We start from the raw sequence: 46191 nt of genomic DNA on the forward strand, positions 1-46191 counted from the left end.
TCCTCTGAGCGCGCGTTTGCGCTCGCCCTTGGCCATGAAAACTCCTGCGTTTGCGTCTTGTCGGTGCGTTGTGGCTCGTCCTGTGCCAGCCGCCCCATTGACAGGCAAGCGCCGCTTCGCCAAAGGGGCGCCTCTCGGCATGCGGAGCCGCCTTGGCGGTGTGCAAAAATCCGACTGGATCAGTGTGGACAGGTGGCCGAGTGGTTAAAGGCAGCAGACTGTAAATCTGCCCGCGCAAGCGTACGCTGGTTCGAATCCAGCCCTGTCCACCACCAGCCTATCCTAACCATAGCGCAGCCCGCATGATCGGTGTTGGGCGCACAAAGCTTTATGAGCTGATCTCCAGTGGCGAACTTGAAACGGTCAAGATTGGCAAAGCAACGCGCGTTACCACAGCAAGCCTACACGAACTGGTCAAGCGGCGGCGCGCGCGACCAACGCGCTTGATGCCGATCATTTAGGATTCTGGTCTGGCGCCGTTGCGGGTACTTCCAAACGGGACGGAACCTCATACATGGTAAGTGCTAGCTGGTTATCTTGAGAATCTGAGGGTGGCCTTCGTGCGACAAGCCAGCGCCTGCCATTCGCGGCAATTCTGCATTGTGTAGACCAATTCGGCCAACCAATGCCGCAACTCCGAGCCGAAAATGGAAATTGCACAAGTTCCTCACCGCGCGGAGTAGTCAATGCACTTTGATCGTCGCCACGAGAGACAAGCAGGTTTCCATCCGGAGATCCAAGCCACGCGCCCTCATCCTCAGCGAGTGTGTAGGCATTGCCATCCTCGGTGACGGTGATTGTGCGCCACTCATCGCCAGTCTGAATTGTCAGACGAATCTCCGCCAGACCGCTCGAGGAGACAAAACCAGCAGTCCGATATCGTGTTGCTTGAAACTGATGTAGCTCTCCTCCCTCCCGGAGATTCCTGATGCTGCAAGGTTTGATAGTGGGAACGTAGTAGATTGCGCGTCCGCAAATGACTGCGAAGAGGGTATCCCCAGCAGGAACGACCTCGATGCTCTCCTGGCCTGAGAAGATCCGGCCGAGATCGAAACTACTCCATTCTCCGGTTTCGATACTCAAGACATGCACCGACTGACCTGGAATATCGCGCCAACTGCAATAGCGCTCGTTAATTGGCATGCACGATCTCTCGAGCGAAAGTTCGGTCGGTGTTCTGTCAGGACGATGTAGGGTAAAGGGGGCTTGTCTGCCGCTAACCCAATATCCGGGCCCAGCCCTCCTGAGGTCATCGAGATTCTCTACCTCCTGGAGTTGACCGTCCGGCAAGGAAAGCTCCGCAGCACGGCGACCATGCCAGTCCCACAGCATGAAACCGACCAATGCGCTATTTACGGTGCCCGGCCTGAGTTCGTCGATTAACATTGCGTCGGTTGCATTCTGAGCGAGTATTTCGCCACTGGCCAAATCCAGAACGACAGTTTGGTTTTGATGGACGACTGCGATTGCGTACTGCCCGAAGATGAGCGTGCGGCCATCTGGATAACCGCTTGCACCACCTGGCTGGTCGCTCCACACAACCTTGCGGATTTCCTCTCCTCGCTCGTTCCATAACTGGGTTGTCCCACGCGCGCTGACGGTCAAAACTCTGGTACCATCGGGACTGACAGCGAACGACTGGAACCCACACTCGCTCCATGGGTCACCATCGGCGTGGACGCTAACACAATCATCATTCGACAGCGTGAAGGCTTCAACCGCCCGTGGTGTTGCAGGAGTTGCAAGCGGGGATGCTGTTGGCGATAATTGCGCCACGATTGGTGCGGGCAGGGGGATCAGCTCAATCGCGTGGCCGTGTCGATAGCCTCGCAAGCCTGCGTTGTACGCAACGGCAAAGCGTTGGATCGCGTGCAAGACCTCAGCAATTCCTGCATTAGACAAACCGCCATCGCGGATGGGGTTAAATTTGGCAAAATCAGGAGCATCTGGCGCGATGCGCGTCATCGCCTGAACGCGATGCTCGGAGCAATTGTCGGAAGCGCCCTCTGCCAAGCCATCTAGCGCAGCATCGGTCGCCAGTTCACTCTCGTCTGCCAACCGAATGTGGCGATCAAGGCAATCCCAGTAGCCACCGAGAGTATTCAACGCCAGTTCTGCGCGACCTCGATCCGCTGCCGAGAAGTTAGGATCGATCTGAAGACGCACCTTCTGCTCGATCAAATAGCGAGCCAAGCCGTTTTGATAGCCATCAACGTATTCGCCGCCGCCAATGCCGATCCAACCTGCGCCATCAATTTCTTGTTGCAGCAACTGAGAAGGGCGTGAGGGGACGACACAAGGCTGCCGACCGTAGCAATCCGCATTCAGGCGGGCGACGGCCAGGACGGTTTTAAACTGCGGGCCGAAATCCAGCTGCTCAGACTGGGCTGATACAGGACTACCGATAGTCAGCGAAAACGCGGCCAATAGGAATGGGAAAGACTTCAATTTGCTGGCCCTGTCGCTGAAATTCGGTTTTGCGTCCAAATGCATACAACCGGTGTATGCATTCTGAATTTCGAAATTGCCACAGGTACGGCACAACGGGCTTGAACCTGGCAACTGTCCGTCGATTGGACAGCGCCAAAGCGTTCAATTATGTTGCGATAAGGCGCTCCGCGAGCCGCCCATTTATTCAGCTTTTCGACCAAAACGCTGAACCGAACCACCGTTAATTGAACGAAAATGTGGGGGAGAGTGTGGGGGAGCGTTTGCGCTTCCCTTAAGTACTAAATTGATTTCAAAGCGTTATTTTTCCGGTTCGAATCAAGCCCTGCCACCACCAGCCTCTAATCAGTTAGCGCAAGCCAAGCCGCGGCGGTGTGCCGGTTGCGGGAGCTGCCCGGTCAGCTGCGGACCATTTCGAGTGAAGTCTCGTCGCCCCTGGGAAGCTGGCCATCGAAGTCGACAAGTGGCTCGAACGACTGTTCTGTCAGCATTACGTTCTTCATCCCGACGATGTTGAAGACGCCGAGCGTCGGCTCTTCATCATGCCTGCGGCTCTTGCTGGGATTATAGGCCTTGATGAATACCGAACCGTGGCGGACGAACAATTGATGCGGAGAGAGCATCATCCGCGTCCCGTTATATTCGGCTTCGATCACGCGGCGCGTCTGGATGGCCCGCACTACGGCTTCCATCGTTGATTCGTGACTGTCTGAGTTATGCTGCATTGCAGCGAAGTGGCAATTGCTCGGTGCTCATGCAAGCGAAATATACGCGTCCGATTGTGACAATCTTGCGAAGCCCGCTTTTTTCGGAGCCTATCCAGAGGCATCGCCGTTTCTGCCAGTGAGGTCGCATCTTGCCGTGTGCCCGAAGCGGGGATAGTCAATCGCGCCATGAGCACTACGCCACGCCCCGTCATATCCTCGACCGGCCTGTTCACGCCCGAGGATGTCATCACAAATGAAGAGCTGGTTGCCAGCTTCAACACTTATGTCGAGCGCCATAACGAGGCCCATGCCGATGCGATTGCGGCAGGTGAACTGGAGCCGCTTCAGCCCAGCTCGGTCGAGTTCATCGAGAAGGCGAGCGGGATCAAGGCGCGCCATGTGATGGCGAAGGAGCCCGTTCTCGATCCCGAGATCATGGCGCCACGCTGGGAAGAACGGTCCAATGACGAGCTGTCGATCATGGCCGAGATCGGCGTCAAGGCGGCGCGGCAGGCGCTGGAACGGGCAGGGCGCGACCCCCAGGATGTCGATGCCGTGTTATGCGCCGCGTCGAACATGCAGCGGCCCTATCCGGCGATCGCGGTCGAGATTCAGGACGCGTTGGGGATCGACGGGTTCGGTTTTGATATGAATGTTGCCTGCTCGTCGGCCACATTCGGGATCCAGACTGCGGCCGACTATATTCGCTCCGGCAATGCCAGGAGTGTGCTTGTCGTCAGCCCCGAAGTCACATCCGGCCACCTCAACTGGCGCGACCGCGACAGTCACTTCATCTTCGGTGACGTCGCAACGGCGGTGCTGGTGGAAGATGCGGAGATTGCGCCAGCAGAGCATTGGGACATTCTGGGCACGAAGCTCAAGACGGTGTTCTCGAACAACATCCGCAACAATTTCGGCTTCCTCAACCGGGCACATCCCGAAAGCGCCGAGGGACCGGACAAGCTGTTCGTCCAGGAAGGGCGCAAGGTCTTCAAGGAAGTCGTGCCGATGGTTGCGAAGATGATCGTCGAGCAGGCGGAGCGATTGGGGATCGATCCGCATTCGCTGCGCCGCCTATGGCTGCATCAGGCCAATACCGGGATGAACCGGCTGATTGCGCAAAGGGTTTTGGGCCATGAAGCGAGCGAAGATGAAAGCCCGACGGTGCTCGACAGCTATGGCAATACGTCGAGCGCAGGTTCGATCATCGCCTTCCACAAGCATAGCGACGATCTGGCCGCCGGGGATGTGGGCCTGATCTGCAGCTTTGGCGCGGGTTATTCGGCCGGCACGGTGTTCGTGCGCAAGATGGCTTGAGCGAAGGGCATCGGCAGCCGGTCCCACAATTTGAACAGCCGCTTTGCGAACCACCAGATCGCCGCCATGGCGATCAGCGATGCGAGCCCGTCCAGCGCATAATGGTAGGCGAGGTGAACCGAGCCGATCCAGATGACGATCATGAAGGCCAGAAAGTAACGGCCCAGGCGCGGTGAAACCTCACGCATTGCGATCCAGTAGAGAACGCAGATTGCAATATGCATGGATGGCATGGCGGTGATCCCGCTGCCGAGCCCGCGCTCGCTCGCCATGAAACGTTCGACCAGCATGTCCTGCACGGGAACCACCATGACCGGGATCTGCTCGTTCGCGGCGCGCAGGTAGTCTGTCTGTGCGACGAAATCCGTAATTCCGAGCAAGGGCTCCGCAAAAACCGGGCCGACCGAAGCCAGCATGGTGGCCAGCAAGCCCCCCACAAGGCTCCAACCCATGATGTAGCTCAGGAAAAAGGCGCGCCTGGTGTCCCGGTCAATCTGCCTGGCAAAAGCCATGTAGAAAACGCCGGGGTAGAGCAGCAGCAGCCAAAGGTGATAGATTACGGCAAGACCCGCCGTGATGGCCGGATACCCCAGCACCGGCTGCAGCAATTCCCAGGGATCGCGGCCGAAGAAGATCATGCGGTCCCAGGCGATGAGGACCGGATCCCAGGTGTAGTCGGTAAATAGCGGGATCATCGATTTCAGCGATGAAAATGCGGGTACTATGGCGGCCCCGATCACGATCAGCGGCATTCCGGCCAGGAAGGCCTTGAATGCGGCCGGTGTGCAGTAATGCGTGCGCAACCAGGCAATCGGACTGTCCGGTCGATAGCGGGCAAGGTCCCTGAACAGCTTTATGGCGCCCAATACGAGACCTGCCGCCAGGAAAAGCCGGGCATTCACAAGCAGGTTCGCTACGCCAAAATCGACATCGAACTTGTGCCACAGATAGATGCACACGCAGGTGCCGATCAGGGCAAATATGTAGATCGGGACTTCGCCCCAAAGCTTCCTCGCCACGCGTAACCCCCGGTGTAGATGGCTCGGATCCCATACCAGCTACGGGTTCACAAAGCATTAGAGGCATGTGTCGATGCCAACAGCCTGGCTGCTCTATCCGCTTGTCGTGCCCAATCACAACGCCTAGATGCGGGACATGGCAGGCGAAGTACTCGATAATCAGGGGCGCGGCGAAGTCAGCTGGAGCTGGCCGCCGATTCACCCCGAAGGGCGCAAATTCGGGCTGATTGCGGTTGCGATCAGCATGATCCCCTTGTTGCTTCTGGACTGGGAGATCGTCGGCTGGCCGATGCTGCTTCTGTCAGCAGGGGTATTCGCCTTTTTTCGCGATCCCGAGCGCGTGGTTCCGCAGGATGAAAACGCGATCGTTGCCCCGGCCGATGGCCTGGTCTCGCTGATTACCCAGGTCGAACCGCCAGAGGAATTGAAGGTTGACGACGGGTCCGGGAATCTGGGCCTGCCTTCCGGGCCGGTCACGCGCGTCTCGATCTTCATGAGCGTGTTCGATGTGCACATCAATCGTGCGCCAGTGGGCGGGTTGGTGAAGCGGGTAATCTATATCCCGGGCAAGTTCATGAATGCCGATCTCGACAAGGCGAGTGAGGAGAACGAACGCCAGCACATCCTGATTGAACGACAGGACGGGCTGTCGATTGGCTTCACTCAGATCGCAGGATTGGTCGCGCGCCGGATCGTGCCCTTCGTGAAGCCGGGCGATCTGGTTGCGGTGGGTCAGCGGGTTGGGCTGATCCGCTTCGGCAGCCGGGTCGATGTGTATCTGCCTGCCGGTACGGATCCCAAGGTCTTGCTGGGTCAGAGAGTGATTGCCGGCGAAACCGTTCTTGCGGAAGTCGGGACGCAAAAGCTGCTCGAAGGTATTGCGCAGTGAGCGATGACTCGCCGTCCCGCGAAGGTGATGTCGAACGACCGCGAATAGGGCCGAAGGCGGCCGAAGACGAAATCGTGACTGGCAAGAGCACGCGTGGTCTCACGCTGCGCGCCATGTTGCCCAATGCGATTACTGCGGCGGCGTTGTGTTCCGGCCTGACCGGCGTTCGATTTGCCATCGCGGGCGAGTGGAGCTTTGCGGTGCTGGCGGTGATACTCGCCGGCTTGCTCGACGGGATCGATGGCCGAATCGCGCGACTGCTCAATGCCCAGTCACGATTTGGGGCGGAGATGGACAGTCTGGCGGATTCGCTCAGCTTCGGCATGGCGCCCGCACTGATCCTGTTCCTCTGGTCGCTGCAGGATCTGCCCCGGCTCGGCTGGTTCGCGGCGCTGGCCTTTGCCATTTGCTGCGCGCTCAGGCTCGCCCGCTTCAATGCCCAGATCGACGTTGACGAGCAGCCGCACAAATCAGCCGGCTTCCTCACTGGTGTCCCTGCTCCGGTCGGGGCGGGGCTGGCCTTTCTGCCTTTCTACCTCTGGATGGCGACTGACATTCCGGAATTCCGCAATCCGGTGAACCTTGCGATCTGGATTGCGCTCATCGCTTTTCTGATGATCTCCAACATGGCGACGCTGAGCTGGAGCTCGATCCGCCCGCGCCGTCACGTGCGTCTGGAGCTGATCGCGGTGGCCGGAATTACCTTTACCGCTCTGCTGATGGAGCCGTGGTGGACGCTGGCGGCGATCTGCCTCGTCTATCTCGCGCTGATGCCATACGGCCTTGTGAAATACGGACGGATCAAGCGGCAACGGCGCGCGGCATCTGCTGGGCAGGCCGACGCGTAACCGGACTCCGGCTTGCCATCGGGGCAGGGCGCAGAACCACAACATTGGCCGGAGCGGTGTTGGCAGCCCGCATTTGCATCATTTCGCGGCGAATGACCTTCCACGCATTGCGGCCGCGAATGGCACTGTCGATCAAGCTGATGCCGGCAGCACAAGCGGCAATCAGGAAGAGGGCGATCAGTAGATATGCAATCATCGGTCGGTCTCGCTTTCCGGGGCCGGACAAGCCTGTTGAGAAGCTGTGCATTCTCTGTTGAGGGCCCGTCTGTACCTCGTTTGTTCCAATAGCGCCCTTGTTCTCAATTTGTTCCATTGTGTCAAGCAGGTTTTTGCTGGGCTGGGGCGAGGATGCCGCGAGAAGCACTGCGATTAAGGGTGGATTTTTACAGAATCGGGGGCTATGGGCGCGCCTTCCGCAGGAAGAACGTCCGATTTCCGGGCGTCCCAAACGCGGAAAATCCACATGGAAGGCGCACATACCGGTGCCTCTCGCGGGATCACCCAATTATTGGGCCGCAACGAGGTTCCTGCTTTCCAGAGGCATAACCGGAAAGGAATTGAATTATGGCGGCTCCTACCGTCACCATGCAGCAATTGATCGAGGCCGGCGCGCATTTCGGCCACCAGACCCACCGCTGGAACCCGCGGATGAAGCCGTATATCTTCGGCGCCCGCAACGGTGTTCACATTCTCGACCTGTCGCAGACCGTGCCGCTGTTCGCGCGCGCGCTCGACTTCGTCGAATCGACTGTCCGCGCAGGCGGCAAGGTGCTGTTCGTCGGCACCAAGCGCCAGGCGCAGGAGCCGATCGCGCAGGCCGCGAAGGCTTCGGGCCAGCACTTCGTCAACCACCGCTGGCTTGGCGGCATGCTCACCAACTGGAAGACGATCAGCCAGTCGATCAAGCGCCTCAAGACGCTTGAAGAGCAGCTTTCGGGCGACACTTCGGGCTTCACCAAGAAGGAAGTCCTTCAGCTCACCCGTGAACGCGACAAGCTTGAGCTTTCGCTTGGCGGTATCCGTGACATGGGCGGCATTCCCGACGTGATGTTCGTGATCGATGCCAACAAGGAAGACCTGGCGATCAAGGAAGCCGCCGTGCTCGGCATTCCGGTCATCGCGGTGCTCGACACCAATGTCGATCCGACAGGTATCGCTTTCCCGGTTCCGGGTAACGACGACGCCAGCCGCGCTGTGCGCCTTTACTGCGATGCAATTGCCGGTGCAGCGACCGCAGGTCGTGGCGGTGCAGTCGCGGATTCGGGTGCCGACGTTGGCGCGATGGAGCAGCCGCCGGCAGAGGCCGAAGCGACCGCCTGACGCGCCACGCGCTCGTAACACTTGCAACATAGTGCGCCGGGCGATCGACCAGATCGGTCCCGGTGCCTGATAATTATTTGAGAAGGAAATCACCATGGCTGCATTCACTGCCGCTGATGTGAAGGCCCTGCGCGAGAAGACCGGCGCGGGCATGATGGACGCCAAGAAGGCGCTCGACGAAGCCAATGGCGACATGGAAGCCGCGATCGACGCGCTGCGCGCGAAGGGTCTCGCTACTGCCCAGAAGAAATCGAGCCGTACCGCGGCCGAGGGCCTGATCGGCCTGGCCGTCGAAGGCACCAGGGGCGTTGCGGTCGAGGTCAACTCGGAAACAGACTTCGTTGCCAAGAACGACAAGTTCCAGGACTTCGTGCGCAAGACCACGCAGGTCGCGCTGGGTCTTGGCAATGACGATGTCGAAGCGCTGAAGGGCTCTGCCTATCCCGATGGCGGCACTGTGACTGACAAGCTGACCGAGAACGTCGCGACCATCGGCGAAAACCAGCAGGTTCGCCGCATGAAGACCGTTTCGGTCGGGCAGGGCGCAGTTGTCGCCTACATGCACAATGCCGTTTCGCCGGAAGCGCAGGACCTCGGCAAGATCGGCGTGCTTGTGGCGCTCGAAGGCGATGCCAACGCCGACGTTCTTGCTGCATTGGGCCGTGATATTGCCCAGCATGCGGCTGCTATGTTCCCGCTGGCGCTCAATGCCGATGGCCTTGATGCCGACGTGATCGAGCGTGAGCGCAAGATCGCTGCCGAGAAGGCTGCCGAAAGCGGCAAGCCTGAAAACGTGCAGGAAAAGATGGTCGAAGGCGCGGTGAAGAAATACGCCAAGGAAAATGCGCTGCTGAGCCAGATCTTCGTGAAGGACGGCAAGGCGACCGTTGAGGAATATGTTGCCCGCATCGCCAAGGAAGCTGGCGCGTCGATCAAGCTGGTCGATTATGTCCGTTTCCAGCTTGGCGAAGGCATCGAAAAGGAAGAGAGCGACTTTGCGGCGGAGGTTGCCGCAGCCGTCGCCGGCTGATCGCACTTCTTGCAAGACCAAGGAAAGGCCGCTGGTCCCAATGTGGGCTGGCGGCCTTTCCCTTTGCGCATGGAGTTCCAGGCGGCTAAGGAACGCCGCAATTCCAAACCTGTTAGACGGATTGATAGCAACGATGCCACTCCCCAAACTCAAGCGCATCCTCCTGAAGCTCTCGGGCGAAGTGCTGATGGGCGAGCAGGAATATGGCATCGATCCCGCCTATGTCTCGCGCCTCGCGGAAGAGGTGAAGGCAGCCAAGGACGCCGGGCTGGAGATCTGCCTGGTGATCGGCGGTGGCAATATCTTCCGCGGGATTTCGGCTGCGGCCAAAGGACTGGACCGCACCACAGGCGATTACATGGGTATGCTGGCAACGGTGATGAACGCGCTGGCGATGCAGAATGCGCTGGAGCAGCTGGGCGTGCAGACCCGGGTGCAGTCCGCAATTCCGATGAGCAGCGTGTGCGAGCCCTACATCCGCCGACGCGCCGAGCGGCACCTCGAGAAAGGTCGCATCGTGATCTTTGCGGCGGGTACCGGCAATCCATTCTTCACCACCGATACGGGCGCAGCTTTGCGTGCGGCGGAAATGAGTTGCGACGCCTTGCTGAAAGGCACCAGCGTCGATGGCGTCTATGATGCCGATCCCAAGACCAATCCTGACGCGACCCGTTTCGAGACGATCACTTATGACAAGGTCCTGTCAGATAATCTCAAGGTGATGGACGCGGCGGCGGTTGCGCTTTGCCGCGAGAATGACATACCGATCGTGGTGTTCTCGATCCGCGAAAAGGGCAATGTCGCCCGCGTGCTCGAAGGCAAGGGCGTGCAGACAATCGTACAAGAGGAAGCCTGAGCAATGGCACAATATGAAAAGGCCGATATCGAACGGCGCATGAATGGCGCGGTGGAAGCGCTGAAGAGCGATCTCGCGGGCCTGCGTACGGGGCGCGCCAACACCAGCCTGCTCGATCCGGTGCATGTGGAAGTCTATGGCGCAATGATGCCGCTCAACCAGGTGGCGACCGTTTCCGCGCCGGAACCGCGCATGCTGAGCGTGCAGGTGTGGGACAAGGCCAATGTCATCCCGGTGGAGAAGGGCATTGCCCATGCCAATCTGGGGCTCAACCCGATGATCGACGGGCAGACCATACGCCTGCCCATGCCCGATTTGACGGAGGAACGCCGCAAGGAACTGGCCAAGCTGGCGGGCAAATATGCCGAGAATGCGAAGATCGCGATCCGCAACGTCCGGCGTGACGGGATGGAAGCGCTCAAGGCCGACGAGAAGAAGAAGGAAATCTCCGAAGACGACCGCAAGCGTCTGGAAGATGAAGTGCAGAAGCTGACCGACAAATATGTCGGCGAAGCGGATGCCGCTGCGGCGAAGAAGGAACAGGAAATCCTGACTCAGTGATTGGGCCGGTCGAGCTCAGTCCAAGCGGTTTACGAAATGTCTGACCCCAGTTCCAACCGTGCAAGACATGTTGCCATCATCATGGATGGCAATGGACGCTGGGCCAAGAAACGCGGATTGCCGCGTGCGATGGGTCACAAGCGCGGCGTCGAGGCGGTTCGCAAGCTGGTGCGCTCTGTCGAGCAAATGGGGCTCGATTGCCTGACGCTCTATGCCTTCAGCAGCGAGAACTGGAAGCGTTCAGAGGGCGAAGTCGACGATCTGATGAACCTGATGCGCAAGTTCATCAAATCGGACCTGCCGGAATTCGTCGCCAATGATGTGCGGCTCAAGATCATTGGCGACTGGCAGGGGCTCGCGCCCGATATCGTCGCCATGCTCGAGGATGCGCTGGAGCAGACGAGCAAGGGCTCGCGCATTTTGGCGGTGGCGCTGAACTATGGATCGCAGCAGGAGATAGCACGCGCTGCTGCCAAGGCGGCGGCAATTGGCGAAGTGTCCGAAAAGACCATCGCGGCGCATCTCGATACGGTGGATCTGCCACCGCTCGATCTGCTGATCCGTACCAGCGGGGAGATCCGCCTGTCGAATTTCCTGCTGTGGCAATCGGCCTATGCCGAGATGCTGTTCGTCGACACGCTGTGGCCCGACTTCACGCCCGAGCATCTGCAGCAGGCGCTGGACGATTTCGCGAAGAGGGAGCGCCGCTATGGCGGAAGGTGAGGCCCCCAAGAAGAAATCAGATCTGCCGGTGCGGGTAGCATCTGCGGTGGTCATGCTGGCCGTGGCGGGTGCGGCGCTGTGGCTGGGTGGCGTTTGGCTGGATACCTTTATTGCACTGGTGGCGCTGGCCTGTCTTGTCGAGTTCACCATCTTAGTGAGCAAGGTGGCAAAAAGTGCGAGCGGCAAAGCCTTGGCCCTGATTGCCGGGATGGCCTATATCGGGGGAGCTGCATTCGCTCTGATCGCGTTGCCCGTCGGGGTGTTGATCGGAGTGCTGGCAGTGGTAATCGCAACCGATACCGGCGCCTATTTTAGCGGTCGAACCTTCGGTGGCCCCAAGATCGCGCCGTCTATCAGCCCCTCAAAGACCTGGTCCGGCCTTGTAGGAGGCATGATTGCTGCGGGTCTGGTGGCGGCCAGTTCATTTGCATGGAACACCGGCGAGATTGTGGTGCGGCCTATGCTGTTCCTGGCCTTTGCAATTGGTGCGCTGCTCGCCGTGGTTGCGCAAGCTGGCGACTTCTTCGAAAGCTGGCTCAAACGGAAGGCAGGCGTGAAGGACAGTTCGCACCTGATCCCCGGTCATGGCGGCGTGTTCGACCGGGTGGATGGCCTGTTGCCGGTATCGATCATGGCTTCCTTCCTGTGGGCGGCGCATCCATGACCCGCTCGATTTCCATCCTCGGTGCGACCGGGTCGGTGGGCGAGCAGACGCTCGACCTGATCCGCCGCAATCGCGAGGACTGGCGGGTCGAAGCGCTGACAGCCAACGGTCGGGTCTCCGAGCTGGCCAGCCTCGCGCGCGAGTTCGACGCCAAGGTTGCTGTCGTTGCGGATGAAGCGCGCCTGCCAGAATTGCGCGAGGCGCTATCTGGCACGCAAATCGAGGTCGCCGCGGGACGTGACGCGCTATGTGAAGCCGCAGCCCGCCCGGTCGATCTCACCCTGGCCGCTATCGTCGGATGCGCCGGCCTTGCACCGACCATGGCGGCCATCGCTCAAGGCAGGACGGTCGCGCTCGCTAACAAGGAAGCGCTGGTTTCCGCCGGCGACGTGCTGATGCGTGCGGTCAATGAGAGCGGGGCGACGCTGCTGCCAACCGACAGCGAGCATAATGCGATCTTCCAGTGCCTCGCCGGGAACGAGCTGGCCAATGTCGCGCGGATCACGCTCACCGCCAGCGGGGGCCCATTCCGGACCTGGACGCAGGAACAGCTCCACGCTGCAACTCCAGCGCAAGCCGTGGCACACCCCAATTGGGACATGGGCGCGAAGATCAGCGTCGATTCCGCGACGATGATGAACAAGGGCCTCGAATATATCGAGGCGCATCACCTGTTCCCGGTCGGGCTCGAGCGCTTGCGTATCATCGTTCATCCACAAAGCGTGATCCATTCGATGGTCGAATATCGCGACCGATCGACTCTGGCGCAGCTTGGCCCTTCCGACATGCGCGTACCGATCGCATCCTGTCTCGCCTGGCCAGACCGGATGGATACGCCGATGGCGCCGCTCGATTTGGCGGCAATTGGCGAATTGAGTTTCTTTGCGCCTGACGAAACCCGCTTTCCGGCGACGCGGCTGGCGCGCGAAGCGATCGAGACAGGCGGTGCGGCCCCTGCCGTGCTCAACGCGGCCAACGAAGTTGCGGTTGCAGCTTTCCTCGCCGGTCAGATCGGGTTCACCCGCATACCGGTAATGGTCGAGCAAGCCTTGAGCCGCTATAGCCTGCCCGCGCCGAAATGCCTCGACGACGTTCTAAGCGTCGACGCGGAAGCGCGCGCAAATGTGCAGGAACTGTTGGAGCACGCCTAATTGTTTGAATCTCCACCAATATGGATGTGGATCGTCGGCTTCTTGCTGGTGCTGGGACCATTGGTGACCCTGCATGAGCTGGGGCATTACCTCGTTGGGCGCTGGTTTGGCGTCAAAGCCGACGCCTTTTCGATCGGTTTCGGCAAGGAATTGACCGGGTGGACCGACAGGCGCGGCACGCGCTGGCGCATCGCGGCGATCCCGCTCGGTGGCTATGTCCAGTTTCAGGGCGACATGAACCCGGCCAGCATTCCGGATGCAGAGGCGATTGCGCAAGCGAGCTCTGAGGAGCGCGAGCATAGTTTCCATTGCAAGCCGTTATGGCAGCGTGCGCTGATCGTCTTCGCTGGTCCTGCCACAAATATCCTGATCACCGTAGCCATCTTCGCATCATTCAACCTCGCTTACGGCAAGCTTGAGGCGAACAATTCGGTAGCGCGCTTTGCCGAAGTGTCCGCAGCGCGTGATGCCGGCATGAAGGTGGGTGACCGGATCATTGCAATCGACGGGATCGAAACCACGGATTTCAGCGACATCGGACCCCAAGTGCTAATGTATCCCGGCAAGACCATCCAGATCCGTTTCGAGCGCGACGGCAAGTCACAAACCCTTCCCGTCACGATTGGCGAGAGCATGGAGACCGACCAATTCGGCAATCAGTCGCGTGTGGGGCGTCTGGGCGTCTATTCGGGGGAACCGACGATCGTCCCGGTCGGCGCTGTGGAATCCGTCACGCTCGCCTTCGACCAGAGCTGGGGCCTTGTGAAAATGATGGTCACGGGTATCGGGCAGATACTGACCGGCGACCGTTCGGTAAGGGAATTGGGTGGCCCGCTCAAGATCGCCAAATACTCGGGTGAACAATTGAGCCTGGGCCCGGAAGCCTTCGTGAGTTTTGCGGCGCTGATCTCAATTAACTTGGCATTCATCAACCTCTTGCCAATCCCGGCGCTCGACGGCGGGCACCTGGCATTCTACGCGGCAGAGGCAGTCCGCCGTAAGCCGGTCGGCCCGAACAGTATGGAATGGGCGTTTCGCACCGGCGTTGCTCTTGTGCTTATGCTGATGGTGGTCGTCACGGTGAATGACCTCGTGTCGCTTCCGATTTTCGGAGGTTAATCGGGGAAAGGAACCCCTGGAGCGGCGATTGGCGGCCCGTGCCGCTTGATTGCCTCCGCGCCATCGGGCACAGGCGGCTGACGCGTCGTGCCCCGTGGTTTCGGGCCCGCGAGTGTCGGCATGCAGATGCGGCGCGTTTGGTATGAGAGTTTGGACGGGAACACGGCAAAGATGAGTGGACAGATCAAGGCGGGCGAGGCTTTCGCGAAACCCGCTGGCCGGTTGGCAGTTGCACTGCTGTGTGGGACCATGCTGGCCGGCTTGCCCGCGCCGGTCTTGGCGCAGGACGCTTCGCCTGACGAAGAGGCCAGCGAACCCGCTCCTCAGCCAGCTCCGGTAGACAGCACTATCCGCTCGATTTCCGTGGCAGGGGCCGAACGGCTCGAGCCGCAAACAATCCTCAGCTACATCCGTCTGCGCGTGGGTGACGAATACACCTCCGTCGCGGCCGACCAGGCGCTGAAGGATCTCGGCGCAACCGAGCTGTTCTCCAACTTCTCGATCCGCAACGATGGCGGGAACGTCGTGATTTCCGTCACCGAGAACCCGGTGATCAACCGCATCGTGCTGGAAGGCAACAAGCGGATCAAGAACGACAAGATCCTGCCAGAGATCAAGCTTTCGCCGCGCCAGATCTTTACGCGTTCCAAGGTGCGCGCGGATGTTGCCCGTATCATTGAGCTGTACAAGCGCCAGGGCCGCTTTGCCGCCACGGTCGAACCCAAGATGGTGCAGCTGGCGCAAAACCGCGTCGATATCGTGTTCGAGATCACCGAGGGGCCGAAATCCAAGGTTCGCCAGATCAACATCATCGGCAATGAGGAGTTCTCCGATGGCGAACTTCGCAGCGAGATGGTGACCAAGCAGGCCCGCCTCACTCGTTTCTTCAGCTCCAACACCAGTTACGATCCTGACCGCCTGGCCTTCGACCAGCAGAAGCTGCGTCAATTCTACCTGACGGAAGGCTATGCCGATTTCCGCGTTGTCTCGGCCGTTGCCGAGCTGACGCCGGACAAGCGCGATTTCATCATCACCTATGTTGTTGAAGAGGGTGAGCGCTACAAATTTGGCGATGTCGCAGTCGAAAGCCAGCTCCGCGATTTCGATAGCGAGCGGATGAGGCAGAACCTGCCGATGAAGGAAGGCGACTGGTACAACGCCAAGCAGGTCGAGGACACGGTTGAGCAGATTACCGAACTGGCCGGTACCTTCGGCTATGCCTTTGCCGACGTGCAGCCGCAATTCAGCCGCAGCAAGGAAGACCTTACGATGGACGTCAATTTCGTCCTTCGTCAGGCTCCGCGCGTTTATGTTGAACGGGTCGATGTCAACGGCAACACGCTAACCCAGGACAAGGTGATCCGGCGCGAGTTCCGTATCGGCGAGGGTGACGCGTTCAATTCCTTGCAGGTCAAGCGCACTACAGCGCGCATCAATTCGCTGGGTTACTTCCAGGAAAACTTCGAGGTCGAACAGACCGAAGGCTCGCAGCCGGACCGGATCGTCTTGGAAGCGAATGTGGAAGAGCAGCCGACCGGCGAATTGCAGCTCTCTGCCGGTTTCTCTTCGCTTGAAAGCTTCATCCTTGCGGCTTCGATCCGCCAGCGCAATTTCCGCGGGCGTGGCCAGACAGTCGGCCTGAGCCTCAACTACTCGCGCTATTCGCGTGCGGCATCGATCAGCTTCACCGAACCCTATGTGTTCGATCGCAATATCTCGGCCGGGCTCGACATCTATCGGCGTGATTACAACAGCTTCAATCGGTTCCAGAGAAACCGTCGCAACCTTTACGAGCAGTCCACCACCGGCTTCTCGTTGCGTGCAGGCGTGCCGCTGACCGAATATCTCTCGATGATTGGCAGTTACACGCTGAATTTCGACGATATCAGCCTGGACCAGGCGACCTATTTCTCGGATTTCGATGGCGACGGGATCGCGACTTGCGACCCGATCATTGCAGGACGCTATCTGTGCGAAGCGATCGGCAAGCGGACCAGTTCGATCCTTGGGCTCAATTTTGCCTTCAACACGCTCGACAGCCGCTTGCGACCGACGCGCGGACAGAACGTAACCTTCGGGGTTGAGTTCGCCGGGCTTGGCGGGTCAGTCAAATATGTCCGGGTTCGCGGCAAGGCTGCGCAGTATTTCCCGATGGGCAGCGGCTTTATCTTCTCGGTGTCGGCGGAAGGCGGCGCGATCAACTCGCTTGAAAGCAACAACAACCCCTTCGTGGACAATGTTCGGCTGACGGACCGATTCTTCCTCGGCGAACCGCAGATTCGCGGTTTCGACATTCGCGGTATCGGGCCGCGCATCCTGCGCCAGCCCTACATAACCGATGACGATGGCAACCGGGTCCCGATTACCGATCGCAAGCGGGTTCAGGACGATGCGCTGGGCGGTCGAGCCTATTACCTGGGCCGGGCAGAGCTCGAAATTCCGCTAGGCTCGGGTGCCCGCGAAATGGGCCTGCGACCTTCAATCTTCGTCGATGCTGGCGCACTCTTCGCCGTGACCAGGCCCCAGCTGCTGGATAATCCCAACGGAATCCAGCTGCGCGACGCCGATGGCAATCTGTTGTATTCTACCCGCGAGCGGGACGCGAATGGCGATGTCATTCTCGACGGCAATGGCAATCCGACGTTTGTATCTACCACCGATCCGATCGATCCCGACGGTGAGGTGAACACTGCACAGATACGCCAGGGCACGGCCTTCCGCGAAGTCTTCCTTGGCGATTCGGCCGCGCCACGCATCTCAATCGGTATCGGGGTGAACTGGAACTCGCCCTTCGGTCCGTTCAGGATCGATTTTGCTCACGTGCTTAAGAAAGAGCCTGGTGACGATACCAAGAAATTCTCCTTCAACGTAGGAACTCAATTCTAATGAAACTTTTCAAGACATCGCTCGTTGCTGCGAGCCTCGCGACCGCAGCCGCTCTGGCTACGCCGGTTTCCGCTCAGGTTCAGGGCAATATTGCAACCGTCAATGCGCCGGGCGTGATCATCAACACCACTGCATTTCAGACTGCCTATCAGCAGATTGGCACCACCTATAAGTCACAGCTCGACACCATCCGTCAGCGCAGCGAAGAGCGCCAGACCCTGCTCAAGCAGCTCGACACCAACAATGACAATGAACTGGATGAAGCGGAGCAAACGGCCGCGCAGAACAGCAGTCAGGCACAGCGGATCGCGCAGATCGAACAGGAAGTGGGGCAGCTCTCCAACCAGGTCGACAGCGCGCGCATCTATGCGATCGAGCAGATCCTGCGCCAGTATTCTCCTGCACTTCAGGAAGTCGTGACGCAGCGCCAGATCCAGTTCGTGGTCGCTCCCGAGGCAGTCGTCTATGCGCCGCAGCAAGCCAACATTACGCAGCTCGTAGCAACCTCGCTCAATGCAAAGGTACCCAGCGTGCAGATCGTGCCGCCGCAGGGCTGGCAGCCGAACCGCAATTCGGTTGCGATGTTCCAGCAGATTCAACAGGCGCTACTGACTGCACAGGCGATCCAGGCGCAGCAGCAACAGCAGGCGGCGCAGCAGCAGAATCCGCAGGCACCGACCGGCCGCTAAGCGCGCCGGACGGGACACATATCGGGGGACAGGGCCATGAGTGGCGAGAGCGCAAGCAGTGCTTACGATATTCACAAGATACTCAAGGCCCTGCCTCACAGGTACCCGTTATTGCTGGTCGACCGAGTCAAGTCGATCGAACTGGGTGAGCGCATTCATGCGGTGAAAGCCGTGACCATGAATGAGGAGTTCTTCCAGGGGCATTTCCCGGGCGCTCCGATCATGCCCGGCGTGCTGCAGATCGAAGCGATGGCACAGGCTGCGGCGATCCTGGGCATCGAGACGCTGGAGCTGGCCGGAACGGGCAAGCTGGTGTTCTTCATGGGTATCGACAACGCAAAGTTCCGTTCGCCGGTGACGCCGGGCTGCCTGCTCGATCTGGAAGTCGAGTTCATCCAGAAGCGCAGCCGGGTTTACAAATTCAAGGGCAAGGCGAGCGTCGAGGGCAAGACCACCAGCGAATGCGAGTTCACGGCGATGATCGCCGATCCGCCGGAATAAGGTTGCAATTATTGCGCGGCGCCTCTAAGCGCGCCGCTTTCCCGCAGACAGCATGTCCGGTCGGAACCGGGCGCAGGCTAGCAAGGACACGAAACATGAAAGCCGAAGGGCATCCCGAATATCACATGATCACGGTCAAGATGACCGATGGTACCGAATTCCAGACGCGCTCCACCTGGGGCAGCGAAGGCGACACGATGACGCTCGATATCGACCCGACCAGCCACCCGGCCTGGACTGGTGGTCGCCAGCAGATTCAGGAAGGTGGCCGCGTGGCTGCGTTCAACAAGCGTTTCGGCGGGCTGTCTCTCAAGAAGTAAGTCGGCTTTACAGGCTAAGCGGTCGCAAGACCGCGAAGGGAAGGGCGGTCCGACGGGGCCGCCCTTTCTTGTTGCGCTGCCTTATCGGCAGAGATTCACGCACATTTGATGCAGCGGGTTGCGATAGGGCGCGCTTCCAGCCGCGCACGCGCAATCTCGTCGCCGCACACGGCGCAGGTGCCATAGGTTCCGTTCTCGATCCGCAGCAAGGCGAGCCGGATCTGCTGGATCTCTTCGCGCAGGACCTCGTCAATACCCTCCAACGATTCGTCGTCAGCCAGGTCCGCCGCCTGCTCTTCCCAATCTGCATCGAGCGGATGGCGCAAATCGTCTTCGATTACCTCCGCCCGTTCGAGCAATCCGTCCAAACGAGCGCGCAGCTTTTCTGCCAGATCAGTGTAGTTGCTCATTACCAGCCCCACTCCTTCTCTCGATACCACTTGGTAATCACATATTTCACGCCCTTGCGCACCTTCATTCCGTGGTGGAGCGTGTTCGGGTTGACGCTCCCGTCCGGCCTTCGGTTGTTCCAGCATACCAGCTTTCCGGCTTCGGGTTTGAAGGTCTTGTTGATCACCTTGAACCTTGTAGCACCTCCGGCATCCACATCATTGAGATAGATCATGAAAGTCCAGGTGCGCTGACCCGCAACGGAACAGAACTTCTGGAAGTCCGCTCCATCGGGCGCGAAATAGTCGGTGTGGGCCTTGAACTCCTGCCCTACATCATATCGCTGGCCCTGGATCGGTTCGCCATAGGCAGGATCGATCCCACCGAGCCGTAGCAGCAAGGCCTCAAGCTGCCGCACAGCCGGTTCGTCGGCGTCCAGGTCGCAGGTCTCGCTAGTGCGGAAATAGTGATCGCCATTGTCGTCGGCTATGGTCGACGGGCGGCGGTTGGCATCGATCAGCGCAACCAGTTCATGGCGCAGGCCGGGCTCCAGAAATTCGCGAATCTGAAACAGTTCGATCTTCGCGCTGGGCACGCGCTGCACCCCGCCGTGAGCGAGCAGATGATCGGCACTGGATTCGCCATGTCGACCCATTCGGATACGATAGGCCCAATGGCGCTTCCGGCAAGCGTGAAATATTATTGCGTTTGCTATGTGAGTGCGCAGTTTTCGCTTCCCAAACTCTGTCTCTTGTGCAACAGGCTCGCCCCCGCTGCGGCTGCCCTTGACGGGTGCGCCAAGGCGCGTATCAGCCCCGCTTGCGCGGCATCGGCATGACAGCAGGCCGGGGCATGTGGCGATCGTAGCTCAGTTGGTTAGAGCGCCGGTTTGTGGTACCGGAGGTCGCGGGTTCGGATCCCGTCGATCGCCCCATCTTCCCCTTCCTGTCCTGCCTTCAGGCCGCGGCCATGAAGGGAATCGACAATGCCGGCATTCTGGACCGAAGCGGATTATGACGACCACGAGCTGGTGCAGTTCGTGCGCGATCCAAAGAGCGGCCTGACTGCCATTATTGCGATCCATTCGAGTCACTTGGGGCCCGGAGCAGGGGGCACCCGTTTCTGGCACTATGCCGACCCGGCAGGCGCGATGCGCGATGCGCTGCGCCTCAGCCGCGGCATGAGCTACAAGAACGCCATGGCCGGACTGCCGATGGGCGGCGGCAAGGCAGTAATCCTGGCGGACGAGAATCGCACCAAGACTCCCGAAATGCTCGCTGCATTCGGCGACGCAGTCGAGGCGCTGGGCGGCCGTTATGTCACGGCGGAAGATGTCGGGATCAGCGAAGCCGATATGGTCGCAGTTGCGGAGCGAACCGCGCATGTCTCTGGCCTGCCGGCCGAAGGTGAGGGCGCTGCGGGTGGCGATCCCGGTCCGTTCACGTCGATGGGGATATTCCTGGGCATCAAGGCAGCGGTAAAACACAAGCTGGGCAAAGACAGCGTCGATGGGGTTCACGTGGCGCTCCAAGGCGTGGGCAGCGTTGGCGGCGGTGTCGCGCGCTTGCTCGCCAAGGACGGCGCGAAGCTGACGCTTGCGGATATTCATCATGACCGGGCTGAGGCGCTGGCCGCCGAACTGGGTGGAGAAGCGGTTCCCGCCGACGTTATCATGAGCGTGTCCTGCGATGTGTTCAGCCCCAATGCTCTCGGTGCAATCCTCGACGATGAAGGCATCGCGCGTCTCGAAACGCCGATTGTCGCGGGCGGGGCGAACAACCAGCTCGCGCGGGCACATCACGGTGAGATGCTGGCCGAACGCGGCATTCTTTACGCGCCGGACTACGTCATAAACGCTGGCGGAATCATCAGCGTGACGATGGAATATCTCTGCCGCCAGCATGGCGAGCCCTGCGACATCAACGAAGTGCGCAAGCGGATTGCGCAGATTCCGGGCCGTCTCGAACAGATCTGGCAGGAATCGGATACGAGCGGGCTTTCGCCTGACGTGGTGGCCGATCGCATGGCGCAAGAGCTGATTGGGCGCGGATAGCTCCGCAATTGGACCAAATGCGGTCTTGCGGGGGGCGAGGGGCACTGTAAAAGCCTCTCCACGATATTCTCATGCACGGCTACGCCAACCCAACCCGCTTCCTGTCGCTCGCCAAATGGCTGACACCGCTCCTGCTCGTCAGCGGGCTCGTGATCGCTGGCGGTGCGCTGGCCTGGGGCTTGCTGGAAGTTTCGCCGGATCGCCTGATGGGCGAAACGGTGCGAATCCTGTTCCTGCACGTGCCGACGGCATGGCTGGGTATGGGCGGCTGGACCGCGATTGCCATCTCGAGCCTGGTTTTCCTGGTGTGGAAGCATCCGCTGGCGGCAATTGCCGCACGCGCATCGGCGGTGCCCGGCATGGTCTTCACCGCGATCTGTCTTGCGACCGGCTCTATCTGGGGGCGGCCCACCTGGGGCACTTGGTGGGTATGGGACGGGCGGCTGACCAGCATGTTGGTGCTGCTGTTCCTCTATGCAGGCTATATCGCGCTGTCGCAGGCTGCGGCACGTGACGGGGCTTCTTCGCGCATTCCGGCGATTTTCGGACTCGTCGGCGCGATCAACATCCCGATCATCAATCGTTCCGTCGTGTGGTGGAATTCGCTGCATCAGCCGCCAAGCATCACCATGGGCAAGAGCGCAATCGATACAGAGTTCCTGGTGCCATTGCTGATCGGAACGGTCGGCTTCTCGTTACTCTTTGCAGGAGTGGTGCTGGCGCGGATGCGCACACTGCTGGCCGATTTCCAGGCCGAAGCGCGCTTGCGGCGCAGAGCAATGGAGGCCGCGTGAACTACGAAACGCTCGACCAGTGGAACTTCGTGATCGCTGCCTATGTGGTCGGCGTGGGCGGGACACTTGCGATGGCTGCATGGAGCTGGATCGCAATGAAGCGCGCGGAGAAGCGTCGTGACGAGGTGAAACGCCGATGAGCAAGACTCTCAAGCCCAAGCATCAGCGGCTGATCCTGATCGTGATTGCACTGATGGCGCTGATTGGCGCCGGCCTGATGGCGGCGTGGTCGCTGCGTAACCAGGCGAGCTATTTCTACCTGCCCGACCAATTGATCGCCGATCCGCCAGAGCTGGGACAGCCGGTGCGGCTGGGCGGCATGGTGGCGCAGGGATCAATCGAGACCATGCCCGACGGCGTTACCATCGGTTTTGTTGTGACCGACCAGAAGGACGCGCGCGTTCCGGTACGTTTCAGCGGGATCGTGCCCGATCTCTTCGTCGAAGGTTCGGGCGTAGTCGCGGAAGGCAGCCTTGGGCCTGACGGAACCTTTGTCGCTACCAATCTGCTCGCCAAGCATGACGAGAATTATGTTCCGCGCGAGTTGCAGGACATGGATGGGCACCAGGCAGCGAAAATGGCCGAAGAGACGACAGTGGGCCTGAAGTGACGGGTCGCTGCCAATGATCGCCGAACTTGGCCTTGCGGCTCTCTGGATGGCGGCGGCGCTCGCCACTCTGCAGCTTATCGGCGGTGCGCTGGCCCAGCGCGAGGATGGCGGAGAGCTTGCCTCGCTGGTTCGTCCGGCTGCTGTTCTTCAGGGACTGCTTGCGGCCTTCGCCTTCGTAATGCTGCTGTGGGCATTTGCGGTGACCGATCTCTCGATCAAGCTGGTCGCCAGCAATTCGCATTCGATGAAGCCGCTGATCTTCAAGTTGGCGGGCGCGTGGGGCAATCACGAAGGCTCGATGCTGCTGTGGGTCACAGTGATGGCGGTTGCGGGCGGGTTGATCGGGTTGGTCGAGCGGCGGTTGCCGGAAAAGACCATGCAGGCGACGCTGGCTTCTCAAGGTTTTGTAGCGCTGGGTTTCTACGCCTTCCTGCTGTTCAGTTCGAACCCGTTCGAGCGGTTGAGCGTACCTGCTGCAGAGGGGCTGGGGCTCAATCCACTGCTGCAGGACATCGGCTTGGCCTTCCATCCGCCAACGCTCTATTTCGGCTATGTCGGACTATCGGTGGCATTCAGCTTTGCAGTCGGCGCGCTGCTGACCCGCCAGGTCACACCGGAATTTGCCCGCGTGATGCGACCGTGGATTCTGGGCGCATGGGTGTTCCTGACAGTCGGCATCACGGCTGGTTCCTATTGGGCCTATTACGAGCTTGGCTGGGGCGGCTGGTGGTTCTGGGATCCGGTCGAAAACGCCTCGCTAATGCCCTGGCTGGCGGCGACGGCATTGCTCCACTCGGCCAGCGTTCTGGCGGCACGCGACGCATTGCGGACATGGACGATCATGCTGGGCGTGGTGGCTTTCTCCATGAGCATGGTCGGCACCTTCCTGGTGCGTTCGGGCATTCTCACAAGCGTTCACGCCTTTGCCGTCGATCCAGAGCGCGGCACATTCATTCTCGCGCTGCTGGCGCTCTATATCGGCGGAGCGCTGCTGGTTTTCGCACTGCGCGCCAGCACAGTGAGCGAAGGCCAGCGTTTCGCTCTGCTGAGCCGTGAAGGGGCATTGGTATTCAACAATGTCATGCTCAGCGCGACCTTGGGTATCGTCCTGCTGGGGACGCTTTATCCGCTGCTGACCGAGGCTTTCGGCGTGCGCGTTTCAGTAGGGCCGCCTTACTTCAATCCCGCAAGCGCAGTTTTCGTCATCCCCATGCTGCTGGTAATGACCGTGGGGCCCTTGCTGCGCTGGCGCGGCGATAGCTGGGGCCAGATCAAGCTGCCGGTCGCCGTCGTGACCGCGCTGATCGTAACCGTAGCCGTGATTGCGGGCATATTCGGCGTCGGACAGGTCCTCCCGCTGCTGGGCCTGGCGATTGCGATCGGCCTGGGTGTGGCAAGTTTCTGGCCATTGGCCGGGCGCAAGCTGACCCGTGTGCCTGTCGCGACCTGGGGAATGGTGATCGCTCATTTCGGGATCGCCGTCGCCCTGTTCGGCATGGCGAGCGAGAGTGCCTTTACAAAGGAGCGGCTTGTTGCGGTTGCGCCGGGCGAAGCGGCGCAAGTCGGTGACTGGCAGGTTACGCTTGCCGGCGTCTCCCCGGTTGCAGGGCCGAACTGGACCGCGCTCGAAGGCCGTCTGATTGCACAGCGTGGTTCCAGCACGCCGGTAGAGCTCGATCCGCAGGCACGCAGCTTCTGGGCGCCACCACAGCAGACGACCGAAAGTGCGCTCCTCACCCGGATGGACGGGCAGCTCTATGTTGTTCTGGGCAATCAGGCGCAGGATGGGCGCTGGCAACTTCGCTTGTGGTGGAAGCCATTCGTGACTTTCATCTGGTACGGCGGATTGCTGGTAGGGCTGGGCGGCGTGTTGGCCATCATCGGTCGATTGATGGCGGACCTCAGGCGGCGCGAGATTATCCGGCGAGGGGATGAGCGCCGCGCCGACCGGGAAACATTGGAGGCCGCATGATGCGCTGGAAAGTATGGCTTCCCCTGATGCTGTTCCTCTTCTTCGTGGGGTTGGCGGCATATCAGTTGACGCAACCGAAGGATGAGTTCGTCCATTCGACAATGATCGGCAAACCGCTGCCAGAATTCGAATTGCGTGCCGCGAGTGCAGACCGGCCGGGTGTCTCGCTGGCCGATTTCAAGGACGGAAAGCCCAAGCTCCTCAATATCTGGGCTAGCTGGTGCCTGCCATGCATCGCAGAGGCACGCCAGCTCGGCGAGTTGAAGAAGCAAGGTGTTGAAGTTGTTGGCGTTGCGATCCGCGACAAACCCGAGGATGTGGCGCGTTTCCTCGCCAGCTATGGCAATCCCTACAGCCGCATCGGGGCAGACGACCTTTCTGAACTCCAGATCGAAATCGGTTCCTCGGGCGTACCGGAAACCTTTGTCATCGATGGCGAGGGCGTGATCCGGTACCAGCATTTGGGCGATGTCCGCGAGAGCGATGTGCCCATGCTGATCGGTAAACTGCAGGAGGTAGCGCAATGAGGGCGCTGCTGGCCCTGATCGCAGCTTTGGTTGCATTGCCGCTGGCAATTCCGCTTGCAGCACAGCAGGACATGCCGCCCGCACCCTATGCCTATCGCCAGCTCGACGATCCGGCGCTGGAGGCGAAGGCGCATGCGCTGATGCAGACACTGCGCTGCCTCAAGTGCCAGAGCCAGTCGATTGCCGACAGCGATGCCTCGATGGCGGGCGACATGCGGCACCAGGTCCGCACGCGCATTGCCGCCGGTGAAGACCCGGAGGCGATTCGGGCCTGGCTGATCGAGCGCTATGGCGATTACGTCAGCTATGAGCCCAAGGTGAGCAGCACGACCTGGCCGCTTTTCGTGGTGCCTGTGATCCTGCTCCTCGTTGCTGCGCTGGTGCTGTGGCGACGTATCGGTCGCAAGGGAGGTAGCGGGCAATGATCTGGCTTCCGATCCTCTTGCTTGCGGGAATTGCTTTCCTGTTCGCGGCCTTCATGCTGCGCTTGCCTCGCCGGAGCTGGACATTGTTTGGCGCGGTGCTGATGTTCGGATTGGCGGGATATGCGCTGCAAGGCTCGCCGGGGCTTCCCTCGGCGCCCAAGGCAGCGGCGCAGGATTCCGCAGAATCGGGTGAGGCCGTGGTGGAAGCGCGCCGCGCGCTGTTCGATCCCTCCGTCCCTCTCCCTGGCTATCTGACGCTTGCAGATGGATTTGCGCGCCGAGGCCAGTTTGCCGATGCGGCCGGAATCCTGCGCTCGGGCCTGGCGGACAACCCTTCGCATGGCGAGGCATGGCTGGCGCTTGCCATTGCGCTGGTCGAACATGCCGAAGGGCGAGTCACGCCAGCCTCGTTGTTCGCTTTCGTTCGGGCAGAAGAAACTCTCCGTGGCAATCCCGGCCCCGCCTATTTTCTGGGTGTTTCCTTCTTGCGATCTGGTCAGCCGGGGCAGGCACGCGCTGTATGGAGTGAATTGCTGGCCGAATCGCCGCAGGATGCTCCCTGGCGGGAGGAACTCGAGCAGCGGATCGAACGACTCGACCAGTTGATCGGCCAAATGCAGTCCGGCACGGTGCAGTAAGCACGTGTTGCAGGCGCGAACAGCCGGTGCTAAGCGCCGCCGCCTTGTAAGGTTTGCTTGGGCCTAGCCCGCGTTTCGGGTCAGGAAACTTAGAAGCATGAGCGAAGCGTTGGTTCCCCAAAACGGAGATTCCGATCAACCCCAAGGTGGATCGGATGGCCACGGACATGGCACGACGAAAGCTGCCCTGGCCGTCGGTGCGATCGGTATCGTCTTCGGCGATATCGGCACCAGCCCGCTCTACGCCTTTCGCGAAACCTTTGTTGGTCCGCATCCCTTGGCGCTCGACAAGGCACATGTGCTCGGCGTCATCAGTCTTATCTTCTGGTCGATGACGCTGGTGGTGGCGATCCAGTACGTCACCATATTGATGCGCGCCGACAACAAGGGGCAGGGTGGTTCGCTTGCCCTGGTCGCGCTGATATCCCGCCATATCGGTCGATCGCGCTATGGCTGGCTGGCGGTAATCCTCGGCGTCTTCGCGACTTCGCTGTTTTACGGAGACAGCATGATCACGCCCGCCATCTCGGTTCTCTCTGCGGTCGAGGGGCTGACAGTGGTGAACCACAGGCTCGACCGGCTGGTTATCCCGATTGCGCTCGTTCTGCTGATCATCCTGTTCGTGCTCCAGAAGCGTGGAACAGCGAAGGTCGGGGCACTTTTTGCCCCGGTCATGATCGTCTATTTTACAGTGATAGCCGGGATGGGCGCCTGGCAGATATTTCAGACACCAGAGATCCTGTGGGCTCTCAATCCCTATCACGCGGTCAATTTCTTCGTTCTCGACGGCACGCTGGCTTTCCTGGCGCTTGGTTCGGTCGTTCTGGCGGTTACCGGGTCGGAGGCGCTCTATTCGGACATGGGCCATTTCGGTCGCGGGCCGATGCGCCTGTCATGGTTCGGCTTCGTCATGCCATGTCTGTTGCTCAACTATTTTGGTCAGGGCGCGATGGTGATCGGGCTGCCTGCAGATCAGGCTGCCGAAGCAATCCAGAGCCCGTTCTTCTTCCTCGCCAACGAACAGTGGCGCTTGCCGCTTGTCTTCCTGGCTACATTTGCCACTTTCATTGCCAGCCAGGCAGTTATCTCAGGCGCATTCTCGATCACTCATCAGGCGATCCAGATGGGCTTCATCCCGCGCCTGTCGATACGTCACACTAGCGAAACCGAAGGCGGCCAGATTTACATCCCTGTGGTCAACTGGGCGCTGATGGTGGCGGTGATCATCCTTGTCCTGACTTTTCAGAATTCGTCCAACCTCGCCTCGGCCTATGGCATCGCCGTAACGGGTGCGGTGACAATCGACACGCTGCTGATGGGCGTGCTCTTCGTTGGCGTATGGCGGTGGAAGTGGTGGATGGCGGCACCGGTGGTCGCGATCTTCCTTATCGTTGACGGGGCCTACTTCGCGGCGAACCTTGCCAAGGTGCCCGATGGCGGCTGGTTCCCGTTGATTGTGGGCCTTGTCGCATTCACTCTGCTCACCACCTGGGCGCGTGGGCGCAAGCTGATGCGCGACCGGATGAGCGAGGTCGCCTTGCCGATCGAGATTTTTGCAAAGTCGGCGAAGAATTCGGCCACGCGCGTTCCCGGCACTGCGATCTTCATGGCGTCGAGCACCGCAGGCGTTCCGTCGGCGCTGCTGCACAATATCAAGCACAACAAGGTGCTGCACGAACGGGTGGTGATCCTGACCGTCGACATCGCCGACATTCCCTATGTCGATCCGGGCGAGCGCTGCGAATATCACGATTTAGGAGATGGCTTCTACCGCGCGGTGCTACATTACGGATTCATGGAATCGACCGATGTACCGGCGGGGCTCAAGTCGATGGAGCGTTGTGGCGGCGAGTTCGATATGATGCAGACCAGCTTCTTCCTCAGCCGCCAGACGTTGCTGCCTTCGAAGAAGCCGGCAATGCCGATCTGGCGTGAGAAGATCTTTGCATGGATGCTGCGCAACTCGGCAACAGCGATGGACTTCTTCAAGCTACCCACAAACCGCGTAGTGGAACTGGGTAGCCAGGTCGAAATCTGAACCCACAATAAAAAGGGCGCCGGCTTGCCCCAGCGCCCTTCTTTGGATGAACCGATACGTCAGCCCAGGTTTGCGCTGACCATGGCCCACATCATCGGGATCGAAAGCAGCGTGTTCAGGCGGCTGGCGATCAGTGCGCGTGGCCCCGCAGCGGCTTTCTCTTCCGCGCTGGCATCGACGAGGCCAAGGATCTTCTGCTGCGCTGGCCAGATGATGAACCACACGTTGAAGGCCATCAGAAGTGCCATCCACATGCCTGCGCCGATCAGATTGAAATTGCCGCCACCCTTGAAGGTGAGGGCATCGACCAGATAGCCGCCGGTCCAGGCGATGATCAGGCCGGTCAGCACAGTAAAGGCTGCCGCCCAACGGAAATAGTAGAGCGCGGCGGGTGCTATGGTGCCGGTGATCGCGGGCTTATGCTCGTCGGCAATCTTGCCCATATTGGGCACCTGCACGAAATTGAAATAGTAGAGCAAGCCGATCCACAGCACACCGAAGAACAGGTGCAGCCAGCGCGCGACCGTGTTCACGCTGATCGGCGCGCTGCCCATGAAACAGGCCATGAGCGCAATCGCCACGACCAGTCCGATAAGCATCACCAAATTCAGATTTCCAAACAATTTGGCCATATTCTCTCCCCCTTCTTGACCACAACCGAACGACCGCCTGCCAAGAGACGATCGAAAGACAGCGCCAGATTAGGCGCAGATATGCGATTGGCAAGGAGGGGAGAATCAGGGCGGGGGGATGTCGGTGATCGCTTCCTCTTCGCCTTCGAGGTCCAGCCCGTGCTTCAGTAGCATGGGTATCTGGCTGAAAGTGAACAGGAAAGTGATCGGCAGGAAGACCCAGATCTTGGCCCAGAGCCAGGTTTCGAAATTGCCATTATCGACGTTGTAAAAGTGGCGCAAAACTTCGTTCAAGACTGCGAGGAAGAGGAAGAACACGCCCCAGTTGCGCGATAGTTTGAGCCAGCCCGATTCCTCCAGCCCCTCGAATGCGGCTTCGAGCAGGATCTTGAGCAGCGGTTTGCCCAGTTTCCACCCCACAAGCAGTACCACACCGAATACCACATATATGATGGTCGGCTTGAGCTGAACGAAGGTTGGGTCGCCGAAGAAGATCGTGAGGCTTCCGAAGCCGACAATCAGTGCGGTGGAGAACCACAACATGGGCGAGATCCGGCCCAGCTTCCATTTGGAAAAGATCAGGGCGCAGATGGCGGCTATGATGAAGCCGATGGTTCCCTTGACGATTGCGGCGATCTCCGCCGCGATCTCGCTCTCCTGGGGCGCATAGAACCTATAGACGGCCAGAAAAACGATCAGCGGGCCGTAATCGACCGCGACGCTGAGCCAGCCGGAACCTTTCTTTGTCTTTTTCTCGGCTTCCGGCATCAGGCAACTCCAGCAATCACGCGCGCGACCAGATCGGGATCGAAGGGGCGCAGATCATCGATCTTCTCGCCCACGCCAATGGCATGGATCGGCAGTCCGTATTGCTCCGCCGCCGCGACCAGCACGCCGCCGCGCGCGGTTCCGTCAAGTTTGGTCATGATGAGACCGGTCACGCCTGCTACTTCCTTGAACACATCGATCTGGGCAAGCGCATTCTGGCCGTTGGTGGCATCGAGCACCAGCACCACGTCATGCGGCGCCTCCGGGTTGAGGCGGCCCAGCACGCGGCGGATCTTGGCCAATTCGTCCATCAGCTCGCGCTTGTTCTGCAACCGGCCAGCGGTATCGACGATCAATGCATCGGTGCCTTGATCGGTCGCAGCCTTGACCGCGTCGAACACGATGCTGGCCGGGTCGCCGCCTTCGGGGCCGCTGATGATTGGTGCATTGATGCGCTCGGCCCAGGTGGCAAGCTGGCCGATGGCAGCAGCGCGGAAAGTGTCGCCTGCCGCCAGCATCACCCCGTAATCGTCTTCCTGCAACAGATGCGCCAGCTTGGCGATGGTGGTGGTCTTGCCGCTGCCGTTGACCCCGATCACCAGGATCACTTGCGGGCGCGGGAAAGCAGTGATTTCGAGCGGCTTTGCAACGGGGCGCAATATCTCGGCGATTTCGTCCGCGACCGCTTCCTTCAGCTCCTTCTCGCTGATCTCCAGGCCAAATCGCTTTTCGGCCAGTTTCTCGCGGATACGCCGCGCTGCCGAAGGGCCAAGGTCCGAGATGATCAGCGCATCTTCGACATCGTCGAGCGTCGCATCGTCCAGCTTGGCTGTGCCGACCACTGTGGTGAGGTTTTCGGACAGGCGCTCCGACGTCTTGCGGAATCCGCCGAACAGACGGTCGGCCCAGGATTTCCTGGGAACCTCGGGCTCGCTCATTTGAGCAGTCCTTCCTGGATTCGTGTGGGGCTCACCGTCACGATCGCACCGGCAGGCGTATCCTGCGGCACAGTGACGCGCGCGAAGTTCTCGGCATAGCCTGTGCCATCGGGTTCGGCGAGGACGGACAGGTCGCGCCCGATCTGGGTCTCCAGCCATTCGGCGCGAACATCGGCAACGGCTCGCCGCAGCTCGGTAGCGCGGCGCTTGATCGTCGCCTTGTCGATTTGCGGCATCCGCGCGGCAGGCGTGCCGGGGCGGGGCGAGTAGGGGAAGATGTGGCCGTGCACGATTCCCACTTCGCGGATAATTGCAAGGTTAGCCCGATGATGCTCTTCGCTCTCGGTCGGGAACCCGGCGATGAGGTCGGCGCCAATGGCGATATCCGGGCGCAGGCGCTTGAGCCGCGCCACGAGGTCCAATGCATCGGCGCGCAGGTGGCGACGTTTCATGCGCTTCAGGATCAGGTCATGGCCATGCTGCAGCGAAAGATGCAGATGCGGCATCATGCGCGGTTCGTGCGCAAAAAGTTCGAATAATTCACCATCGATTTCAACACCATCGAGCGATGACATGCGAAGCCGCTTCAACTCTGGGAAAGTCGAAAGAATACGCGAAACCAACCGACCCAAAGGCAAGACTTGTGGCAGATCATGCCCCCAGCTCGTAACGTCCACGCCGGTCAGGATCACCTCGGGCGCACCCATTCCCAGATGCCGCTCGACCTCATGCAGAACTTCGTCGATCGAGAGCGAGCGGCTCTTGCCGCGACCTTGCGGGATCACGCAGAAGGTGCAGGCATGGTCGCAACCGTTCTGGACAGCGATGAAGGCGCGCGTGTGCTGCGGTGGGAGCGGTGGCGCCTCCACCGGGACATTCCAGGCGCGGGGATCGAGCTTGGCCTCATTGGCGATCAGCCCGTCCACTTCGGGCATGGCGGCGAGCTGTTCGCGCTCGATATCGGCGGCGCAACCTGTCACCAGCAGCCGGGCATCGGGCCGGGCACGGCGCATCCTGCGGATCGCCTGCCTTGTCTGGCGCACGGCTTCGGATGTCACCGCGCAGCTATTGACGACCACCAAATCGCTTTCGCGACTCAACATGGCGCGGATGCGCTCGCTCTCGGCAATATTGAGACGGCATCCGAGCGAAACGATCTCAGCTCCGCTCACGAGGCTGCATCCCCCGCGTAATCGTTCCATTCGAATGTGCCGGTGAAGCTGGTTGTGGCCGGGCCGGTCATGACGATCCTGTCATCCTCGCTCCAAGCGATCATGAGCGAGCCGCCGGGCAAGGTGACGGCCACCTCGCGATCGACCAGACCGCGCCGCATGGCTGCAACCGCTGTGGCACAGGCGCCCGTGCCGCAGGCGCGAGTCAGGCCGACTCCGCGCTCCCAAACCCGCAGACGGATCGCATCGCGGCCCTCAACGCTGGCGACATTGACGTTGATCCGTTGCGGAAAAAGCGGGTCATGCTCAATCTCAGGGCCAAGCTGATCCAGCGCAACCGCGTCCACATCTTCGACGAAAAACACCACATGCGGATTACCGACATTCACTGCCGCTGAATTTTCCAGCACTCCCCAGCCAACCGGCATGTTGAGCGTGTCCATGGCATAGGCGAGGGGGATATCCTCCCAGCCAAAGCGCGGCTGGCCCATATCGACCCGTGCGCCGCCCAAAACCGGTTCGAGCGCAATCACGCCGCCATCGGTCTCCACGCTGGCCGGCGCGCCGTGCAACAAGGCGACCGCGCGGCTGGCATTGCCGCAGGCCTCGACCTCGCCGCCGTCCTGGTTGAAGATGCGCATGCGAAAATCCGCGGCCTCGCTCGGTTCCAGCAGGATGAGTTGGTCGCAACCGATGCCGGTGGTGCGATTGGCCAGCGCCGCCGCGGCAGGCGCGGTCATCGCCGGAACGCCGCCCTCGCGCCCGTCGATCACGACGAAATCGTTGCCCAATCCGTGCATCTTGGTGAAGGAAATGCGCATTGCGAGGCGCATCTATGCATGCAGGGTGGTTCCGTCCAGCCCTAGCGACACCAAGCGGTGCCGCGCGTTCAGCCTTTTGCGGCTCTGAAAGGTGTTTGCGATGCTTCCGGCGAGCTTTCTGGAATCGCAGTTGTTTCGCTGTCTTCCACGCTCTGATTGGCGGCAAGTCGCTTGGCATTCCTCAGCCGCTCGTGCACCTGATCGGCGGTTTCGGGTTTGCCGTAGATATACCCCTGGCCCATCAGCTTGCCCATGTGCTTGAGCGCGCCAAGGATATCCTTGTTCTCGATACCTTCGGCGGTGATGGGCAGCTCGAGCCCACGGCCCAGCGAAACAATCGCCTTGACGATCCTGGAGTCCGGGTTTCCGGTGTTGAGTTCCGCGATGAAGCTGCGGTCGATCTTGATCCTGTCGAATGGGAGCGTGCGCAATTGTTCGAGGCTGGAATAGCCGGTCCCGAAATCGTCCAGGCTCACCTTCACGCCCTGGTTCCTGAGGCTGGAAATCATCGAACTTACCAGGCTGACATTCTCGCGCAGGCAGCTCTCGGTGATCTCAATCTCCAGCCTCGACGGCGGGAAACTGTGCGCAACCATCAGCCTGAGCAGCTTCTGGGCAAACCATGGATCGCGTAGCTGCAAGGGCGAGATATTGACTGCCAGGGTAAGTGCCGGATCCCAATGCCGCGCGTCGGCGAAAGCCTGCACCATCAATTGTTCGGAGAGCTGAGTGATTACGCCGATTTCCTCGGCAATCGGAATGAAGATTTCCGGGCAGACCACACCCATATTGGGAGAGTTCCAGCGCGCGAGCATCTCGAAGCCGATCAGTTCGCCGGTCTCCAGATCGATCTGCTGTTCATAATAAGGGACGAACTCGCCTTCCTCGATCCCGCGGCGAATGCCCTTTTCCAGATCATTGCGGAAGCGAAGTTCGTTCTCCATCGTCGGCTCGAACCAGAAGTGGCGCGATTTGCCCTGCTTCTTGGCGTGGTACATCGCGATGTCGGCCCGGTGCATCAGCGCCTGTGCGTCCACCTTGCCTCCGCTGTACGGATCGTCCTCCAGGTCGCTGGATATGCCGATCGACATGGTCGTTTCGACCGAGATGTCACCGACCGCCAGCGGCGTGAAATTGCCTTCGATCAGGCGGATGGCCAGATCATCGATGCGTTCGCTCTGGTTTCTCGGGAACGGCACCATCAAGGCGAACTCGTCGCCGCCGATTCTCGCCAGCAGCGCATCAGGTGGCAGCAGGCTCCGCAGCCTCATGGTGATCTCGCACAATACCGCATCGCCTGTCGTGTGGCCGTTAAGATCGTTGATCTGCTTGAAATTGTCGATGTCCACGAGAACGCAGGCGACGGCTTTGCCTGAAGCATGCGCCTTGCCTCTAAGCTCATCGGTCGCGCGCGTCAGGCTGCGCCGGTTGAGGCATCCCGTAAGCGGGTCGGTTTCTGCCAGCTGCCGTGCCAGTTCTTCTGCCTGGCGGCGCTCGGCGATTTCTTCAGTAAGCTGCCGATGGCGACGCCAACCGAAGATGATTAGGGCAACGTTGAGTAGTAATGCGTTGGCCAATGCCTGGTCCGGACCATTGCCCTCGCCCAGCAGAGAGCGCACGACCAGAGGCATCACGGTTCCCCCGGTCCCGACGAACAGGAGGATTGCGGCTGTGGCGATTCCCAACGCGACGACATCGCGTTCGCTGCCGTTACTGCGCTTCCGATCCTGTTTGGAGTCCAAAGTCGTCATCTATCCCTACGCCACGCGCACGCCCGAAAAGGGGACCATTCGGGCTCAATGGGCCAACCCTATAAAAATCGGGTTAATTCGTGCTTAGGGAAGGGGTTGCGGGGGTGGTGAGCCGTGCCTTGCATGGTTAGGAAAGAAGTCAGGAATCGAGGAGAGCAATCTTGGCCCGTTATTGGCTGATGAAGTCCGAACCATTCAAATACAGCTGGGACGATCTCGTCGCAGAGAAGGAAGGCGTGTGGGATGGTGTGCGCAACCACCGCGCCAAGAACAATCTTGCAGCGATGAAAGTGGGTGAGGAGGCCTTCTTCTACCACTCGCGCGAAGGGCTCGAGATCGTCGGTATCGTGACGATCAGTGTGGAGGGCATCACCGACCCGACCGATCCGACGGGCAAATGGGCCGCAGTAAAGATCAAGCCGAAGCGCAAGCTGAAGAACCCGGTCACCCTCAAGCAGATCAAGGCGGATCCGCGCCTGGAGGATTGTGAGCTTGTGCGGCTGGGGAGGCTTTCCGTGGCGGAGATCACGCCTGACGAATGGAAGGCGATCCTGGAACTGGCGGGCGAGTAGGCGGGCTGCAGGGGCGGCGCGGATCGCGCCCGCAAGGATCGCGGTGGATATTCACCATGAACATGCGTCGTGAAGATGCATGATTAATGTCCCGTGGCAGAACAGCCCGGATTTCGGCGATGCGCAATGGTTACGAAACCGTTAAGACGCTGCCTATGCGTAGATCACTTGTCCTTACCGACGAAGCCGCACGGCACCCCTTCCGGGCGTCGTTGCCGGCGCATATCCGTAGCAACGAGTACGAGAATCCCGCGGAGTCGCTGTGGCGGCTGACGCAGGATGACGTGCGCGGATTTGCCAGCGTCTATATCGCGACCTTCGCCGCGGTTCTCGCCTTCATTGTGTAACGGCGGGGTGGGGCTGAGGCCCCGCCTCCAGCTCCACGCGATGTAGCCGCTTGCCCAGCCATGCCGACACGAGGCACATGCCTGCGCTGAGCAGTAATTGCTCGACCATGGCAACGCCGATCGCGCTCAGCGCCATCGCTATCAGCGAACCGATCACCATTGCGCCCGAATTGACGATGTTGTTGGCGGCGATGGTGCGCGCGGCCTGATCCGGCGCACAGCGGGTAGTAAGAAAAGCGTAGAGCGGCACCACGAACATGCCGCCCGCAATGGCAATGCCTAGCAGACACAGCAGAATCACCGATGCCATCGGCCAGGCAATGAACTGGCCCACGGTGAGCAGCTCGGTCGGTTGGTCGGCCTGCCACATCCGGCACACGACATAGAATGCGATTACGAACAGGCCCATCATAATGACCGATGCCGGGGCATGGCGGGCGGAGACCTGCCCCTTGAGCAACGCGTTGATCGAGACCGATCCGATCGCGATTCCGACTGAAAAGATCACCAGGAACAGGCTGGCGACTTCCTTGCTTGCCATCAGCGTGTTCTTGGCCAGGGGCGGGAACTGGATGATCAGCACCGCGCCGATGGCCCAGAAGAAACTGATCGCCATGATCGCCCAGAAAATCTGGCGGTCGTGCATGCAGTTGCGAACCAGATCGATGGACGCGCGGACTATGTGCCAATCGAGTTTTTCTTCCTTCGCCAGGGGCGGCGCGGAGGGAACCTGCAAACTCGTAAGATAGCCGATCACGGCGGTCAGGATGATGCCGACAGCCGCCCATTCGACGGGAATCCACCCCGCCAGGATCGTCCCGGAGAGGATCGCGATATAGGTACCCGCTTCGACCAAGCCGGTCCCGGCAAGCACCTCCTCTCGCCGCAAATGCTGCGGCAAGATCGCGTATTTTATCGGCCCGAAGAAAGTCGAGTGAACGCCCATTGCGAAGAGCGCTGCCAGCAGCAGCGGGATTGCAAGTTCGTTTACGGCAATCCCCTTCCACGCCATCACCAGCCCGGCGCAGCCGACACACATGATTCCGATTTCGGCCGCCTTGATGATGCGGATGATGCTGGCCTTGTCGCGCATATCGGCCAGTTGTCCGGACAGGGCCGAGAGAAAGAAGAAGGGTAGAATGAACAGGAAGGATGCGACACCGCTGAACAATCCTTCCGCGCTTTCATCGTTGTAGACGCTGTAGACGACGAACAGCACCATTGCTGTCTTGTAGAGGTTGTCGTTGAAGGCATTGAGTAACTGGGTGCAGAACAGGGGTAGGAAACGCCTGCGGCGCAAAAGGTGCGTCGATGTTGTCATGGAGCTTCCCGGATCGATTCCCTTGTCTGTTCCGTCCATAGCGGGTGCTGACCGGTGAACAAGGTAAAGCTGCCACCTTTTGCGCTGGCATATCAGGCGCTAGAGGGAAGAGGTGATGCTCACTTTGCCGAATATCCTCACGCTCTCGCGTATTCTGGCGGTGCCTTTCCTGGCCTTCCTGCTGTGGTGGCCGGACTGGGCGCTGGGTTACCTGCTGGCATTCGGCCTCTACAGCCTGATGGGTATTACCGACTATTTCGACGGCTATCTGGCCCGGTCGAGCGGCACGGTTTCCAAGCTCGGCATCTTTCTCGATCCGATTGCGGACAAGATCATGGTCGCCGCCGTTATCCTGGTGTTGACGGCGCAAGGGATCCTGCGCGGGCCCTATGTTGGCGATATGCATGTGATAGCGGGTCTCATCATCCTGGTGCGCGAGATTGCCGTCTCCGGCCTGCGCGAATTCTTGGGCGGGCTGCAGGTCTCGGTTCCTGTGACCAAGCTGGCCAAGTGGAAGACGACCTTCCAGATCATCGCACTTGGTTCGCTCATCCTCGGGCATGGGTTGCCCGGCTGGAACGTCATGATTGGCGGGATCGAGGCCAATGTTCCGCACACAGTCGGGCTGGCGACGCTTTGGGGCGCAGCAATCCTTACACTGATGACCGGGTGGGATTACCTGCGCGTTGGCCTCAAGCACATGGATTGACGCATCGCCCGAATCCAACTGGATGGAACACTTGGAACACTGTCCAATGGGAGAAAAGATCGTCTCCGCGGATGATGTCTTGAGCGAAAGGTGAGCGCGGGGAGAGGGCTGCATTCGGGGCATTGTCGATAAGGCCTAACCCTCGCGTTCGAAGTAGGAAAATCGCACCGTAAAAGTTTCCTCAACCATTCCCGATTAGCAGGGAATGCATGAGTGCAACGCTTTCCTCTTTCCTCAGCCTGTTCTTCAAGGCCGGTGCATTTGCGTTGATCTTCAACGAAGTGCGCGGCGCCGTGCTGGCCGTGCCGGTGCTTTACGGCATGTATCAGGCGGGCGGATCGCTGATGGCGATCTGGATCGGCTTCTGCTCGCTCGCAGGGATCGCACTATCGGTGATCGTACCACTCTTCGCGGCGAAGAAGCTGGAGCGCTTCGCACAGGCGAAGTTGGCCCAGCCAGCGCCAGCGCACGCCTAACCCGCCTTCAATTCCTCCGCCAGCAGCTTGAACTCCTCCGCGCGGGGGCTGTTCTTGCGCCAGATCAGCGCGATCTCGCGTTTCGCATTGGCCGATTTGAGCGGACGAGCGACGACTTCAGTGCCTCCCAGAATCCCTGCATCCAGCGCCATTTCGGGCAGCATGGTGAGGCCCAGATCGTTGTTCACCATCTGCACCAGCGTGTGGAGCGAAGTCCCGATCATGGTGGCCGAAGCGCGTAGTTCAGGCCGGTTGCAAGCCGCCAGCGCGTGCTCCTTCAGGCAATGCCCGTCTTCCAGCAGAAGCAGGCGCCCTTCGTCGATCATTGACGGCGGCACCGTATCGGGTGGATCGCGAGGATCGTCCTTGGGAAAGGCGACGAACAGCCGGTCGTCCGCAATATGCGCCATCTCCACCTCGCCAGTGGCGAAGGGCAGGGCGAGCAGCACGCAATCGACCCGCCCGTGATGGAGCGATTCGACCGCATCGGCGCTGGTTTCCTCGCGCAGCAGCAGCTTCAGCTCGGGCCGCTCCTTGCGCAGGCGCGGCAGGATGCGCGGCAGCAGGAACGGCGCGATTGTGGGGATCACGCTCATCCGCAGCGTGCCCGAGAGCGGCTTGCCCGCCGCCTGGACGAGATCGGAGAGTTCCTCCGCTTCGCGCAGCAGGCGGTGCGCTTTCTCCACCACCTGTTCGCCCAGTGCGGTGAAGCGGACCACACGACGGCTGCGTTCGACCAGCGTTACGCCCAGCAGCGATTCGAGCTCACGAATCCCTGCGGACAGCGTCGATTGCGAGACGAAGCTCGCCTCTGCCGCGCGGCCGAAATGGCCGTGCTCGTGCAGCGCGACGAGGTATTGCAGCTGCTTGATGGTAGGAAGGTAGGTGGACATGCCCTGCGGCCTACTCCGCCGCCTGCGCCTCGGCCATTTGCTCGGCCATATCGTCGATGTGGGTCATTGCCAGCTTGCCGCGCTGTACGGCGAAGGCGAGCTTGCCCTCGACCAGTTCCAGCGCGTCGCGGCCGAATACTTCAAAGCGCCAGCCTTGCAGCACGGGCAGGTCGCGGACACCAGCGGCAAGCGCTTCCATCTCCTCGGAACGGGTCAGCAGGCGGGCGGCCACGTCGATCTCGCGGGCGCGAATCTTGAGCAGCAGCTTGAGCAGGTCTGCCACCAGTGCGCCTTCCTTTCCCAACGGGGCGCCGCGTTTCATCTTCTCGGGCATTTCGCTCTTGTCGATCGGTTCGGCCTTGTCGATCACCTTCATCAGCCGTTTGCCAATGTCGTTATCCCTCCACGCGCCGGAAAGGCCGCGCACCTTGGCAAGGTCCGCCTGTTTCTTGGGAGGATGGCTGGCAATGTCAGCCAGCGTTTCATCGCGCATGATACGGCCGCGCGGGATATTCTTGTGCTGCGCTTCGCCTTCGCGCCATGCGGCGAGCGCCTTGAGCCTGCCCAGCACCTGCGGGTTGCGGCCCGGCTGGCGAATGCGCCGCCATGCCTGCTCGGGATCGATGATGTAATTGCTCGTATCGGCGAGCTTTTCCATCTCTGCGTCGAGCCAGGCGCCGCGCCCCGTCTTGATGAGCTTGTTCAGGATCTTGGGAAAGATCTTGGACAGATGCGTCACGTCGCCGATGGCATATTCGATCTGCCGGTCGGTCAACGGGCGGCGGCTCCAGTCGGTAAAACGCGCGCCCTTGTCGATCGTCAGGCCGAGCCAGCTTTCGACCATATTGGCATAGCCGATCTGTTCGGACTGGCTAATCGCCATCATCGCGATCTGCGTGTCGAAGATCGGATGCGGCGTGCGCCCCGAAAGGTTTACGATGATCTCTACATCCTGCCCGCCAGCATGGAACACCTTGAGCACGTCTTCATTGTCGGTCAGCAAGTCGAGCAGCGGGGTCAGGTCGATCCCGTCAGCCAGCGGATCGATCGCCGCAGCCTCTTCCTCATTGGCGATCTGCACCAGGCAGAGTTCAGGCCAATAGGTGTTCTCGCGCATGAATTCGGTGTCGACAGTCACGAATTCTGACTTGGCAAGGCGCTCGCAAAGATCTTCGAGGGCCTCGGTCGTGGTAATCAGGTCATGTATTTTCATTTGTCTTTTCATCTCATCGGGCGGAGTGCCGCCCCCGGGATTCCCACTTGCATGGGCCCCAATTGCAGTTCAGGTGCCTTGACAAAGCCACCCTCTTGCCCTGTTAGCGCGCGCGTTACCGCGCTTGTGCGGTGCGCGCCTGTTTCTTTGAGCGCGCCCATAGCGCCATAGCTCCGAAATTGGAAAGTTTTTAGATGCACGCCTTTCGTACCCACAACTGCGCACAGCTCTCCGGCGAAAATGTCGGGGAAAACGTCCGCCTGTCGGGCTGGATTCACCGCAAGCGCGACCATGGCGGGGTCCTGTTCGTCGACCTGCGCGATCATTACGGCATTACCCAGATCGTGGCGGACGAGGATTCGCCCGCGCTGGCAGTGCTGGAGAAGCTGCGGCTCGAATCGGTCGTCACGATCGATGGCAATGTGAAGGCGCGCACGCCGGAAACGGTGAACAAGGATCTGCCGACAGGCGAGATCGAGGTCTTCGCGCGCGAGATTAATGTGCAGAGCGCTGCGGCTGAACTGCCGATGCCGGTGGCGGGCGAGCAGGACTATCCTGAGGATATCCGCCTCAAATACCGATTCCTCGATCTGCGGCGCGAGACCATGCATCGCAACATCATGCTGCGCAGCAAGGTGATCACCAGCCTGCGCCGCCGGATGACCGAGCAGGGCTTTACCGAGTTCCAGACGCCGATCCTCACGGCCAGCAGCCCTGAGGGCGCGCGCGACTTCCTGGTGCCGAGCCGGATGCATCCGAACAGGTTCTATGCGCTTCCGCAGGCGCCGCAGATGTTCAAGCAGATGCTGATGGTGAGCGGGTTCGACCGCTATTTCCAGATCGCGCCATGTTTCCGTGATGAAGACCTGCGCGCCGACCGCAGCCTTGAGTTCTATCAGCTCGACTTCGAAATGAGCTTCGTCACGCAGGAAGACGTGTTCCAGGCGCTGGAGCCTGTGCTGGCGGGCTGTTTCGAAGAATTCGCTGACGGCAAGAGCGTGACGCCATCGGGCGAGTTCCCGCGCATCCCCTATGCCGAAGCGATGCTGAAATACGGCACCGACAAACCCGACCTGCGCAACCCGCTGGTCATCACCGATGTCACGAGCCATTTCGAGCAGTCCGGCTTCGGTCTGTTCGAGAAGATTGTCGGCAGCGGCGGGCGCGTGCGGGTTATCCCTGCGCCGAACACCGCGGAAAAGAGCCGCAAGTTCTTCGACGACATGAACAATTGGGCGCGCGGCGAAGGCTTTGCCGGGCTCGGCTATGTTACCCGCAAGGGCGGCGAATTCGGCGGCCCGATCGCCAAGAACCATGGTCCGGACCGGATGGAACAGCTCTATGACGAGTTGGGCCTGGGGCCGGACGACGGGCTGTTCTTTGCCGCGGGCAAGGAGAAGGATGCAGCCAAGCTGGCCGGCGCGGCGCGCACCCGCGTGGGCGAGGAGCTGGGCCTGATCGAGGAGAACTGCTTCAAGTTCTGCTGGATCGTCGACTTCCCGATGTACGAATATGACGAGGACCTGAAAAAGGTCGATTTCAGCCACAACCCCTTCTCGATGCCGCAGGGCGAGATGGAAGCGCTGGAATCGAAGGACCCGCTGGAAATACTCGCCTGGCAGTATGACATCGTCTGCAATGGCTATGAGCTGTCGTCGGGCGCGATCCGGAACCACCGTCCGGATATCATGTATAAGGCGTTTGAAATTGCCGGCTATGGCAAGGAAGATGTCGACGCCAATTTCGGCGGCATGATCGAGGCGTTCAAGCTGGGCGCACCGCCGCATGGCGGTTCGGCACCGGGCATCGACCGGATCGTGATGCTGCTGGCGGGCGAAGAGGCGATCCGCGAGGTCATCGCTTTCCCGATGAACCAGAAGGGTGAGGATCTGATGATGGGCGCGCCGAACACGGCGGAGATGAAGCAGCTCCGCGAGCTGCACCTGCGCCTCGTCGAGCCTCCTAAAAAGGAAGGCGAGCAGCAAGGATAGTCTTGCGGCGCGCTGAACAGCACTTACCTATGCCTCTTGCGTATGCTGGCGCCCTTCATTAGGGCAAATCTCGAGTTTTGATGTACCCCCATAGAACAGAGGGAAAATTATGAGCGATACTGCCGACCGCGTGCAGAAAATTGTCGTCGAACATCTCGGTGTCGAGGGCGACAAGGTCACCCAGGAAGCGAGCTTCATCGACGATCTGGGCGCCGACAGCCTCGACATTGTCGAGCTGGTGATGGCTTTCGAAGAAGAATTCGGCGTGGAAATCCCCGACGATGCGGCTGAGAAGATCACTACTGTCGGTGACGCCACCAAATATATCGAAGAGAACAAGGGCTGAGGCCCATCTTCACAAGTTTGCCCTGAGCTTGCCTGCCCTCGCAGAGGCGGGGGTCGAAGGATGAGGGCTACGATCCCTGCCTTCGCAGGGACATGCAGGCTCAGCCCACAGGGTTGGGCCTGTTTTTTTGCGGAGTGAATTGAATGCGTCGTGTTGTCGTAACCGGACTTGGCCTCGTCACCCCCCTGGGCGGAGATGTGGAAACCAGCTGGAGCAATCTGATCGCGGGCAAGAGCGGCGCCGGGACGATCACCCGTTTCGACGCATCTGACCAGAAGTGCCAGATCGCCTGCGAGGTGAAGCCGGCCGATCACGAATACGGCTTCGATCCCAACAAGCGTGTCGATCACAAGGTCCAGCGCCAGGTCGATCCCTTCATCGTTTACGGCATCGATGCGGCCGGACAGGCAATCGAGGATGCTGGCCTTGAGGATATGGACGACGATCTCAAGCTGCGCACCGGCTGCTCTATCGGCTCCGGCATTGGCGGCCTGCCGGGTATCGAGCTCGAATCCGTCAATCTGCACGAGCGCGGACCGGGCCGGGTCAGCCCGCACTTCGTTCATGGACGCCTGATCAACCTCATCAGCGGACAGGTCTCGATCAAATATGGACTGATGGGGCCGAACCACGCGGTTGTAACGGCCTGCTCGACAGGCGCGCATTCGATCGGCGATGCTGCGCGCATGATCAAGGACGGCGATGCCGACGTGATGCTGGCAGGTGGTGCGGAAGCGACCGTCTGCCCGATTGGTATTGCCGGTTTCGCCCAAGCGCGCGCGCTCAATATGAGCATGAACGACCGCCCGACTGAAGCGAGTCGCCCCTATGACAAGGATCGCGATGGCTTTGTGATGGGCGAAGGCGCGGGCGTGGTGGTGCTTGAGGAATATGAGCATGCCAAGGCGCGCGGCGCGAAGATCTATGCTGAAGTGGTCGGCTATGGCCTGTCTGGCGATGCCTATCACGTCACCGCGCCTCATCCGGAAGGCAAGGGTGCCGAATTGGCGATGCACATGGCGCTGAGGAAAGCGGGCATGGAGCCGGGTGACATTGACTATGTCAATGCGCACGGCACCTCGACCATGGCCGACACAATCGAACTGGCGGCGGTCAAACGCGTGCTGGGTGACGATCTGGGCGGAGCATCGATGAGTTCGACCAAGTCCGCAATCGGCCACTTGCTGGGCGGTGCTGGCGCGGTCGAAGCGATCTTCTGCATCCTTGCGATGCGCGACCAGATCGTGCCGCCTACGCTTAATCTCACCAATCCGGATGATGGCACCGAAGGCGTCGATCTCGTTCCGCTCGAAGCCAAGAAGCGCGAAGTGCGCGCCGTGCTCAACAACAGCTTCGGATTTGGCGGCACCAATGCCAGCCTCATCATGAGGAAGGTCGACTAAACCGATGAAGCGCGCCGGCTGCCTCGTTGCGGCCATTCTGCTGGTGGCGGGGGCAATTTTCGCTTCCGGCCTGATGGGTTCGGCCACAATCGAGAAGGAGACGCCTTTCGTCATTCCTTCCGGTTCATCGCTTTCCACAGTCGCGGAAAAGCTGGAGGATGAGGGGCTGATTTCCTCGGCCGATGGCTTCCTTCTGCGAACGAAGCTGCTCGGCGGAAGCAAGCCGATCCAGGCGGGCGAGTTCCTGCTCAAGCCCGACATGGGCCAGGGCGATATTCTGGACGCGTTCCAGAGCGGCGATGTGATCCGCCGCTTCATCACCATCCCCGAAGGGATGCCTTCGGTCATGGTCTATGACAAGCTGATGGGCGAACCACTGCTCAGCGGCGAAATCGACGTGCCGCCCGAAGGGTCTATCCTGCCCGATACATATGATTTCGAACGGGGCGAGAGCCGCCAGGCCGTGATCGAACGGATGCAGGCGGCGATGGACAAATATCTCGCCGAGGCATGGGCCGGGCGCAAACCCGGCATCGCCGTCGACACCATGCGCGACGCGCTGATCCTGGCGTCGATCGTCGAGAAAGAGACTGGCAAGGCCGAGGAGCGCCGCATGGTTGCCGGGCTTTATTCCAACCGCGTGAAGCGCGGGATGCTCCTACAGGCCGATCCCACGATCATCTATCCGATCACCAAGGGCAAACCGCTTGGCCGCCGCATCCGCCAGTCGGAAATCGCGGCGGTGAACGACTACAATACCTATACCATGATCGGACTGCCCAAGGGGCCGATCACCAATCCCGGACGCGAGAGCATTGCCGCCGTGCTCGACCCGGCTCCCACCGGTGCGCTTTTCATGGTCGCTGACGGGACGGGCGGGCACAAATTCTCCGACACGCTGGAACAGCACAATGCCAATGTCGCAGAATGGTACAGGCTGCGGCGTTCCCGCGGCGAGATAGAATAGGCTGGTTCCGGTGGCCGATCCCTTCATCGTGACGGCCAGTCTTCCGCCGGACATTTTCGCCTGGGCCGATGGATTGCGGCACGCACATTTCCCGCCCGAACGCAACAAGCTGCAGGCGCATGTCACGCTGTTCCATTCCTTCGCGCCCTCGCTGTTCGATGAACTCAAGACCGTCCTGCCCGGATTTGCCGCCGAGTATGCGCCGCCTGAAGGCCGGGTCGACGGATTGATGGATCTGGGGAAGGGCACCGCGATTGCCCTGCGCAGTCCGCAATTGTTGGCGATCCGCGAACAGATCGAGGCGCATTTCCACGGAGCGCTGACGCAGCAGGATCGGTATGAGCCGCGGCTCCACATCACCATCCAGAACAAGGTTACGAAGGAGGAGGCGCGCGAGTTGCAGCGCGAACTTGCGCCGCAGATCGAGCCGCGTGCGTTCCATTTCACCGGCCTGGAGCTGCATATCTATCGCGGCGGAACCTGGGAGCATGTGCGCAGATTTGCCTTTCGCGGTCGCGCAGTGGCATGATCCGGGCCGTGACAGGTCAGGGAGGCGGAAATGGCTGTTATCGTGAGTGATACGTCGGGCTCGGTTGGCATTCTCGCCCATGTGGCCGCGATCCTGCTGATCGCGTCGATGTTGATGACGACGATGCGTTGGCTGCGGATTGCGGCGCTGGGTAGCGGCTTGGCGGCCGTTGCCTGTTTCGCTGTCGCAGGGGCGGGGACCTCGGCGCTTGTCCTGGCATTGCTGTTCGTGATTACCAATGCGGCCCAGCTCGCGATCCTGCTTTACCGCTCGCGCATGCACCGCATGAATCAGGAGGAGCGGGAACTGTTGGAGCATGTGCTGGAGGTGCAGGAACCCGCGCAGCAGCGCCGCCTGCTGGACCTGCTCGAATGGCGCGACGTTGACGAGGGCGAGGTGCTGATGGAGCAGGGACAGCCAAAACCGCCGTTGATCTATGTCGCATCGGGAGCAGCCGCGATCGAGCATGGCGGTCAGATAGTTGGTATTTGCGGGCCGCGCGATTTTCTGGGTGAAATGGCACTGATCACCGGCGAGCCCGCGGCTGCCACAGTTCGTGTCACCAACAGCGTGCGGATCGCCCGCTTTGATCGCGACGCGCTGGGGCAACTGACGCATTCTCTCCCTGAAATGAAGCGTGCGTTCGACGCCGCGCTCAACCGCGGGCTTGCTGCGAAGGTTCTGCGGATGAACCAGGCTGCGGCCGGGCAGGACGTTTAATAGCCGGACCCGCAAAACGCAGGTTGACCGGGGCGCGGGTGCGCCCTAAATGCGCCGCCTGCCGTGTGGGCGTTTGGCCCCGGCTGGCCTTTCGGGGCGGAGTAGCTCAGGTGGTTAGAGCAGCGGA

Annotated in this window: 50 protein-coding genes and 2 tRNA genes (1 of these 52 cut by a window edge); 37 read left to right on the forward strand and 15 right to left on the reverse strand. The window is 60.5% G+C overall.

Annotated features, from left to right (window positions below; all coding sequences use genetic code 11):
* A protein-coding gene (rlmB, locus tag ACQY6C_RS04035) for a 23S rRNA (guanosine(2251)-2'-O)-methyltransferase RlmB (RefSeq protein WP_427965060.1) crosses the window boundary here: on the reverse strand, nt 1–36 show its start. It extends 759 nt beyond the left edge of the window; the window shows 36 of its 795 coding nt (coding positions 1–36); the start codon lies at nt 34–36; its stop codon lies off the left edge, out of view.
* A 150-nt stretch (nt 37–186) separates the two neighbouring features.
* Between rlmB and ACQY6C_RS04040 the strand changes: the two genes are divergently transcribed.
* Both ACQY6C_RS04040 and ACQY6C_RS04045 read left to right on the forward strand, forming a co-directional pair.
* Nucleotides 187–272, forward strand: a tRNA-Tyr gene (locus ACQY6C_RS04040).
* Between the two features lie 30 nt (nt 273–302).
* On the forward strand, nt 303–461 hold the full coding sequence (locus ACQY6C_RS04045; protein ID WP_427965063.1) for a helix-turn-helix domain-containing protein: 159 nt from the start codon (nt 303–305) through the stop codon (nt 459–461).
* On the opposite strand, the gene ACQY6C_RS04050 is transcribed toward ACQY6C_RS04045, so the two are convergent.
* Both ACQY6C_RS04050 and ACQY6C_RS04055 read right to left on the reverse strand, forming a co-directional pair.
* Entirely contained in the window at nt 454–2487 is a 2034-nt protein-coding gene (locus ACQY6C_RS04050) for a hypothetical protein (RefSeq protein ID WP_427965066.1), read from the reverse strand. The two genes, ACQY6C_RS04045 and ACQY6C_RS04050, sit on opposite strands and share 8 nt — an antisense overlap.
* A 359-nt stretch (nt 2488–2846) precedes the next feature.
* The gene (locus ACQY6C_RS04055) at nt 2847–3173 is read right to left on the reverse strand and encodes a hypothetical protein (protein ID WP_427965068.1); all 327 of its coding nucleotides are present in this window, start codon (nt 3171–3173) and stop codon (nt 2847–2849) included.
* 168 nt (nt 3174–3341) lie between these two features.
* Here ACQY6C_RS04055 and ACQY6C_RS04060 point away from each other — a divergent pair, with 168 nt between their 5' ends.
* Nucleotides 3342–4472 (forward strand): beta-ketoacyl-ACP synthase III, encoded by a 1131-nt coding sequence (locus ACQY6C_RS04060; protein ID WP_427965071.1) that lies wholly within the window; start codon nt 3342–3344, stop codon nt 4470–4472.
* On the opposite strand, the gene ACQY6C_RS04065 is transcribed toward ACQY6C_RS04060, so the two are convergent.
* Nucleotides 4433–5491: a phosphatase PAP2 family protein gene (locus tag ACQY6C_RS04065; protein WP_427965074.1), complete on the reverse strand. Its 1059-nt coding sequence runs from the start codon at nt 5489–5491 to the stop codon at nt 4433–4435. The genes ACQY6C_RS04060 and ACQY6C_RS04065 overlap by 40 nt on opposite strands.
* Nucleotides 5492–5627: 136 nt before the next feature.
* Here ACQY6C_RS04065 and ACQY6C_RS04070 point away from each other — a divergent pair, with 136 nt between their 5' ends.
* The 14 genes from ACQY6C_RS04070 to rpmE all read left to right on the forward strand — a co-directional run bounded on the left by ACQY6C_RS04070 (nt 5628) and on the right by rpmE (nt 19048).
* The gene (locus tag ACQY6C_RS04070) at nt 5628–6380 is read left to right on the forward strand and encodes a phosphatidylserine decarboxylase (protein WP_427965077.1); all 753 of its coding nucleotides are present in this window, start codon (nt 5628–5630) and stop codon (nt 6378–6380) included.
* Between the two features lie 44 nt (nt 6381–6424).
* A complete protein-coding gene (locus tag ACQY6C_RS04075) occupies nt 6425–7228 on the forward strand; it encodes a CDP-alcohol phosphatidyltransferase family protein (RefSeq protein WP_427965205.1) in 804 nt (267 codons plus the stop codon).
* Between the two features lie 564 nt (nt 7229–7792).
* Nucleotides 7793–8548, forward strand: a complete 756-nt coding sequence (gene rpsB / locus ACQY6C_RS04080) for a 30S ribosomal protein S2 (protein WP_427965080.1) — start codon at nt 7793–7795, stop codon at nt 8546–8548.
* Nucleotides 8549–8642: 94 nt separating this feature from the next.
* The gene (gene tsf, locus ACQY6C_RS04085) at nt 8643–9578 is read left to right on the forward strand and encodes a translation elongation factor Ts (protein WP_427965083.1); all 936 of its coding nucleotides are present in this window, start codon (nt 8643–8645) and stop codon (nt 9576–9578) included.
* 133 nt (nt 9579–9711) lie between these two features.
* Nucleotides 9712–10434 (forward strand): UMP kinase, encoded by a 723-nt coding sequence (gene pyrH / locus ACQY6C_RS04090; protein WP_427965086.1) that lies wholly within the window; start codon nt 9712–9714, stop codon nt 10432–10434.
* A 3-nt stretch (nt 10435–10437) separates the two neighbouring features.
* Nucleotides 10438–10995, forward strand: coding sequence for a ribosome recycling factor (gene frr / locus ACQY6C_RS04095; RefSeq protein ID WP_427965089.1), 558 nt, complete (start codon nt 10438–10440; stop codon nt 10993–10995).
* Nucleotides 10996–11031: 36 nt separating this feature from the next.
* A complete protein-coding gene (gene uppS / locus ACQY6C_RS04100; protein WP_427965092.1) occupies nt 11032–11718 on the forward strand; it encodes a polyprenyl diphosphate synthase in 687 nt (228 codons plus the stop codon).
* Nucleotides 11705–12382, forward strand: coding sequence for a phosphatidate cytidylyltransferase (locus ACQY6C_RS04105; protein WP_427965095.1), 678 nt, complete (start codon nt 11705–11707; stop codon nt 12380–12382). The genes uppS and ACQY6C_RS04105 overlap by 14 nt, the downstream gene beginning before the upstream one ends.
* The gene (locus ACQY6C_RS04110; RefSeq protein ID WP_427965098.1) at nt 12379–13533 is read left to right on the forward strand and encodes a 1-deoxy-D-xylulose-5-phosphate reductoisomerase; all 1155 of its coding nucleotides are present in this window, start codon (nt 12379–12381) and stop codon (nt 13531–13533) included. Before ACQY6C_RS04105 ends, ACQY6C_RS04110 begins: the two co-directional genes overlap by 4 nt.
* A gap of 24 nt (nt 13534–13557) precedes the next feature.
* On the forward strand, nt 13558–14652 hold the full coding sequence (rseP, locus tag ACQY6C_RS04115; protein ID WP_427965101.1) for an RIP metalloprotease RseP: 1095 nt from the start codon (nt 13558–13560) through the stop codon (nt 14650–14652).
* Between the two features lie 171 nt (nt 14653–14823).
* Nucleotides 14824–17538, forward strand: a complete 2715-nt coding sequence (gene bamA, locus ACQY6C_RS04120) for an outer membrane protein assembly factor BamA (RefSeq protein WP_427965104.1) — start codon at nt 14824–14826, stop codon at nt 17536–17538.
* Nucleotides 17538–18227 carry an OmpH family outer membrane protein gene (locus ACQY6C_RS04125; RefSeq protein ID WP_427965107.1) on the forward strand — a complete coding sequence of 230 codons (690 nt, stop codon included), beginning with the start codon at nt 17538–17540 and terminating at the stop codon, nt 18225–18227. Before bamA ends, ACQY6C_RS04125 begins: the two co-directional genes overlap by 1 nt.
* Nucleotides 18228–18263: 36 nt before the next feature.
* Entirely contained in the window at nt 18264–18728 is a 465-nt protein-coding gene (gene fabZ / locus ACQY6C_RS04130; RefSeq protein ID WP_427965110.1) for a 3-hydroxyacyl-ACP dehydratase FabZ, read from the forward strand.
* 95 nt (nt 18729–18823) lie between these two features.
* Nucleotides 18824–19048 (forward strand): 50S ribosomal protein L31, encoded by a 225-nt coding sequence (rpmE, locus tag ACQY6C_RS04135; protein ID WP_427965113.1) that lies wholly within the window; start codon nt 18824–18826, stop codon nt 19046–19048.
* 95 nt (nt 19049–19143) lie between these two features.
* On the opposite strand, the gene ACQY6C_RS04140 is transcribed toward rpmE, so the two are convergent.
* Entirely contained in the window at nt 19144–19458 is a 315-nt protein-coding gene (locus tag ACQY6C_RS04140; protein ID WP_427965116.1) for a TraR/DksA family transcriptional regulator, read from the reverse strand.
* Nucleotides 19458–20093: a prolyl hydroxylase family protein gene (locus ACQY6C_RS04145; protein ID WP_427965118.1), complete on the reverse strand. Its 636-nt coding sequence runs from the start codon at nt 20091–20093 to the stop codon at nt 19458–19460. Before ACQY6C_RS04145 ends, ACQY6C_RS04140 begins: the two co-directional genes overlap by 1 nt.
* Nucleotides 20094–20295: 202 nt before the next feature.
* Between ACQY6C_RS04145 and ACQY6C_RS04150 the strand changes: the two genes are divergently transcribed.
* From ACQY6C_RS04150 to ACQY6C_RS04195, 10 genes are all read left to right on the forward strand, one after another.
* Nucleotides 20296–20372 (forward strand) — tRNA-His (locus tag ACQY6C_RS04150).
* A 51-nt stretch (nt 20373–20423) separates the two neighbouring features.
* The gene (locus tag ACQY6C_RS04155) at nt 20424–21491 is read left to right on the forward strand and encodes a Leu/Phe/Val dehydrogenase (protein WP_427965121.1); all 1068 of its coding nucleotides are present in this window, start codon (nt 20424–20426) and stop codon (nt 21489–21491) included.
* A 71-nt stretch (nt 21492–21562) separates the two neighbouring features.
* Nucleotides 21563–22285, forward strand: a complete 723-nt coding sequence (ccmC, locus tag ACQY6C_RS04160; protein WP_427965124.1) for a heme ABC transporter permease CcmC — start codon at nt 21563–21565, stop codon at nt 22283–22285.
* The gene (locus ACQY6C_RS04165; protein WP_427965127.1) at nt 22282–22425 is read left to right on the forward strand and encodes a hypothetical protein; all 144 of its coding nucleotides are present in this window, start codon (nt 22282–22284) and stop codon (nt 22423–22425) included. Before ccmC ends, ACQY6C_RS04165 begins: the two co-directional genes overlap by 4 nt.
* Nucleotides 22422–22895 (forward strand): cytochrome c maturation protein CcmE, encoded by a 474-nt coding sequence (gene ccmE, locus ACQY6C_RS04170; RefSeq protein ID WP_427965130.1) that lies wholly within the window; start codon nt 22422–22424, stop codon nt 22893–22895. Before ACQY6C_RS04165 ends, ccmE begins: the two co-directional genes overlap by 4 nt.
* A gap of 13 nt (nt 22896–22908) precedes the next feature.
* On the forward strand, nt 22909–24867 hold the full coding sequence (locus ACQY6C_RS04175; protein WP_427965133.1) for a heme lyase CcmF/NrfE family subunit: 1959 nt from the start codon (nt 22909–22911) through the stop codon (nt 24865–24867).
* Nucleotides 24864–25394 (forward strand): DsbE family thiol:disulfide interchange protein, encoded by a 531-nt coding sequence (locus tag ACQY6C_RS04180; protein WP_427965136.1) that lies wholly within the window; start codon nt 24864–24866, stop codon nt 25392–25394. The genes ACQY6C_RS04175 and ACQY6C_RS04180 overlap by 4 nt, the downstream gene beginning before the upstream one ends.
* Complete coding sequence (locus tag ACQY6C_RS04185) at nt 25391–25819, forward strand: cytochrome c-type biogenesis protein (protein WP_427965139.1); 429 nt, start codon at nt 25391–25393, stop codon at nt 25817–25819. Before ACQY6C_RS04180 ends, ACQY6C_RS04185 begins: the two co-directional genes overlap by 4 nt.
* Nucleotides 25816–26457 (forward strand): tetratricopeptide repeat protein, encoded by a 642-nt coding sequence (locus ACQY6C_RS04190; protein WP_427965142.1) that lies wholly within the window; start codon nt 25816–25818, stop codon nt 26455–26457. The genes ACQY6C_RS04185 and ACQY6C_RS04190 overlap by 4 nt, the downstream gene beginning before the upstream one ends.
* 97 nt (nt 26458–26554) lie before the next feature.
* Nucleotides 26555–28495, forward strand: a complete 1941-nt coding sequence (locus ACQY6C_RS04195; protein WP_427965145.1) for a potassium transporter Kup — start codon at nt 26555–26557, stop codon at nt 28493–28495.
* Between the two features lie 59 nt (nt 28496–28554).
* On the opposite strand, the gene ACQY6C_RS04200 is transcribed toward ACQY6C_RS04195, so the two are convergent.
* From ACQY6C_RS04200 to ACQY6C_RS04225, 6 genes are all read right to left on the reverse strand, one after another.
* On the reverse strand, nt 28555–29127 hold the full coding sequence (locus ACQY6C_RS04200; RefSeq protein ID WP_427965148.1) for a urate hydroxylase PuuD: 573 nt from the start codon (nt 29125–29127) through the stop codon (nt 28555–28557).
* Nucleotides 29128–29232: 105 nt separating this feature from the next.
* Nucleotides 29233–29895: an inner membrane-spanning protein YciB gene (locus ACQY6C_RS04205; RefSeq protein ID WP_427965151.1), complete on the reverse strand. Its 663-nt coding sequence runs from the start codon at nt 29893–29895 to the stop codon at nt 29233–29235.
* Nucleotides 29895–30833, reverse strand: coding sequence for a signal recognition particle-docking protein FtsY (gene ftsY, locus ACQY6C_RS04210; protein ID WP_427965154.1), 939 nt, complete (start codon nt 30831–30833; stop codon nt 29895–29897). Before ftsY ends, ACQY6C_RS04205 begins: the two co-directional genes overlap by 1 nt.
* A complete protein-coding gene (mtaB, locus tag ACQY6C_RS04215; RefSeq protein WP_427965158.1) occupies nt 30830–32035 on the reverse strand; it encodes a tRNA (N(6)-L-threonylcarbamoyladenosine(37)-C(2))-methylthiotransferase MtaB in 1206 nt (401 codons plus the stop codon). Before mtaB ends, ftsY begins: the two co-directional genes overlap by 4 nt.
* Nucleotides 32002–32826, reverse strand: a complete 825-nt coding sequence (gene dapF / locus ACQY6C_RS04220) for a diaminopimelate epimerase (RefSeq protein ID WP_427965208.1) — start codon at nt 32824–32826, stop codon at nt 32002–32004. Before dapF ends, mtaB begins: the two co-directional genes overlap by 34 nt.
* A gap of 68 nt (nt 32827–32894) precedes the next feature.
* Nucleotides 32895–34577 carry a putative bifunctional diguanylate cyclase/phosphodiesterase gene (locus ACQY6C_RS04225; RefSeq protein ID WP_427965160.1) on the reverse strand — a complete coding sequence of 561 codons (1683 nt, stop codon included), beginning with the start codon at nt 34575–34577 and terminating at the stop codon, nt 32895–32897.
* 161 nt (nt 34578–34738) lie between these two features.
* On the opposite strand from ACQY6C_RS04225, the gene ACQY6C_RS04230 reads away from it, so the two are divergent.
* Together ACQY6C_RS04230 and ACQY6C_RS04235 are read left to right on the forward strand one after the other, a co-directional pair.
* Nucleotides 34739–35149 carry an EVE domain-containing protein gene (locus ACQY6C_RS04230; RefSeq protein WP_427965163.1) on the forward strand — a complete coding sequence of 137 codons (411 nt, stop codon included), beginning with the start codon at nt 34739–34741 and terminating at the stop codon, nt 35147–35149.
* 155 nt (nt 35150–35304) lie between these two features.
* Nucleotides 35305–35496: a hypothetical protein gene (locus ACQY6C_RS04235; RefSeq protein ID WP_427965166.1), complete on the forward strand. Its 192-nt coding sequence runs from the start codon at nt 35305–35307 to the stop codon at nt 35494–35496.
* On the opposite strand, the gene ACQY6C_RS04240 is transcribed toward ACQY6C_RS04235, so the two are convergent.
* Nucleotides 35486–36817, reverse strand: coding sequence for an MFS transporter (locus ACQY6C_RS04240; RefSeq protein ID WP_427965169.1), 1332 nt, complete (start codon nt 36815–36817; stop codon nt 35486–35488). The two genes, ACQY6C_RS04235 and ACQY6C_RS04240, sit on opposite strands and share 11 nt — an antisense overlap.
* A 115-nt stretch (nt 36818–36932) precedes the next feature.
* On the opposite strand from ACQY6C_RS04240, the gene pgsA reads away from it, so the two are divergent.
* Both pgsA and ACQY6C_RS04250 read left to right on the forward strand, forming a co-directional pair.
* Complete coding sequence (gene pgsA, locus ACQY6C_RS04245) at nt 36933–37526, forward strand: CDP-diacylglycerol--glycerol-3-phosphate 3-phosphatidyltransferase (protein ID WP_427965172.1); 594 nt, start codon at nt 36933–36935, stop codon at nt 37524–37526.
* Between the two features lie 209 nt (nt 37527–37735).
* The gene (locus ACQY6C_RS04250; RefSeq protein ID WP_427965175.1) at nt 37736–38002 is read left to right on the forward strand and encodes a hypothetical protein; all 267 of its coding nucleotides are present in this window, start codon (nt 37736–37738) and stop codon (nt 38000–38002) included.
* Here the strand turns inward: ACQY6C_RS04250 and ACQY6C_RS04255 are convergent.
* Together ACQY6C_RS04255 and rnd are read right to left on the reverse strand one after the other, a co-directional pair.
* Complete coding sequence (locus ACQY6C_RS04255) at nt 37999–38895, reverse strand: hydrogen peroxide-inducible genes activator (RefSeq protein WP_427965178.1); 897 nt, start codon at nt 38893–38895, stop codon at nt 37999–38001. The genes ACQY6C_RS04250 and ACQY6C_RS04255 overlap by 4 nt on opposite strands.
* A 10-nt stretch (nt 38896–38905) precedes the next feature.
* Entirely contained in the window at nt 38906–40108 is a 1203-nt protein-coding gene (gene rnd, locus ACQY6C_RS04260; RefSeq protein ID WP_427965181.1) for a ribonuclease D, read from the reverse strand.
* A 194-nt stretch (nt 40109–40302) separates the two neighbouring features.
* Between rnd and aspS the strand changes: the two genes are divergently transcribed.
* The 6 genes from aspS (at nt 40303) to ACQY6C_RS04290 (ending at nt 46064) form a co-directional block, all read left to right on the forward strand.
* Nucleotides 40303–42099 carry an aspartate--tRNA ligase gene (gene aspS, locus ACQY6C_RS04265; protein WP_427965183.1) on the forward strand — a complete coding sequence of 599 codons (1797 nt, stop codon included), beginning with the start codon at nt 40303–40305 and terminating at the stop codon, nt 42097–42099.
* A gap of 109 nt (nt 42100–42208) precedes the next feature.
* On the forward strand, nt 42209–42445 hold the full coding sequence (locus tag ACQY6C_RS04270) for an acyl carrier protein (RefSeq protein ID WP_212451826.1): 237 nt from the start codon (nt 42209–42211) through the stop codon (nt 42443–42445).
* 143 nt (nt 42446–42588) lie between these two features.
* Nucleotides 42589–43848, forward strand: coding sequence for a beta-ketoacyl-ACP synthase II (gene fabF / locus ACQY6C_RS04275; protein ID WP_427965186.1), 1260 nt, complete (start codon nt 42589–42591; stop codon nt 43846–43848).
* A 4-nt stretch (nt 43849–43852) separates the two neighbouring features.
* A complete protein-coding gene (gene mltG / locus ACQY6C_RS04280; RefSeq protein ID WP_427965189.1) occupies nt 43853–44815 on the forward strand; it encodes an endolytic transglycosylase MltG in 963 nt (320 codons plus the stop codon).
* A 10-nt stretch (nt 44816–44825) separates the two neighbouring features.
* Nucleotides 44826–45344: a 2'-5' RNA ligase family protein gene (locus tag ACQY6C_RS04285; protein ID WP_427965192.1), complete on the forward strand. Its 519-nt coding sequence runs from the start codon at nt 44826–44828 to the stop codon at nt 45342–45344.
* A 30-nt stretch (nt 45345–45374) separates the two neighbouring features.
* The gene (locus tag ACQY6C_RS04290; protein ID WP_427965194.1) at nt 45375–46064 is read left to right on the forward strand and encodes a cyclic nucleotide-binding domain-containing protein; all 690 of its coding nucleotides are present in this window, start codon (nt 45375–45377) and stop codon (nt 46062–46064) included.
* Nucleotides 46065–46191 lie beyond the last annotated feature (127 nt).

The organism is Altererythrobacter sp., assembly GCF_050299635.1.
Classification (GTDB): Bacteria; Pseudomonadota; Alphaproteobacteria; order Sphingomonadales; family Sphingomonadaceae; genus Erythrobacter.

Bases quoted from the DNA above. Each gene is read 5' to 3' on its own strand.
- ACQY6C_RS04110 (WP_427965098.1), top strand. From the start codon at position 12,379: ATGACCCGCTCGATTTCCATCCTCGGTGCGACCGGGTCGGTGGGCGAG.
- rpsB (WP_427965080.1), top strand. From the start codon at position 7,793: ATGGCGGCTCCTACCGTCACCATGCAGCAATTGATCGAGGCCGGCGCG.
- ccmE (WP_427965130.1), top strand. From the start codon at position 22,422: ATGAGCAAGACTCTCAAGCCCAAGCATCAGCGGCTGATCCTGATCGTG.
- aspS (WP_427965183.1), top strand. From the start codon at position 40,303: ATGCACGCCTTTCGTACCCACAACTGCGCACAGCTCTCCGGCGAAAAT.
- rseP (WP_427965101.1), top strand. From the start codon at position 13,558: ATGTGGATCGTCGGCTTCTTGCTGGTGCTGGGACCATTGGTGACCCTG.
- rnd (WP_427965181.1), bottom strand. From the start codon at position 40,108: ATGAAAATACATGACCTGATTACCACGACCGAGGCCCTCGAAGATCTT.
- ACQY6C_RS04070 (WP_427965077.1), top strand. From the start codon at position 5,628: ATGGCAGGCGAAGTACTCGATAATCAGGGGCGCGGCGAAGTCAGCTGG.
- ACQY6C_RS04105 (WP_427965095.1), top strand. From the start codon at position 11,705: ATGGCGGAAGGTGAGGCCCCCAAGAAGAAATCAGATCTGCCGGTGCGG.
- pgsA (WP_427965172.1), top strand. From the start codon at position 36,933: ATGCTCACTTTGCCGAATATCCTCACGCTCTCGCGTATTCTGGCGGTG.
- mtaB (WP_427965158.1), bottom strand. From the start codon at position 32,035: ATGGAACGATTACGCGGGGGATGCAGCCTCGTGAGCGGAGCTGAGATC.
- ACQY6C_RS04240 (WP_427965169.1), bottom strand. From the start codon at position 36,817: ATGACAACATCGACGCACCTTTTGCGCCGCAGGCGTTTCCTACCCCTG.
- rpmE (WP_427965113.1), top strand. From the start codon at position 18,824: ATGAAAGCCGAAGGGCATCCCGAATATCACATGATCACGGTCAAGATG.
- ACQY6C_RS04190 (WP_427965142.1), top strand. From the start codon at position 25,816: ATGATCTGGCTTCCGATCCTCTTGCTTGCGGGAATTGCTTTCCTGTTC.
- ACQY6C_RS04145 (WP_427965118.1), bottom strand. From the start codon at position 20,093: ATGGGTCGACATGGCGAATCCAGTGCCGATCATCTGCTCGCTCACGGC.
- ACQY6C_RS04250 (WP_427965175.1), top strand. From the start codon at position 37,736: ATGAGTGCAACGCTTTCCTCTTTCCTCAGCCTGTTCTTCAAGGCCGGT.
- ACQY6C_RS04235 (WP_427965166.1), top strand. From the start codon at position 35,305: ATGCGTAGATCACTTGTCCTTACCGACGAAGCCGCACGGCACCCCTTC.
- dapF (WP_427965208.1), bottom strand. From the start codon at position 32,826: ATGCGCATTTCCTTCACCAAGATGCACGGATTGGGCAACGATTTCGTC.
- ACQY6C_RS04200 (WP_427965148.1), bottom strand. From the start codon at position 29,127: ATGGCCAAATTGTTTGGAAATCTGAATTTGGTGATGCTTATCGGACTG.
- mltG (WP_427965189.1), top strand. From the start codon at position 43,853: ATGAAGCGCGCCGGCTGCCTCGTTGCGGCCATTCTGCTGGTGGCGGGG.
- ACQY6C_RS04055 (WP_427965068.1), bottom strand. From the start codon at position 3,173: ATGCAGCATAACTCAGACAGTCACGAATCAACGATGGAAGCCGTAGTG.
- ftsY (WP_427965154.1), bottom strand. From the start codon at position 30,833: ATGAGCGAGCCCGAGGTTCCCAGGAAATCCTGGGCCGACCGTCTGTTC.
- ACQY6C_RS04175 (WP_427965133.1), top strand. From the start codon at position 22,909: ATGATCGCCGAACTTGGCCTTGCGGCTCTCTGGATGGCGGCGGCGCTC.
- uppS (WP_427965092.1), top strand. From the start codon at position 11,032: ATGTCTGACCCCAGTTCCAACCGTGCAAGACATGTTGCCATCATCATG.
- ACQY6C_RS04290 (WP_427965194.1), top strand. From the start codon at position 45,375: ATGGCTGTTATCGTGAGTGATACGTCGGGCTCGGTTGGCATTCTCGCC.
- ACQY6C_RS04060 (WP_427965071.1), top strand. From the start codon at position 3,342: ATGAGCACTACGCCACGCCCCGTCATATCCTCGACCGGCCTGTTCACG.
- fabF (WP_427965186.1), top strand. From the start codon at position 42,589: ATGCGTCGTGTTGTCGTAACCGGACTTGGCCTCGTCACCCCCCTGGGC.
- fabZ (WP_427965110.1), top strand. From the start codon at position 18,264: ATGAGTGGCGAGAGCGCAAGCAGTGCTTACGATATTCACAAGATACTC.
- ACQY6C_RS04180 (WP_427965136.1), top strand. From the start codon at position 24,864: ATGATGCGCTGGAAAGTATGGCTTCCCCTGATGCTGTTCCTCTTCTTC.
- ccmC (WP_427965124.1), top strand. From the start codon at position 21,563: ATGCACGGCTACGCCAACCCAACCCGCTTCCTGTCGCTCGCCAAATGG.
- ACQY6C_RS04155 (WP_427965121.1), top strand. From the start codon at position 20,424: ATGCCGGCATTCTGGACCGAAGCGGATTATGACGACCACGAGCTGGTG.
- bamA (WP_427965104.1), top strand. From the start codon at position 14,824: ATGAGTGGACAGATCAAGGCGGGCGAGGCTTTCGCGAAACCCGCTGGC.
- frr (WP_427965089.1), top strand. From the start codon at position 10,438: ATGGCACAATATGAAAAGGCCGATATCGAACGGCGCATGAATGGCGCG.
- ACQY6C_RS04255 (WP_427965178.1), bottom strand. From the start codon at position 38,895: ATGTCCACCTACCTTCCTACCATCAAGCAGCTGCAATACCTCGTCGCG.
- pyrH (WP_427965086.1), top strand. From the start codon at position 9,712: ATGCCACTCCCCAAACTCAAGCGCATCCTCCTGAAGCTCTCGGGCGAA.
- ACQY6C_RS04270 (WP_212451826.1), top strand. From the start codon at position 42,209: ATGAGCGATACTGCCGACCGCGTGCAGAAAATTGTCGTCGAACATCTC.
- ACQY6C_RS04045 (WP_427965063.1), top strand. From the start codon at position 303: ATGATCGGTGTTGGGCGCACAAAGCTTTATGAGCTGATCTCCAGTGGC.
- ACQY6C_RS04185 (WP_427965139.1), top strand. From the start codon at position 25,391: ATGAGGGCGCTGCTGGCCCTGATCGCAGCTTTGGTTGCATTGCCGCTG.
- ACQY6C_RS04205 (WP_427965151.1), bottom strand. From the start codon at position 29,895: ATGCCGGAAGCCGAGAAAAAGACAAAGAAAGGTTCCGGCTGGCTCAGC.
- tsf (WP_427965083.1), top strand. From the start codon at position 8,643: ATGGCTGCATTCACTGCCGCTGATGTGAAGGCCCTGCGCGAGAAGACC.
- ACQY6C_RS04195 (WP_427965145.1), top strand. From the start codon at position 26,555: ATGAGCGAAGCGTTGGTTCCCCAAAACGGAGATTCCGATCAACCCCAA.
- ACQY6C_RS04225 (WP_427965160.1), bottom strand. From the start codon at position 34,577: ATGACGACTTTGGACTCCAAACAGGATCGGAAGCGCAGTAACGGCAGC.
- ACQY6C_RS04140 (WP_427965116.1), bottom strand. From the start codon at position 19,458: ATGAGCAACTACACTGATCTGGCAGAAAAGCTGCGCGCTCGTTTGGAC.
- ACQY6C_RS04125 (WP_427965107.1), top strand. From the start codon at position 17,538: ATGAAACTTTTCAAGACATCGCTCGTTGCTGCGAGCCTCGCGACCGCA.